Genomic DNA, 57,018 nt, shown 5'->3' with positions numbered 1-57,018 from the left:
ACTGTGTGGGAATTGGTCAAATCCGGCGGCTGGATGATGCTGCCGATCATTTTGAGTTCCATTGCGGCCATGGCGATTGTCGCTGAGCGTCTATGGACCCTGAGAGCCAGCCGTGTGACCCCGGAGCACTTGCTTGGCCAGGTCTGGGTCTGGATCAAGGACAAACAACTCAACAAGGAAAAACTCAAGGAATTGCGCGCCAACTCGCCGTTGGGCGAGATCCTGGCGGCGGGCCTGGCCAACTCCAAGCATGGTCGTGAGATCATGAAAGAGTGCATTGAAGAGGCTGCACAACGGGTCATTCATGAGCTGGAACGCTACGTCAATGCGCTGGGAACGATCGCTGCCATGGCTCCGTTGCTGGGGCTTTTGGGTACGGTTCTGGGCATGATCGACATTTTCAGTGCCTTCACCGGTAGTGGCATGACGACCAACGCCTCGGTATTGGCCGGTGGTATCTCCAAAGCCTTGATCACCACAGCCGCAGGCCTGATGGTCGGTATCCCGGCGGTGTTTTTCCACCGATTCCTTCAACGCCGGATCGATGAGCTGGTGGTCGGTATGGAGCAAGAGGCCATCAAGCTGGTCGAGGTGGTTCAGGGCGACCGTGATGTGGACCTGTCCGGGAGCAAAGCGTGAAATTCCGCCGCAAACCACGGGAAACGGTGGACATCAACCTCGCGTCGCTGATCGACGTGGTGTTCATCCTGTTGCTGTTTTTCGTCGTGACCACCACCTTCACCCGTGAAACCCAGTTGCGCGTCGATCTGCCCGAAGCGGTCAGCGGCTCGCCCGCGGACGATCAGGCCAAGCCGGTGGACATCACCATCAGCGCCGAAGGTGTGTTCTCGGTGAACAACCAGATCCTGGCTAAAAGCGACCTGGCCTCGCTGATGGACGCGCTGCAGAAAGAAGCCAATGGCGACACCAACCGACCGCTATCTATCAGCGCCGATGGCAAGACTCAGCATCAGTCCGTCATTACTGCCATGGACGCCGCCGGCAAACTCGGTTTCAGCCACTTGCGCATGACCACTGTCGAGGCCGCGCCCCCCGCGCCCTGATGGCCATGTCCAATCGATTGCTTGCCGCCTGGTATAACGGTCATCCGGCCCTGAAGCTGTTACAGCCGCTGGAATGGTTGTACCGCCGCGTGGTCATGAAAAAGCGCAAACGCTTTCTGGCGGGCGAGGGCGAGATCTATCAACCCCCTGTGCCGTTGATCGTTGTTGGCAATATCACCGTCGGTGGCACGGGCAAGACACCGTTGATTCTGTGGATGATCGAGCATTGTCAGCGCTGTGGGCTTCGGGTCGGCGTGGTCAGCCGTGGTTACGGTGCCAAGCCGCCGCAACTGCCATGGCGGGTCGAGGCCGAACAGAGTGCCGATATCGCGGGCGACGAACCGCTGTTGATTGTCCAGCGCACGGGTGTGCCTTTGATGATCGACCCCAACCGCAGCAACGCCGTCAAAGCCCTGGTAGCCAGTGAGCCACTGGATCTGATCCTCTCTGACGACGGCATGCAGCATTATCGGCTGGCACGGGATCTGGAGCTGGTATTGATCGACGCGGCCCGAGGCCTGGGAAATCGCCGCTGCTTGCCGGCCGGACCGTTGCGTGAACCGGTCGAGCGTCTGCAAAGCGTTGACGCTGTGCTCTACAACGGCGCCCCGGCTGACCGCGACGATGGCTTTGCCTTCCAGTTGCAACCTACCGAACTGGTCAATCTGCGCAGCGGCGAACGTCGCTCCCTCGACCATTTTCCCAAAGGCCAGGCCGTGCACGCCGTGGCCGGGATCGGCAACCCGCAGCGTTTCTTCAACACCCTTGAAACGCTACACTGGCTGCCTGTTCCACATGCATTTGCCGACCACGCCGAGTACAGCGTCGAGGCCTTGAGTTTCACGCCGTCATTGCCGTTGGTGATGACGGAAAAGGATGCGGTGAAGTGCCGTGCTTTCGCCGCCGCCGATTGGTGGTACCTGGCGGTCGATGCTGCGCCATCGCCGGCCTTTGTGGCCTGGTTCGATACGCAGTTGATGCGCCTGTTACCGTCTCGTTTGTTGCCTTAATCCGTTTTTATCCAGGGAATGTTCATGGACACCAAATTGCTCGATATCCTCGCTTGCCCTGTCTGCAAAGGCCCGCTCAAGCTCAGCGCTGACAAGACCGAGCTGATCAGCAAAGGCGCAGGCCTGGCTTACCCGATTCGTGACGGCATCCCGGTGATGCTTGAATCCGAAGCGCGCACACTGACCACCGACGAGCGCCTGGATAAATGACAACTGCCTTTACCGTTGTCATTCCTTCGCGTTATGGCTCGACCCGCCTGCCGGGCAAACCGATGTTGCTGATCGCCGGCAAACCGATGATCCAGCACGTCTGGGAACAGGCCTGCAAAAGTAGCGCCGAGCGTGTGGTGGTGGCCACCGATGACGCGCGCATTGTCGAAGCGTGTAAAGGTTTTGGCGCCGAAGTGGTGCTGACCCGGGAAGATCACAACTCCGGCACCGATCGCCTGGCCGAAGTGGCCGAGAAACTGGGGCTGGCGCCGGACGCCATCGTGGTCAATGTACAGGGTGACGAACCGCTGATTCCGCCGAGCGTGATCGATCAGGTCGCCGCCAACCTGGCCGCCCACACCGAAGCGCGCATGGCCACGCTGGCTGAGCCGATCGATGATGTGCAAACCCTGTTCAACCCGAACGTGGTCAAGGTGGTCAGCGACCTCAATGGCCTGGCGCTGACCTTCAGTCGTGCCACGCTGCCCTGGGCGCGAGATGCCTTCGCCCAGAGTTGCGAACAGCTGCCGGAAGGCGTGCCTTACCGTCGCCACATCGGCATCTATGCCTATCGCGCCGGTTTCCTGCATGACTTCGTCAGCTGGGGTCCATGCTGGCTGGAAAATACCGAGTGTCTGGAGCAATTGCGTGCTCTGTGGCACGGCGTGCGGATTCACGTTGCCGACGCGCTGATTGCACCGCCAGCCGGTGTCGATACCATTGAAGACCTCGAGCGCGTTCGGCGCCTGCTGGAGGCTTGATGCGCGTTCTGTTCGTCTGCCTGGGCAACATCTGCCGTTCTCCTACGGCCGAAGGCGTTCTACGGCATAAATTGCGTGAAGCGGGGCTGGCTGATCAGGTCGAAGTCGCCTCCGCCGGAACCGGTGACTGGCATGTCGGCAAGGCGCCGGACAAGCGCAGTCAGGCGGCGGCGAAACTGCGCGGCTACGACCTGTCCGCCCAGCGCGCCCAGCAAGTCAGCCGTGCCGATTTCGCCACCTACGACCTGATCCTGGCGATGGACAACAGCAATCTGCGCAACCTCAAGGCCCTGCAACCGGCCAAGGGCAAGGCCGAGCTGGATCTGTTCCTGCGTCGCTATGAGTCGCAGGTCGACGAAGTGCCAGACCCGTATTACGACGGCGATCAGGGATTCGAGCAGGTGCTTGATCTGATCGAGCGCGCCAGTGATTTGCTGGTGATCGAATTGAAGGGACGGTTATGAGTTTGCTGGTTCAGTCGCAGGTTTCGCTCAAGCCCTTCAACAGCTTTGGGGTGGACGTTCAGGCGCGGTTGTTTGCCCAGGCCCATAGCGACGCCGATGTGCGTGATGCCTTGGCCTATGGCCGGGAGCACCAGGTGCCGGTGTTGGTGATCGGCGGTGGCAGCAATTTGCTGCTGACGGCGGATATCGATTCGCTGGTGTTGCGCATGGCCACCCGTGGCATTCGTGTGATCAGCGATGACGGCAGCAAAGTGGTGATCGAAGCCGAGGCCGGTGAACCGTGGCATCCGTTTGTGCAACACACGTTGGCGCAAGGGTTGTCGGGGCTTGAAAACCTCAGCCTGATTCCAGGCACCGTCGGTGCCGCACCGATGCAGAACATTGGCGCTTATGGGGTCGAGATCAAGGACGTTTTCGCAGGTCTGACCGCTCTCGATCGTCAGAGTGGCGAACTGCGGGACTTCAGCCTGGAAGAATGCAACTTCGCCTATCGCGACAGCCTCTTCAAGCAGGAACCGGGGCGCTGGTTGATCCTGCGCGTGCGTTTCGCCCTCGACCGCGCAGCACATTTGCATCTTGAATATGGCCCGGTGCGTCAGCGCTTGACCGATCAAGGTATCGAGCATCCGACCGCCACCGACGTCAGCCAGGCCATTTGCAGCATCCGCAGCGAAAAACTTCCTGACCCGGCCGTGCTCGGCAATGCCGGCAGCTTCTTCAAGAACCCGCTGGTGCCGGCTGCGCTGGCCACGCGGCTCAAAGATGAATACCCGGATCTGGTGGCTTACGCGCAACCCGATGGGCAGGTGAAGTTGGCCGCTGGGTGGCTGATTGAGCGGGCAGGGTGGAAAGGTTTTCGTGATGCCGACGCGGGCGTGCATAAATTGCAGGCGCTGGTGTTGGTCAACTACGGCAGTGCCACCGGATTGCAATTGCTCGATCTTGCGCAACGCATTCAGAATGACATTTCAGAACGTTTCCATGTCGAGCTGGAAATGGAGCCGAACCGCTATTGAAGCTACGCTTTCAAGCATGACTCCAAAGCCCTGTACCGTGAAAAGTGCAGGGCTTTTTTGTTAATGCTGCGTTAACTTAGCGAGCTAACGATGCAATCCATTCACTCCATCAAAGGCCCGGTGCAGACGTGTTCGTCCGCACAAGAGAGCCCACATCAGCCTGAGTCGATCTGCGTGATGCCAACCGCTGACCTTCCAGCGGCAGATTGCTCGACCCCATAACCCGAACACTATGCGGGCGTGCCCATGATTACCCTGAAACTCAACGATCAAGACCATCAACTCGACGTCACCGAGGACATGCCGCTGCTCTGGGCGATCCGCGACGTCGCCGGTTACAACGGCACCAAATTCGGCTGCGGCATGGGCCTGTGCGGGGCGTGCACCATACATATCGAGGGGGCTCCGACGCGCAGTTGCATCACGCCGATCGGTTCGGTCGTCGGGCAGAACGTCACCACCATCGACGAATTGCACACCGACCCGATTGGCAAAGTTGTGCAGCAAGCCTGGCTCGATAGCGCGGTGGCCCAATGCGGGTTTTGCCAAGGTGGGCAAATCATGTCCGCCACCGCGTTGCTCAAGATCCATCCGAACCCGAGCGACGAGCAGATCGAAGAAGCGATGGTCGGCAACATCTGCCGTTGCGGCACCTACAATCGCATCAAGACCGCCATCCGTCAGGCATCCACTCACCTGAAAGAGGCCAAGGCATGAGCCATTTACCGAATGACTTCGCCTTGAGCAATCTCAGTCGCCGAGGCTTCCTCAAGGGGGTCGGTGCCACAGGCGCATTGGTCGTCGCGGCCAGTTGGGGTTGGCAGGATGCGTTTGCCGAAGAGAAAGAGAAAAAATTTGGCGCCGATGGCATGCCCAACGGCTGGATCGATGATCCCAAGGTCTATGTGAGCATTGCTGCGGATGGCACGGTCACGGTGGTTTGCAATCGGTCGGAGATGGGGCAGGGCGTGCGCACCAGCCTGACCATGGTGGTGGCCGATGAGCTGGAAGCCGACTGGGCACGGGTCAAGGTGCGGCAGGCGCCGGGCGACGAAGTTCGTTTTGGCAACCAGGACACCGACGGCTCGCGCAGCATGCGTCACTGGTACGAGCCGATGCGCCGCTGCGGTGCCGCCGCGCGGACCATGCTCGAACAAGCCGCCGCCGAGCAGTGGAAAGTGCCGGTCAGCGAATGCCACGCACAACTGCACAAAGTCATCCACACACCGTCGGGCCGTGAACTCGATTATGGCGCGCTGGCGGCAGCAGCCAGTGCTTTGGCTGTGCCGGCGCGTGACAGTCTAAAACTCAAACCACCCTCTGAATTCCGCTACATCGGCAAGGAGGGCACCAAGGCCATCGACGGTGACGACATCGTCAATGGTCGCGCCGTGTACGGTGCCGACGTGCATTTCGACGGCATGTTGTTCGCAGTGATCGCCCGGCCCGCGGTCTACGGCGGCAAGGTCAAAAGTTTCGATGGCAGTGCGGCGATGAAAGTCCCCGGCGTACTGAAAGTGCTGCAGATCGAAAGTCGTCCGCTGCCCTCCGAGTTTCAGCCCTTGGGCGGTATCGCCGTGGTGGCCAGCAATACCTGGGCGGCCATCAAAGGGCGTGAGGCGCTGAAGATCGAGTGGGACGACGGCCCTAACGCCAGTTATGACTCGATCGCCTACCGCAAGGAGCTGGAGGCCGCTTCGCTCAAGCCCGGCAAGGTAGTGCGCAATACCGGCAACATAGACGAGGCCATGAGCAGTGCCGACAGCACGCTGGAAGCTTCGTATTACTTGCCGCATTTATCCCAGTCGCCAATGGAACCGATGGTCGCCATCGCACGTTACAAGGAGGGCGTCTGTGAAGCCTGGGGGCCGAGTCAGGCGCCACAAGTGACCCGCGAGCGGATTGGCGAGCGCCTCGGTCTGCCGTTCGACAAGGTCACCTTCAACGTGACATTGCTGGGTGGCGGTTTTGGGCGCAAGTCCAAACCTGATTTCATCATCGAAGCCGCCATCCTGGCCAAGGAATTCCCCGGCAAAGCGGTACGGGTGCAGTGGACTCGCGAAGACGATATCCATAACTCCTACTTCCATACCGTGTCGGTGGAATACCTCAAAGCCAGTTTGAACAAGGATGGTTTGCCGTCCGGCTGGCTGCATCGCACGGTAGCGCCGAGCATTACCGCGCTTTTCGCCCCGGGCATGAACCATGAAGCGGCTTTTGAATTGGGCATGGGCTTCACCAATATGGCCTATGCCATCCCCAACATCCGCCTGGAAAACCCTGAAGCGACGGTGCACACCCGGGTCGGCTGGTACCGTTCGGTGTCGAACATTCCCCACGGTTTTGCGATTCAGAGCTTTATCGATGAGCTGGCGCACAAGGCCGGACAAGACCCGCTCAAATTCCAGATCAAATTGCTCGGCCCGGATCGTCAGATCGATCCGCGTACCTTGAGTGAAGAGTGGAACTACGGTGAATCGCCAGAACGCTATCCGATTGACACGGCACGCTTGCGCACGGTGCTGGAAACCGCCGCCAAGGCTGCCGGTTGGGGGCGCGAATTGCCGAAGGGGCGAGGGCTGGGCCTGGCAGTGCATTACAGCTTCGTGACTTACGTGGCAGCGGTGATCGAGGTTGAAGTCAAAGATGATGGCGCACTGATCGTGCACAAGGCCGATATTGCCGTCGACTGCGGACCGCAGATCAACCCCGAACGGATTCGCTCCCAGTTCGAAGGCGCCTGTGTCATGGGGTTGGGCAACGCGGTGCTGGGTGAAATCAGCTTCAAGGACGGCAAGGTTCAGCAAGACAACTTCCATATGTACGAAGTGGCGCGCATGTCCCTGGCGCCGAAAGAAATCGCCGTGCATCTGGTGACGCCACCGGGCAACGTTCCGTTGGGTGGCGTCGGCGAACCGGGTGTACCCCCGATTGCTCCGGCGCTGTGCAACGCGATCTTCGCCGCCACTGGCCAACGCATTCGTAACCTGCCGGTTCGCTATCAGTTGTCGGGCTGGCAGAAGGCGGGTGTCTGATGGACAGCGCCGACCTGAATGTCCTGCGCAGCGTGCTGGAGTGGCGTCGCGCCCGCCAGCGGGTGATGTTGTACAGCGTGGCCCAGACCTGGGGTACCGCGCCTCGGGCGCCTGGCGCCATGTTGGCCTTGCGCGAAGACGGTGTGGTGATCGGCTCGGTGTCCGGTGGTTGCGTCGAAGATGACCTGATAGCGCGCCTGCATGACGGTCGAATCCCGGCCGACGGACCACCGGTGCAGCTGATTACCTACGGCATCACCCGTGAAGAGGCGGCGCGATTCGGGTTGCCGTGCGGCGGTACCCTGCGTTTGGTCGAGGAACGCGTCGATGATGCGGATTGGGTCGCGCAATTGCTGGTCCACTGTGAGGCCCATGAAATCGTTGCCCGCGAACTCAACCTCAAAACCGGCCAAGTGATTCTGACGCCCGCGTGCAAGTCGGACGTGCTGACGTTCGACGGACAGACCTTGCGCGCAATCTACGGTCCGCGTTGGCGTTTGCTGTTGATTGGTGCGGGGCAGTTGTCCCGGTATGTCGCCGAAATGGCCCGATTACTGGATTTTGAAGTGCTGATCTGCGACCCGCGCACCGAGTTTGCCTACGGCTGGGAAGCGCAACACGGACGTTTCGTTCAAGGCATGCCCGACGAGGCGGTGCTGAATATTCAGACCGACGAACGCACTGCCATCGTCGCCCTGACCCATGATCCGCGCCTGGACGACATGGCGCTGCTGACAGCCCTCGATTCCAAGGCGTTCTACGTCGGCGCCCTGGGTTCACGGGTCAACAGCCAGAAACGTCGGGACAATCTGGCTCAACTAGGCTTGTCACAGCAGGCCATTGCTCGACTGCACGGGCCAATCGGTTTGCACATCGGTAGTCACAACCCGGCGGAAATCGCCTTGTCGCTCATGGCCGAAATCGTGGCGATCAAGAATGGCGTCGAGTTGAAGCAGAAGAAGCCGCTGCAGGAGGATGTATGAGTGAGCCCATCGGCGTCATCGTGTTGGCAGCGGGGCAGGGCAGTCGGTTTCGCCAGGTCGCTGGTGTCGAGAAAGACAAGTTGCTGGCCGATTGCGTCGGTCGCGATGGAGCAGTTCGCTCTGTCATTGAACATGTTCTGTTGAATCTGCCAGCCAACCTGGAAAAACGGGTGTTGGTGACCACCGATGATCGCCCGCAGGTGATTCGCATGGCGAAGGCTTATGGTTGCGAGATCGTGCTGATCGAGTCCACAGGAATGGGGGACAGCATTGCTGCTGGAGTCGCTGTATCTGCGCAACTTGGTGGATGGTTGGTGGTGTTGGGAGATATGCCGTTTGTTTTGCCATCGACGATCGAACAAGTTGTGGCTCAGGTTTATGAAGATTGCATCAGTGTGCCGGTGCATGACGGTGACTATGGGCATCCGGTGGGTTTCGGGCGTAAATATGGACCGGGATTGATGGCGCTGTCGGGTGATCGGGGTGCCAAGCCGTTGTTTGCGCAAGGGCGAGTGGTTGAGGTTGCGGTGGATGATCCCGGGGTTTTGTGGGATGTGGATGTGCCGGAGAAGTTGGTCTTTGGGTGAAATCAAAAAGATCGCAGCCTTCGGCAGCGCCTGCGTCGATCATTTGTAGGTGCTATCGAAGGCTGCGATCTTTAGATTTTTACTGCAAAAAAAGCCCCGCCAGGATCACCAGGCGGGGCTTTTTATTGACCGGCGGAATCAGACGAGCGGTTTAGGCTCGTGTTCTTTTTCCTCGGCTTGCTCGTGTTGCTGTACCGCTTCCTGAACGGAGCGTGGTGCTTCTTCGATCACCGACTCAACCGCTTCGGCAGCGACCGGCGCCGGTGCAGCAGCGGCAGCCAGTTCGGCTTCCTTTTGCAGGCGCTCTTCTTCACGCTTGCGACGACGCACTTCACGCGGGTCGTTAGGCGCGCGACCACTTGGCGTCAGGGCGCTGACCGGGGCAGCTTCGACGACAGGCTCGGTCACTTCAGCGACGACCGACGCTTCGACTACCGGTGCAGCTACTTCGGCAACAACCGGCACTTCAACGACCGGCGCAGGCTCGGCAGCAGCAACCACTGGCTCGGAAACCATTGCTTGAGCGACTTCTGCTTCCACAGCTGGCGCAGTTGCTGGCGTTTCAGTTACGGCTGGCTCGGCAACCCAGTTAAACGCGGTCTGCTCTTCGCGAACTTCACGAACGGCTTCAGTGATGGTTTCTGTCACGGTCTCGGCAACCGGTTCTGCAACCACAGCCGGTTCGGCTACGGCCTGAACGACGGTTGGTGCGACTTCGACTTCTGGCGATGCAGTGACTTCAACCGGCGTGGTCGCTTCAACGACTGGCGCTTCGACCGGAGCAGTTTCCAGGGTGGCAGCAGTAGCGCGTTCGGCTTGCTCGTTGGCTTGTGCTTCGGCTGGAGCACTGATCACGCTGCTGGCAACGGCTGCAGTAACAGCCAGACCGGCGGCCAGGTCGGCAGTGCTCGGGGCTTCGGCGTTGTCGCCTTCGGATTCGTCCGAACCTTCGATCACATTGCCGTTGGCATCGCGTTGACGCTCGCGGCGGTTGCTGCGGCGACGCTGGCCACGGGAGCGGCGGCGTGGACGATCGCCTTCGGCGCCATCCTGACCTTCTTCCTGCAGTTGCTCTTCGCTGGTCGTCAGTTCTTCTTCTTCAGCGACGGCAGCAGCAGCTTGCTCGGCACGTGGCTGGCGTTCTTCACGCGGTGGGCGTGGAGCACGCTCTTCGCGTGGCTGGCGGGCCGGACGCTCTTCAGCGGTGACGGCGGCAGCTGGGGCGACGGCTGGAGTGGCATCCAGGGGCTCGCGCAGTTCACGAACGCGTTCCTCGCGCTCGCCACGCGGCTTGCGATCTTCACGCGGGGCGCGCGGAGCACGTTCTTCACGAGGGGCGCGTGGTGCGCGTTCTTCGCGAGCTACAGTCGGCGTTTCTTCACGGGCTTCGCGTGGCTGACGTTCTTCACGCGGTTCACGTGGTGCGCGTTCTTCACGCGGAGCACGTTCTTCACGAGGCTTGCGCTCTTCATCGCGGCGACCGTTACGGTTGCGGCTCTGCTGACGACCGTTGCGACGCTCTTCGTTACGAGCGGGGCGCTCGGTGGTCGCAGGCTTTTCAACCACGGCCGGAGCAACAGGTTCTTCCTTGGTGGCGAACAGGCTGACCAGCGACTTTACCAGGCCTTTGAACAGGCTTGGCTCAGGTACTGCCACCGGAGCCGGGGCCGGAGCGGCGACTTCGGTCGGAACCGGAGCGTTGGCGCGGGCTGGCGCTGTCTTGACCGCTGCTTCCTGGCGAACCAGGGTGCGGGTCGCGGCGGCTGGCTGGACTTCTTCCACTTCGGCAGCGGCAGCAGCGATTTCGTAGCTGGACTGGTTAGTCGCGGCTTCCGGGCTGTCGTCGCGCAGACGTTGCACTTCGAAGTGCGGTGTTTCGAGGTGATCGTTCGGCAGGATGACGATACGGGCACGGGTACGCAGTTCGATCTTGGTGATCGAGTTGCGTTTTTCGTTGAGCAGGAACGCGGCCACCGGGATCGGCACTTGTGCGCGAACTTCGGCGGTGCGGTCTTTCAGCGCTTCTTCTTCGATCAGGCGCAGGATTGCCAGGGACAGCGATTCAACGTCACGGATGATGCCGGTGCCGTTGCAACGCGGGCAAACGATGCCGCTGCTTTCGCCCAGGGATGGACGCAGGCGCTGACGGGACATTTCCAGCAGGCCGAAGCGCGAGATGCGACCGACTTGCACGCGGGCGCGGTCGGCTTCCAGGCATTCGCGGACTTTTTCTTCCACGGCGCGCTGGTTCTTGGCAGGGGTCATGTCGATGAAGTCGATGACGATCAGGCCGCCGATGTCGCGCAGGCGCAACTGACGGGCGATTTCTTCGGCGGCTTCAAGGTTGGTCTGCAGGGCGGTTTCTTCGATGTCGCTGCCTTTGGTGGCGCGTGCCGAGTTGATGTCGATGGACACCAGGGCTTCGGTCGGATCGATGACGATGGAGCCGCCGGAAGGCAGTTCGACGACGCGCTGGAAAGCGGTTTCGATCTGGCTTTCGATCTGGAAACGGTTGAACAGCGGAACGCTGTCCTCGTACAGCTTGATCTTGCTGGCGTACTGCGGCATCACCTGACGGATGAAGGTCAGGGCTTCGTCCTGGGCTTCAACGCTGTCGATCAGCACTTCGCCGATGTCCTGGCGCAGGTAATCGCGGATGGCGCGGATGATCACGTTGCTTTCCTGGTAAATCAGGAACGGCGCGGAACGATCCAGCGAAGCTTCTTTGATGGCGGTCCAGAGTTGCAGCAGGTAGTCGAGGTCCCACTGCATTTCTTCGCTGCTGCGGCCCAGGCCGGCAGTGCGCACGATCAGACCCATGTCGGCCGGGGCAACCAGGCCGTTCAGGGCTTCACGCAGTTCATTGCGCTCTTCGCCTTCGATGCGACGGGAAATACCGCCTGCACGCGGGTTGTTCGGCATCAGGACGAGATAACGACCGGCCAGGCTGATGAAGGTGGTCAGGGCGGCGCCCTTGTTGCCACGTTCTTCTTTTTCGACCTGAACGATGACTTCCTGGCCTTCGCTCAGGACGTCCTTGATGTTGACGCGGCCTTCGGGGGCTTTCTTGAAGTATTCGCGGGAGATTTCTTTGAGTGGCAGGAAGCCGTGGCGCTCAGAGCCGAAATCGACAAAGGCAGCCTCAAGGCTTGGTTCGATGCGAGTAATCCGGCCTTTATAGATGTTGGCCTTCTTCTGCTCGCGTGCACCGGATTCGATGTCCAGGTCGTAGAGGCGCTGGCCATCTACCAGTGCAACACGCAACTCTTCGGGTTGAGTTGCGTTAATCAGCATTCTTTTCATGTAGTACCGTCGGTTTCCGGGCTGCCGGAAACGGCGTTCGGCACACACGACTTCTCACGGTCGGTGTCAGGTGCGTCGGGAGTGGTTGGCCATTCCCGTGTCCAGCGAAGTCTGGCCAATGAGGGCCTTCATCGCGACGTACGCGTCCTGCTTGCTGTGGCTACTAAGCACTCAGTCAGGAGGAGGAATCAACCAGCGGCTGTGGACGAGATGAAGCGTCTTGATGAAAGCCTGTTGCTACACAGTCCAGCGGTTGTGCATCTCCACCCTACACGTATCCCTGATAATTCGGGTGCTGCCGCGCGCAGAATCCGCAGCGGGTTGGCATTTACCGTGAGCTCCGAAAGGGGAGGTCACGCATCATGGCTAATTTAGGCGTTGTTTCCGAAGCGTTCGCTCGGGGTCATTCGCAGCTGACTGCACTTTGTGAACTGGCCGTGAATATGGCTCGCAGAACGAGTGAAATACTCTGTTATGCGGCGTGATTCAGGCCTCATGTCACCTGCGCTCGTTACACCTGCAAACTCCACCGTTACGTAGCGAACGCTGCGTAGGACGGCCTCGCGTCCTGGTGAATTGCGTTGGTCAGGGCCGGTTTTTGACTGATGGTCCTCTGCCCAGGCCGCTTTTGGCGGCGTTCGCGACTATAGCAGTAATGATTAAGTGCTTCAATTCCATAAAAAATTGTTATCATCCGCGGCATGACGACGACTACCCCCCCGACTCCAAGCGTACAACTGCTTGAGGTCTCGCCGGAATATGCCGGCCAACGTATTGATAACTTCCTCCTCGCCCGGCTCAAAGGCGTGCCCAAGACCTTGATTTACCGCATTTTGCGCAAAGGCGAAGTGCGGGTGAACAAGGGGCGGATCAAGCCCGAGTACAAGCTGCAGGCGGGCGATATCGTGCGCGTGCCGCCGGTGCGTGTGCCTGAACGCGACGAGCCGGTGCCATTGGCACAAGGCCTGCTGCAGCGGCTCGAGGCCTCGATTGTCTTCGAAGACAAGGCGCTGATCGTGATCAACAAGCCTTGCGGCATCGCCGTTCACGGTGGCAGCGGCTTGAATTACGGAGTGATCGAAGCCTTTCGTCAGTTGCGTCCCGATTGCAAGGAACTCGAACTGGTTCATCGTCTCGACCGTGATACCTCCGGCCTGCTGATGATCGCCAAGAAGCGCAGCATGTTGCGTCACTTGCACACGGCCTTGCGCGGTGATGGCGTCGATAAACGCTATATGGCGCTGGTTCGCGGTAACTGGGCGAGTTCGATCAAGCAAGTCCGTGCATCGCTGGGCAAGAGCAATCTGCGCTCTGGCGAGCGCATGGTCGAGGTCGATGAGGAGGAGGGCAAGGAGTCTGTGACCGTGTTCAAGGTCCTGCGTCGTTTTGGCGACTTTGCCACGCTGATTGAAGCCAAACCGATCACCGGCCGTACACACCAGATCCGCGTTCACACGTTGCACGCCGGGCACTGCATTGCCGGCGACACAAAATACGGCGACGACGATTTCAGTAAGGAAATCCGCGATCTGGGCGGCAAGCGCCTGTTTCTGCACGCCTACATGTTGACCGTGCCGCTGCCCGATGGTGGTGAGCTGAAACTACAGGCACCCGTAGACGAAATGTGGGCCAAGACCGTGGAGCGATTGAGTGCGCCCATCTGATTACAAACTGCTGATTTTTGATTGGGATGGCACGCTGGCCGATTCCATCGGCCGGATTGTCGAAGCGATGCATGTAGCGTCCGAGCGATCCGGTTTTCCATTGTGCGATGACTTTTCGGTCAAGGGCATTATTGGTCTGGGGTTGCCCGAGGCGATTCGCACGTTGTATCCGCAGATCGGTGATGACGAGCTCATCGCGTTTCGTCAGCACTATGCCGATCACTACATCGCATCGGAGGCGGTGCCTTCGCCGCTGTTCGAGGGGGTTGTCGAATCGATGGCCGCGTTTCGTGACGAGGGTTATCACTTGGCGGTGGCGACCGGCAAAGCCCGTCGCGGGCTGGACCGGGTGCTCAAGGCGCATGGCTGGGAAGACTATTTCGATATCACCCGTGCGGCGGATGAAACTGCCAGCAAGCCGCATCCTCTGATGCTGGAAGAAATCCTCGCTCATTGTGGTGTTTCTGCGCAGAAGGCGCTGATGGTCGGGGATTCGTCCTTTGACCTTCAAATGGCGCGCAATGCCGGCATGGATTCGGTTGCGGTGAGTTATGGCGCTCAATCCATCGAGGCGTTGAAGGTGTTCGAGCCGCGACTGTCGATTGACCGTTTTTGCGAATTGCACGCCTGGCTTCGTCAGGCTTAATACGTTTTTGCTGAGGTAGATCGCATGACCGACGAATGGAAAGCGCCCGCCAAGGCGAGCGCTGATGGCGGTGACGATAAAAGCTGGAAGCTGCTGGAAAAGACCCTGCTGGCCAGCGTGCAGGAGCAGCGCCGGTCCCGTCGCTGGGGGATATTTTTCAAGCTGCTGACCTTTGTGTACCTGTTTGGTGCATTGGCACTGTTTTCGCCGCTGATGGACATGGAAAAAGCGGCCACTCGCAGTGGTAACTACACCGCGCTGATCGATGTGACGGGCGTGATCGCCGACAAAGAACCCGCCAGCGCTGACAATATCGTTGGCAGCCTGCGTGCGGCCTTCGAGGATGAAAAGGTCAAGGGTGTGATTCTGCGCATCAACAGCCCGGGCGGCAGTCCGGTGCAGTCAGGCTATGTCTATGACGAGATCCGTCGCCTGCGCGCTCTGCATCCGCAGATCAAGCTGTACGCGGTCATTTCCGATCTGGGGGCTTCCGGGGCGTATTACATCGCCAGTGCAGCCGATCAGATCTATGCGGACAAGGCGAGTCTTGTGGGCTCCATCGGTGTGACGGCGGCCGGTTATGGCTTTGTCGGTACCATGGAGAAGTTGGGTGTCGAGCGTCGCACCTACACCTCGGGCGAGCACAAATCGTTCCTGGATCCGTTCCAGCCGCAGAAGCCGGAAGAAACCGCCTTCTGGCAAGGTGTCCTCGATACGACTCATCACCAGTTCATCAACAGCGTCAAGCAGGGTCGTGGCGATCGCTTGAAGGATAAGGATCATCCGGAGTTGTTCTCCGGCCTGGTGTGGTCTGGCGAGCAGGCTCTGCCATTGGGGCTCATTGACGGGATGGGCAATGCCAGTTCGGTCGCTCGAGATGTAGTCGGCGAGAAAGAGTTGGTGGACTTTACCGTTCAGGAGTCGCCATTCGATCGCTTCTCGAAAAAACTCGGTGCCAGTGTGGCTGAGCATTTGGCGATGTGGATGGGGTTTAACGGTCCGTCGCTGCGCTGATACGTTTCCAAGGTCAAAAGATCGCAGCCTTCGGCAGCTCCTGCTCCCTGCAGGAACTGCCGAAGGCTGCGATCTTTTGCGTTCAGGGGATTTGCACGCCTTCAGCCAACAGCATATCGATCAGTCGGATCAGTGGCAGGCCGACCAGGCTGGTGGCATCAGGTCCTTCGGTGCTTTGAAACAGGCTGACACCCAGCCCTTCGGCCTTGAAGCTGCCAGCGCAGTCGTAGGGTTCCTCTATGCGCAGGTAGCGCTCGATACGTGCGGTCTCGAGGGTGCGCATGTGGACGGTAAATGGAACGCAGTCGACCTGGCAGTGGCCGGTCTGGCTGTTCAGCAGCGCCAGCCCGGTCAGAAACGTCACGCTGGCGCCGCTTGAGGCTTGCAGCTGCTCCCGGGCTTTTTCAAAGGTGTGGGGCTTTCCGATAATCCTGTCACCGAGCACGGCGACCTGGTCGGAACCGATAATCAGATGAGCGGTATGGCTGGTCGCCAAGGCGCGTGCCTTTTCTTCGGCCAGGCGTTTGACCAGCTCTATCGCGGGCTCGTCGGGGCGATGGCTCTCGTCGATATTCGGCGAGCTGCAGGTGAATGGCAGCTGCAAGCGGGTGAGCAATTCCCGGCGATAGGCTGAGCTGGAAGCGAGTAATAAAGGCAGCATGCGCAACTCCAAATGGCAGTCGTGAATTCTAGCGGCGCTTCCAAGTGACGGACAGGGCTGAATTTCCTTTGACATGGCCGGGTGCATCCCTATAATGCTGCGCCTATGTTGAATGACCCGATTCCACCTCACGTTGACCCGCGCAAATTGGCTGATCGTGGCACCACCCTTCAAGGTGAAATGCTGCTGGCCGATTTGGAGAGACTCTGCGACCCGCTTTCCGACAATGTCGGTACGGTGCAGGCTAAATTCGTTTTTGAGCGAGATGAACGTAAATCTGTGGTCATCCACAGCTTTATCGACACTGAGGTCAAAATGGTTTGCCAGCGTTGTCTTGAGCTGGTCACCCTGCCGATCCATAGCGAATGCAGTTACGCTGTGGTAAAGGAGGGTGCGAATACCCAGTCGTTGCCGAAAGGTTATGACGTGCTGGAACTGGGCGAAGATCCTTTGGATCTGCAGTCACTGATCGAGGAGGAGCTTCTGCTTGCCTTGCCCATTGTGCCTGCTCATCATCCGGAAGAATGCCAGCAGCCGGCGGGTCTCGATGAGCCCGAACCGAGCGAGGACGAGGTAACGCGGTCCAACCCGTTCAGTGTATTGGCGCAGTTAAAGCGTGACCCAAACGTTTAGGAGTTAATCAATTATGGCTGTTCAGCAGAACAAAAAATCCCGCTCTGCCCGTGACATGCGCCGTTCGCACGACGCTCTCGAGGCTAGCACCCTGTCTGTAGAAAAAACCACCGGTGAAGTTCACCTGCGTCACCACGTATCGCCAGAAGGCGTATACCGTGGTCGTAAAGTGATCGACAAGGGCGCTGACGAGTAATCACTTGTCTGCTCAAGTCATCGCGATTGACGCAATGGGCGGGGACTTCGGTCCCCGCAGCATTGTTCAAGCCAGCTTCGCTTGCCTGGCTGCTACCCCCTCGCTTCACCTGACCCTCGTCGGTCAACCCTCCCTACTTGAAGAACTGATCGCTGGCCATTCGGCTGTGGATCGCGCACGCCTGTCGATTGCTCCGGCGTCCGAAGTCATCACCATGGATGAAAAACCTGCCCAGGCCCTGCGAGGCAAGCCCGACTCCTCCATGCGCGTGGCGCTTGAGTTGCTGCGCGACGCCAAGGTTCAGGCCTGTGTCAGTGCCGGCAATACGGGAGCGTTGATGGCGCTGTCGCGTTTTGTGCTCAAGACCTTGCCGGGCATTGATCGGCCGGCCATGGTGGCGGCGATTCCGACGCAGAAGGGTTACTGCCAGTTGCTCGATCTGGGTGCCAACGTCGATTGCAGTGCAGAGCATCTGTTGCAGTTTGCGGTGATGGGCTCGGTCGCGGCCGAAACTCTGGGGATAGTTCGCCCGCGCGTGGCCTTGCTGAACATCGGCACCGAGGACATCAAGGGCAATCAGCAGGTCAAGCTGGCCGCGACGTTGTTACAGGCGGCCCGGGGTATCAATTACATCGGTTTTGTCGAAGGTGACGGTTTGTACCGAGGTGAAGCGGATGTGGTGGTGTGCGACGGATTTGTCGGCAATATCCTGCTCAAATCCAGTGAAGGCCTGGCAACCATGATTGCCGGGCGTATCGAGGCGTTGTTCAGGCAGAGTGTCGCATCGCGCATGGTCGGTGCTTTGGCGCTACCCCTGATGAAGCGTCTACAGGCTGATCTGGCGCCTGCGCGACACAATGGTGCGAGCTTTCTCGGTTTGCAGGGCATCGTCGTAAAAAGCCACGGATCTGCCGGGGTGCAGGGCTTTCAAAGCGCCATTCAGCGCGCACTGATCGAAATTCAGGAGAATCTGCCGGAGCGCATACACGGTCGTCTGGAGGATTTGTTGCTTTAGGCGTTTTCGTCGGACAATGCTTAAATGTGACCGCTCGGTTCGAGTGACCATCCAACTGTCAGTTTCTTGCGTCCCCTAAAGCGGGACGTCAACTCTCCGACGACAAGATCATTAGGGGCTTGTTACATGTCTGCTTCCCTCGCATTCGTCTTTCCAGGACAGGGTTCGCAGTCCCTCGGCATGCTGGCCGAGTTGGGCGCACAACATCCGGTTGTCCTCGAAACATTCAAAGAAGCTTCCGATGCTCTGGGTTACGACCTGTGGGCACTGACCCAGCAAGGGCCGGAAGAGCAACTCAATCAAACCGATAAAACCCAGCCGGCCATTCTGACTGCCTCCATCGCTCTGTGGCGTCTGTGGCTGGCCGAAGGCGGTGCGCATCCGGCGTACGTTGCCGGCCACAGCCTGGGTGAATACAGCGCGCTGGTTGCGGCAGGCAGTCTGAGTCTGGGCGATGCCGTGAAACTGGTCGAGCGTCGTGGTCAGTTGATGCAGGAAGCCGTTCCGGCCGGGCAGGGCGGTATGGCCGCGATCCTCGGTCTGGACGATGCTGACGTGCTGGCTGCCTGTTCCGAAGCGGCGCAAGGCGAAGTAGTCAGCGCGGTCAACTTCAACTCTCCGGGCCAGGTCGTCATTGCTGGTGCCAAGGCGGCGGTCGAGCGCGCCATCGAGGGCTGCAAGGCTCGTGGTGCAAAGCGCGCCATGCCGTTGCCGGTCAGCGTGCCGTCCCACTGCGAGCTGATGCGTCCGGCCGCTGAGCGTTTCGCTGAGTCGATCGCCGCGATCGACTGGCAGGTACCGCAAATTCCTGTGGTGCAGAACGTCAGTGCCGATGTTCCGGCTGATCTGGAAATCCTCAAGCGCGATTTGCTTGAGCAGCTCTACAAGCCAGTACGCTGGGTTGAATCGGTCCAGGCGCTGGCCGCCAAGGGCGCGACCCAGCTGGTCGAATGCGGTCCGGGCAAAGTGCTGGCCGGTCTGAACAAGCGCTGCGCTGAAGGCGTGTCGACATCCAACCTCAATACCCCAGACGCTTTCGCTGCCGCTCGTGCGGCGTTGGCCTGAATCAGGAGAAACTTGCATGAGTCTGCAAGGTAAAGTTGCACTGGTCACCGGTGCAAGCCGTGGCATTGGCCAGGCTATCGCCCTGGAACTGGGTCGTCAGGGCGCTATCGTGATCGGTACCGCGACCTCCGCCTCGGGCGCTGAGCGAATTGCTGCCACCCTGAAAGAAAACGGTGTTCAAGGCACCGGGCTGGAACTCAATGTCACCAGCGACGAGTCCGTGGCAAGTGTCCTGGCAAGCATTCAGGCGCAGTATGGTGCGCCGGCGATCCTGGTCAATAATGCCGGTATCACCCGCGATAATCTGATGATGCGCATGAAAGACGACGAGTGGCATGACGTTGTCGATACCAACCTGAACAGTCTGTTCCGCCTGTCCAAGGGCGTTTTGCGCGGCATGACCAAGGCTCGTTGGGGTCGAATTATCAGTATTGGCTCGGTTGTGGGTGCCATGGGCAACGCAGGCCAAGTAAACTACGCTGCCGCCAAGGCTGGTCTGGAAGGTTTCAGCCGTGCACTGGCGCGTGAAGTCGGTTCGCGTTCGATTACGGTAAACTCGGTGGCCCCTGGGTTCATCGACACCGATATGACCCGTGAACTGCCTGAGGCGCAGCGTGAAGCCTTGCAAACGCAGATTCCTCTGGGTCGTCTGGGTCAAGCTCAAGAGATCGCGTCCGTGGTCGCTTTTCTTGCGTCGGACGGTGCGGCTTACGTGACTGGGGCTACAATCCCGGTGAACGGCGGGATGTACATGTAATTCAAATGTGACGGATTGCTTCAAAAAAATGTCATACGAGCTGTCTAAAATCCGTTATAAAGCTGCAATCTATTTATAGGCAGTGGGTCACCGGGTCTGAGGAGTGAAGCTTTCAGTTGAAAAGCTGAAAAGCCTTTCTATACACTTACCCACTGGCCAGCTGCCTGAATTTGTCCATTAGGAGTGAAAACAAGGTATGAGCACCATCGAAGAGCGCGTCAAGAAAATCGTTGCTGAGCAACTGGGCGTTAAAGAAGAAGAAGTGGTCAACACTGCTTCCTTCGTTGAAGACCTGGGTGCCGACTCCCTTGACACCGTTGAGCTGGTGATGGCTCTGGAAGAGGAATTCGAGACCGAAATCCCTGACGAAGAAGCTGAGAAGATCACTACTGTACAAGCTGCAATCGACTACGTTACTAGCCACCAGGCGTAATAGTTTGTAATCGTTGCTCGCTGTCATGGAAAAACCGCACTGCCATCATGGCGTGCGGTTTTTTCTTTAGGCCTGATGCAAAGTCGTCATTTGAAAAAGGAGAGTGCTGTGTCGCGTAGACGCGTCGTAGTCACCGGTATGGGTATGTTGTCGCCACTGGGCACGGATGTGCCGAGCAGCTGGCAGGGCATTCTGGCTGGCCGCAGTGGCATTGGTCTGATCGAACACACCGACCTTTCTGCCTATTCCACCCGTTTTGGCGGCTCGGTAAAGGGCTTCAATGTCGAGGAATACCTGTCAGTCAAGGAAGCGCGCAAGCTCGACCTGTTTATCCAGTACGGTCTGGCCGCAGGGTTTCAGGCGGTGCGCAACGCCGGTCTGGAAGTCACTGACGCCAACCGTGAGCGTATCGGCGTGGCCATGGGTTCGGGTATTGGCGGCTTGACCAATATCGAAGAAACCGCCCGCACGCTGCACGAAACCGGTCCACGACGGATTTCTCCGTTTTTCGTGCCGGGTTCGATCATTAATATGATTTCCGGTTTCCTGTCCATTCACCTCGGTGCACAGGGACCTAACTACGCCATCGCCACCGCGTGCACCACCGGTACGCACTGCATCGGCATGGCAGCCCGCAACATCATGTACGACGAAGCCGACGTGATGATTGCCGGCGGTGCCGAAATGGCCGCTTGCGGCCTGGGCATGGGCGGCTTCGGTGCCTCCCGCGCATTGTCGACCCGCAACGACGAGCCGACCCGTGCCAGCCGTCCATGGGACAAGGGCCGTGACGGCTTCGTTTTGTCCGATGGCGCCGGTGCGCTGGTCCTCGAAGAGCTGGAACACGCCAAGGCTCGCGGTGCGACCATTTATGCCGAGCTGATCGGTTTCGGCACCAGTGGCGACGCTTACCACATGACGTCGCCACCGGCCGATGGCGCTGGCGCTGCACGCTGCATCACCAACGCCCTGCGCGATGCGAAGATCAACAGCGATCAGGTCCAGTACATCAATGCCCACGGCACCTCGACCCCGGCCGGCGACCTCGCCGAAGCCTGTGCGATCAAGTCGGTGTTCGGCGATCACGCCTACAAGCTGGCGGTCAGTTCGACCAAGTCCATGACCGGTCACCTGTTGGGTGCGGCGGGCGCGGTCGAGGCGATCTTCAGCGTGCTGGCAATCAACAGCCAGGTAGCGCCGCCGACCATCAACCTCGATGAGCCGGATGAAGGCTGCGATCTCGATTTCGTGCCGCACACTGCGCGCAACATGGACATCGATGTGGTCGTCTCCAACTCCTTCGGGTTTGGCGGGACCAACGGCTCGCTGGTGTTCCGCCGGTTCGCAGGCTGATGGATAGCTGGGTCGACGGTCAACCGGCTGACGCTCTGTCGCTGAAGGATCGTGGCCTGGCTTACGGCGATGGTCTGTTTGAGACCATCGCTGTGCGAAATGGCGTTCCGCTGCTGCTGGATCGTCATCTGGCGCGTTTGGCTGGTGGTTGCCAGCGATTGGCAATCAACCTTGATCATGGGGTCATGGTCACCGAGCTGCTGAATTATGCCGCGAAGCTGGACGAAGGTGTGCTCAAGCTGATCGTCACACGCGGTGATAGCTTACGCGGCTATGCCTTCGATCCCTCCGCGCCGGCGCGACGTATTTTGTCGGGTAACCCGCCAGCGGCCTATCCCGCCGCCCATGCCGAGCAAGGGGTGCGGCTGTTCCCTTGTGCCACACGACTTTCCGAACAGCCTCTGCTCGCTGGCCTCAAGCATTTGAATCGCCTGGAGCAGGTCCTTGCTCGCGCTGAGTGGCAGGACACCGAGCATGCGGAAGGCTTGATGCTTGATCAAGCCGGGCGCGTGATCGAAGGCGTATTCAGCAATCTGTTCCTGGTGCGCAATGGCGTGCTGATCACGGCGGATCTCAAGCGCTGTGGCGTCGCCGGGGTGATGCGTGATGAAGTTTTATTTCAAGCCAAGTCATCGGGTATCCCCACACAAATTACCGATATCCCCCTCGAACAGCTGCAATGGGTTGACGAGGTCTTTGTCTGCAACAGCGTTTATGGCATTTGGCCGGTGCGCTCTTATGCAGCACTGAGCTGGCCGGTTGGGCCGCTCACCCGTAAACTCCAAACCATTGCCAATGAGCTACTGGATGCTTGATACGTGAGACGTAAACTCTTGCTGCTGCTGGAAACCGGACTGGTTCTGGCGGGGCTGATGTTGGGCGCTTCTGCCTGGAAAATTCATTCAGCATTGGTGCAGCCGCTGAATATCACTCAGGAAAAACTGTTGGAGGTGCCCAAGGGCACTACTCCGAATCGTACGTTCCTTAAAATGGAAGCCGACGGCGTCATCAAGGACGCGTTCTGGCTGCGCGTCTATTGGCGCTTCAATCTACCCAAACAACCTCTGCACAGCGGCGAATACCGCATGCTTCCCGGCATGACGGTCGAAGGGCTGATCGACCTGTGGAAGCGAGCAGAGATGGTTCAGTACAGCCTGACCCTGGTCGAAGGCTGGAATTTTCATCAAGTCCGTGCGGCACTGGCCAAGGACGAAAAGTTGGAGCAGACCCTTGAGGGCTTGAGCGACAGCCAGGTCATGGACAAGCTTGGCCATACCGGGATTTTTCCGGAAGGGCGATTCTTCCCTGACACCTATCGTTTCGTGCGCGGCATGTCCGATGTCGAGCTGCTGAAAATTGCCTATGATCGCCTCAACGATGTGCTTGCCAAGGAGTGGGCGCAACGATCGGCTGACGTGCCGTACACTGAGCCCTATCAGGCGCTGATCATGGCTTCGCTGGTAGAAAAGGAAACCGGTGTGCCGCAGGAGCGTGGGCAGATAGCCGGCGTGTTTGTGCGGCGGATGGCAATGGGCATGTTGCTGCAGACCGACCCGACGGTGATCTATGGCCTCGGTGACCGTTACAGCGGCAAGTTGACCCGGGCACATCTGCGGGAAGCCACGCCCTACAACACTTACATGATCGCTGGCCTGCCGCCGACCCCGATTGCCATGGTCGGTCGCGAAGCGATCCATGCGGCGCTCAATCCGGTGGAGGGCAGCAGTCTGTATTTCGTGGCGCGCGGTGATGGCAGCCATGTGTTCTCCGATGATCTGGATGCGCACAACAATGCGGTGCGTGAGTACCAGATCAAGCGTCGCGCCGACTACCGCTCCAGTCCGGCGCCGATCTCCGCGCCCGAGACGCCGGTGGATGAAGCTGCCGAACCGGAGACTGAGGAAATCGAGGCACCGATCCCCGACGCGTCACCGAACGGCGCTCCCGACACTTTGCCTCAGGTGCCGCCGCAAGAACCTGCGCCTGTACCTGCACCGGATGCACCGGTTCTTGATGCAACCGCACCGCAAAGCTCGCAATGACTCTGACTAAGGACTGCCTGTGACTGGCTTGTTTATTACGCTGGAAGGCCCTGAAGGCGCCGGCAAGAGCACCAACCGCGAATACCTTGCCGAGCGTTTGCGCGCCGCCGGTATCGAGGTGGTGTTGACCCGCGAGCCGGGTGGAACGCCACTGGCCGAGCGCATCCGCGAAGTGCTGTTGGCGCCGGTCGATGAAGTCATGAACCCGGATACCGAATTGCTGCTGGTGTTCGCTGCACGAGCCCAGCATCTGGCCGAGGTGATTCGCCCGGCCTTGTCCCGTGGTGCGGTGGTTTTGTGTGATCGTTTTACCGATTCGACTTATGCCTATCAGGGCGGTGGTCGCGGTTTGTCGCTCGAGCGCATTGCCACCCTGGAGACCTTTGTTCAGGGCGATCTGCGCCCGGACCTGACGCTGATTTTCGATTTGCCCGTGGAAGTAGGCCTTGCCCGCGCCAGTGCTCGCGGTCGCCTGGATCGCTTCGAACTCGAAGGCCGGACCTTTTTCGATGCCGTGCGCAGTGCCTTCCTCAAGCGAGCCGAAGCGGATCCGGCGCGCTATGTTCTGGTTGACGCTGCACAACCGTTGACGCAGGTTCAGCAGTCGCTGGATGCACTGTTGCCGCGTTTGCTGGAGCTAACCCGTGGCTGAGGCCTATCCGTGGCAGGACAGTCTGTGGCAGCAACTGGCCGGTCGTGCCCAGCATGCCCACGCCTATCTGTTGCACGGTCCGGCCGGTATCGGCAAACGGGCGCTGGCTGAACGCTTAATGGCCAGACTGCTGTGTCAGCGTCCCGCTGGGCTTGAGGCCTGTGGCGAATGCAAATCCTGCCTGTTGCTGAAGGCGGGTAGTCATCCGGACAACTATATTCTGGAACCGGAAGAGGCCGACAAGGCGATCAAGGTCGATCAGGTTCGGGACCTGGTCAGCTTCGTTGTGCAGACTGCGCAACTGGGTGGGCGCAAAGTGGTGCTGATCGAGCCGGTCGAATCGATGAATATCAATGCCGCCAACGCCTTGCTGAAAAGCCTTGAAGAGCCTTCCGGCAATACCGTTCTGTTACTGGTCAGTCACCAGCCAAGCCGCCTGTTGCCGACCGTCAAGAGCCGATGCGTGCAGCAGGCCTGCCCGTTGCCGAGTGAGGCCATGAGTCAAGCCTGGCTGGCGAAGGCCTTGCCGGACTGCACAGAAGAGGAGCGTGCTGAACTGCTGACCCTGGCGGCGGGCTCGCCGCTGGCTGCGGTCACTTTGCAGGCTCAGGGCGTTCGCGATCAGCGGGCCCAAGTCGTTGAGGGGGTAAAAAAGCTGCTCAAGCAGCAACAATCGCCAACGCAACTGGCTGAAGGCTGGAATGCGATTCCGTTGCTTTTGTTGTTTGACTGGTTCTGCGATTGGTCCAGCCTGATCCTGCGCTATCAGCTGACTCAGGATGAGGGCGGGCTGGGGCTGACCGATATGCGCAAGGTCATTCAGTATCTGGCGCAGAAAACCGCTCAGGACAAAGTCTTGAATATTCAGGACTGGATCCTCTCCCAGCGCCAGAAAGTATTGAGCAAAGCGAACCTTAATCGGGTTTTGTTGCTGGAAGCCTTGCTGGTGCAATGGGCGTCCTTGCCCGCCCAGCGATGACTGTCCGGGCCTAGACTTAAAGCACTGGTAAATCCTGTTGTCCCACTCATTCGATGTAAGTTGCGGCCCTTTTATGCTCGTAGATTCCCATTGCCACCTCGATCGCCTTGACCTGACTGCCCACGACGGTTCACTGGATGCCGCACTCGATGCCGCTCGCCAGCGCGGAGTCGGGCACTTTCTGTGCATCGGTATCAGTGCTGACAATGCTGCCGACGTTAAAGCCCTGGCCGAGCGTTATGACGACGTCGATTGTTCGGTTGGCGTACATCCTCTGGATGTTCAACCGAGCGCCGCACCAGCCCTCGACTGGCTGTTGCATGAGCTAAATCACCCGCGTGTGGTGGCGATTGGCGAAACTGGCCTGGACTATCACTACGAGCCGGAAGCGGCAGTGTTGCAGCAGGAATCCTTTCGCCTGCACCTGCAAGCGGCGCAGCAGACGGGCAAGCCGGTGATCATCCACACCCGTGGCGCCCGTGCCGATACCCTGGATCTGCTACGTGACGCAGCACTGCCCCAGGCAGGCGTGCTGCATTGCTTCACCGAAGACTGGGAGATGGCGAGGGCTGCGCTGGACATGGGGTACTACATTTCCCTGTCCGGAATTGTCACTTTTCGCAATGCCGACGCCTTGCGCGATGTGGCCAGCAAAGTGCCTGCCGACCGGTTGCTGGTGGAAACCGATTCGCCGTACCTGGCGCCGATCCCCTATCGCGGCAAGCCGAACCTGCCGCAGTACGTGCGTGAAGTAGCGGAATTTCTGGCAATGTTGCGGGGTGAGTCCTACGAGCGATTTGCTGAGCAGACCACAGAGAACTTTAAGCGATTGTTTCCCTTGGCGCATGTCAGGGGTTTGGCGTAACGCCGGAAAAGTTCGCAGCCTGCGGCAGCTCCTACGGGGCTTTTGCGCCTGAATCGCAGGCAAAAAAAACCCGGGTTCTGGGGGGTGAATCCGGGTTAAGACCATTAGGAGTAAAACAATGGCACGCGGTCCGTTGGTACCAATATCGGCATGACACTTGGGGGAGATGTCCCGCCGACAGTTCAAGTATTGATCAGGATTGCATCTCGTCCAGTTTGATGTCCGGGATTTTTAAACAAATTTGGAATACCGCCGCTTCGGAAGAGTTCTCATCAACCCGGCGGCGTGCACAGAATGACCAGAAAGCGCAGATATGGTCGGATGATCCGTGCATTTTTACGCAAGTTAGGCATAATACGCGGCTTCGATTTTTGACCCGAACAGACCTTTTCTTATGCATAAAGAACCCCGTAAGGTCCGTGAGTTTCGTCGCCGCGAGCAAGAAATTCTCGATACCGCGCTCAAGCTGTTCCTCGAACAAGGTGAAGACAGTGTCACCGTCGAGATGATTGCTGATGCTGTCGGTATCGGCAAAGGCACGATCTACAAGCACTTCAAATCCAAGGCTGAAATCTATTTGCGCCTGATGCTCGATTACGAGCGTGATTTGAACGAGCTCTTGCATTCCGCTGACGTCGACAAGGACAAGGAAGCCCTGTCTCGCGCGTATTTTGAGTTCCGCATGCGCGATCCTCAGCGCTATCGCCTGTTCGATCGCCTGGAAGAAAAGGTGGTCAAGGGCAATCAGGTCCCGGAGATGATCGAGGAGCTGCACAAGATTCGCGCCTCGAACTTCGAACGCCTGACATTGCTGATCAAGGGGAGGATCAGCGAAGGCAAGCTTGAGGACGTCCCACCTTACTTCCATTACTGCGCATCCTGGGCGCTGGTGCACGGCGCCGTGGCGCTGTATCACTCGCCATTCTGGAGCAACGTGCTGGAAGATCAGGAAGGTTTCTTCCAGTTTCTGATGGACATCGGCGTACGCATGGGCAACAAGCGCAAGCGCGACAGCGATACCCCGAGCAGCTGAGCCATTCAGCCACCTTATTGCGCCATGATTTCGCTACAGGGTGACGTGCGCAGGAATATACTCAGGTGTAGGACTTGCTAAAACTTGATTTCTAGGTCAAGTTTTAGCGGCCCCAAATAGTCTTCCACCGGAGAAATCATGATCGTTGACCGTCAAGGCAGGCGTTTTCGCAATCTGCGCATCAGCCTGACCTCAGCCTGCAATTATGCTTGTACCTATTGCGTGCCTAACGGCAAGCGGTTGGTGGCTGCGCAGGATGAATTGTCGGCCGAAGCCATGGCCCGCGGTGTGGCATATCTGATCGAAGCCGCCGGCATCGAGCGTTTGCGCATCACCGGTGGCGAGCCGCTGGTCAGCCCGAAACTCGAAGCGTTCATGACGGCGGTTGGGCAGATGGGGCTGGAAGACATCAGCCTGACCACCAATGGGCAGCTTCTGGCGAAGAAACTGCCCTTGCTGGTGGATGCCGGCATCCGGCGTATCAACGTTTCCCTCGATACCCTCGATGCCAGTGCGTTCCGCGGTATTGCCCGTGGCGGCGACCTGGCGACTGTGCTCGACGGTATGGACCAGGCCCACGCGGCCGGCCTCAAGATCAAGGTCAACATGGTGCCGTTGCGCGGTCAGAACCTCGACCAGGTGATGCCTCTGCTCGATTACTGTCTGGAGCGCGGTTATGAACTGCGATTCATCGAGCTCATGCGCATGGGGCACTTGGCCAGCGACTCCAATTCCTTTCTGCAACAGTTTGTCAGCCTCCAGCAATTGCTGAGCCTGATCGGCGAGCGTTACGAATATTTGCAAGCCGATGCACCGGTCGATGCAACCGCCGTGCGCTACGAAATTCCGGGGCTAGGGCATTTCGGCGTGATTGCCAACGAGAGCGTCCCGTTCTGCCGAACCTGTTCACGATTGCGCTTGTCCTCAACGGGGTGGCTGCATGGCTGCCTGTCATCGAGCAATCGGCATTACATCGGTGATCTCCTGGACAAGCCGCGCCACCAGGCACTGCCGGCCCTGCAGAGACTCTTGGTGAAAGCCTTGGGGGACAAGCAGGAAGTAGCGTTCTCTGGTGGCGCGACCGTAATGAAAATCATCGGCGGCTGATCTTTCCTCATCGCGAGCAGGCACGCTCCCACATTGAAATGCGATCCCCTGTGCGAGCCTGCTCGTAATGCGATCTGAGTGTTGGTGAGCGGGAGCTGGCGCGGAAGCTGCATCCCACGACCATTCGCCGGTTTTCCGTCACCGGCCCCTGGAGGATAGGATGCGTAGCCTGGTTTTGCTGCTGACCGTTATGGCGCTTGGTGGCTGCATGAACGTCAGCGATATGGCCGAAGGGACTCGTTACCATATGAGCGATGCAGGTTTGCTTGACCACAGCGACAGCCGTCGCGTGAACAACCTGCGCATTCAACCGGACTCGTTCGTCTACATTGCCCAGGGTGCGTTCATGCCGCCGGGCAGCACCGTTTACCCGCGCCCCAATGTGATTGCCGAAGTCGCCTTCGATGGCTTTGTTGAATACTTCCCGATGGTCCGTCGCGCCCGAGTTCCGGAAGGGCTTGACCAGGCCATGAGTGAAGCCCGTGCCGTCGGTGCTCACTACCTGCTCTACACCCGTTTTGCCAAGTCCGACGACCGCATCGGCAACTCGGACGAGTGGCTGGATCAGGAAGCGCTGGATCGCCTGGGCGTCGACAGCGGCGTGATTCAGATCATGTTGATCGAGACCAGCACCCAGTATTTGATTGATACTGCACATATCAAGAGTCGTGGCGGTTTGCTGACGTTCCACGACGAAAAACCCGAAGACCTGATGGGCCCGCCGTTGCAACAATACGCGCGCAGCCTGCTGGGGCTCAGCGACCAGTAAACCCAAGGAGAACACCATGAGTGACCCGCAAAAAGCCAACGACCTGCTGGGGCAAATCCCCAAGACCCAAGGCTTGCCGCCGGTCCACCTGTGGAACCCTGACTTCTGCGGCGATATCGACATGCGCATCGCCCGCGACGGCACCTGGTACTACCTGGGGACGCCGATCGGACGCAAGCCCATGGTCAAATTGTTCTCCACTATCATCCGCCGCGACGGCGATGATTATTTCCTTATCACCCCCGTAGAGAAGGTCGGCATCAAGGTCGACGATGCGCCGTTCGTGGCGGTTGCCGTTGACGTGGAGGGCGAGGGTGAGGCGCAACGCCTGCGCTTTACCACCAATGTTGACGAGACCGCAGAGGCTGGAGCCGAACACCCGATCCGCGTGGTGATCGACCCGGACACTCAAGAACCGGCGCCTTACGTTCATGTGCGAACCAATCTTGAAGCGCTGATTCACCGCAACGTGTTCTACCAGCTGGTGGAACTGGCGGTCAGTCGCGAGATCGACGGGAAGCGCTGGCTCGGTGTGTGGAGTGGCGGCGAGTTTTTCCGTATCGGCCTGGAGCCCTGAAAAGATTGACAGCCAATCATATGATGATTAGCGTTAGCCTTCATTGCGAACGGCTTTGAGGTGTCCATGTCCAGCAGCTTTCATGCGTCAACGGTCGATTGGCTGGGTTGCTGGATCGCCACCGGGCAGGTCAAACCGGGGCAATCCCTCAAAGTCGAGGCCGATCTCGGCGAGCAACTCGGCGTCAGTCGCACGGTCATCCGCGAAGCCATCAAGACGCTGGTCGCCAAAGGTATGCTTGAAGTCGGACCCAAGGTCGGCACGCGGGTTTTGCCGGTGCGCCGCTGGAATCTCTTCGATCCGCAGGTCGTCGGTTGGCTGTCTCGCAGCGGATTGCCGGAAAACTTCGTCGACGATTTGCTCGACCTGCGCCGCACCATCGAACCGATGGCGGTGCGTTGGGCGTGCGAGCGGGCCAATGGCGAGCAAGTCGACGCCATCCTGTTGGCTTACAACGCGTTGGAACGAGCGGTCGACAGCGGCATTGATTACAACCGCGCCGACCAGGTGTTTCACGAGTGCATCCTCGCCGCCAGCCACAATCAATTCATCGAACAAATGGTTCCCGCATTGGGAGCGCTGCTCGCTGTAGCGTTCGAAGTGTCCGCCGCCGACCCGGACGAATTACGCCGCACCTTACCCCTTCACAAAGACCTGGCCGAAGCCATTGCCGCACGGGATACGGCACGGGGCGTCTGGGCCTGCATGACCCTTATCGACAACGCCGACCTGGCGATCAAGCGTTACTACCCACAAGTCATGGCCGATAAAAAGGCCAGCTGACAACTGCAATAACGGTAGGAACTGGCGAGGGTGTATCAACCGCTGTGGCCTCGACTGACACACCATCCCTAGCGCTGCATAAAAACAAAAACAATACAGGAGGCTTCATGACGCTGACGGCGCTTACCGAGCATCGGGCGAAACTGGGTGAAGGCCCGTTCTGGGACGTTCCCGCACAGGCCCTGTACTGGGTGGATATCGCCGGCAAACAAGCCCTGCGCCTGATCGGTTCCAATGTGCAAATCTGGGAGATGCCCGAGCACGTGTCGGCGTTCATTCCCTGTGAAAGCGGTGATGCCCTTGTGACCTTGAGCAGCGGTGTCTATCGGCTTGACCTGGATTCACCAGGGCTGGAGCCGCGGCTCACGCTGTTCTGTATCGCCGATCCACAACCCGGCAATCGCGCCAACGAAGCCCGCTGCGATGCACAGGGCCGACTTTGGCTCGGCACCATGCAAAACAACATCGGCGTAAACGGTGAAGACCTGCCCGTCGTGAGGCGTACCGGCGGTTTGTTTCGCATTGATCCTGATGCCCGTGTGACACCGCTGCTGCGCGGACTGGGCATTCCCAACACGCTGCTATGGAGCGATGACGCCACTCAGGTGTATTTCGGCGACAGCTTCGATGGCACGTTGTATCGGCATTTCATTCGCACCGACGGCGTGCTCGATCCGTCTCAAGTCTGGTTCGGTCCCCATCAGCGCGGCGGTCCGGATGGCTCGGCGATGGATGCAGAAGGTTTCATCTGGAATGCGCGCTGGGACGGCGGTTGCTTGCTGAGGCTAACGCCAAGCGGCGCGGTTGATCGAGTGATCGAGTTGCCGGTCAGCCGTCCCACCAGTTGCGTATTCGGCGGTGAAGACTTGAAAACCCTGTTCATCACGAGCGCTGCCAGCCCACGGAACCACCCGTTGGATGGGGCGGTGTTATCGATTGCTATGGATATCGGCGGAAAACCCTGCACCCGATTTGCAGGTTTAGTCCCATAATATGGGATGCGAATATATATATTGAGATTTTCTGCGGGCCGGGTTTATAGTCGGCTCCACCAAGTACATGCACTCACACTTAAAAAAACAAAACAGGTGAAGTGATGCAGCGAAATTCCACCGCACGTCCGTGTGGAGTCAGTGCCTCAGAGCGCTTCCACGCTGAAGCGTTTGCGTTCTTGTCAGTTTCTACTTCTACGCCTTTCAACCGGACATCCACAGATGCCCGGTTTTCGTCATGCTTTCGAACAGGAGTCCTGATCCATGGCTGAACCCCTTACCCTGCCACCGGTGCCCGAGCCACCCAAAGGCGAACGCCTGAAAAATAAAGTCGTGCTGCTGACCGGCGCCGCCCAAGGTATTGGCGAGGCGATCGTCGCGGCCTTCGCGTCCCAGCAAGCCAAGCTGATCATCAGCGATATCCAGGCCGAGAAAGTCGAGAAAGTCGCGGCGCACTGGCGGGACCAAGGGGCGGATGTCGTGGCGATCAAGGCCGACGTGTCGTGCCAGCAGGATCTGCAGGCGATGGCCAGATTGGCGGTAGAGCGCCACGGGCGCATCGACGTGCTGGTCAATTGCGCCGGGGTCAACGTGTTCCGCGATCCGCTGGAGATGACCGAGGAAGACTGGCGCCGCTGCTTTGCCATTGACCTCGATGGTGCCTGGTATGGCTGCAAGGCAGTGTTGCCGCAGATGATCGAGCAAGGCATCGGCAGCATCATCAATATCGCTTCGACCCATTCCAGCCACATCATTCCCGGCTGCTTTCCGTATCCGGTGGCCAAGCATGGTTTGCTCGGCCTGACCCGCGCATTAGGCATCGAATACGCGCCCAAGGGCATTCGCGTCAACGCCATCGCGCCCGGCTACATTGAAACCCAATTGAACGTCGACTACTGGAACGGTTTTGCCGATCCGCATGCCGAGCGGCAACGCGCCTTTGACCTGCATCCGCCAAAACGCATCGGACAGCCGATCGAAGTGGCGATGACGGCAGTATTCCTGGCGAGCGATGAAGCGCCATTCATCAACGCCTCGTGCATCACTATCGATGGTGGTCGTTCGGTCATGTATCACGACTGAGTGTGCGAGGTTTGAGGCGCAGAACGACGCCTGAAATCCAATCATCATACGATATGACTTTTGGCCGTGCCGCCTTTTACCGTTTTATGGCTTTCCAAGAATGCTCAACAAAAACAACAAGGAGTCAGCTTATGAATCGTCGTCGTGGGATCCGTTCCCTGTGCTGTGCCGCTTTGGCGGTCACCGCGGTCAGCCTCACCAGTACGTTGCTTGCGGCCGAGGAAGTGAAAATCGGTTTTCTGGTCAAACAAGCGGAAGAGCCCTGGTTCCAGACCGAATGGGCGTTCGCCGAAAAGGCCGGGAAGGAGAAGGGTTTCACCCTGATCAAGATCGCCGTGCCCGACGGCGAGAAAACCCTCTCGGCCATTGACAGCCTCGCGGCCAATGGCGCCAAAGGTTTCGTGATCTGTCCGCCGGACGTGTCCCTCGGCCCGGCGATCATGGCCAAAGCCAAGCTCAACGGGTTGAGAGTGATCGCCGTTGATGACCGTTTCGTCGATGCCAGCGGCAAGTTCATGGAAGACGTGCCGTACCTCGGCATGGCGGCGTTCGAAGTCGGCCAGAAACAAGGCAATGCCATGGCGACCGAAGCGAAGAAGCGCAATTGGGACTGGAAAGACACCTATGCGGTGATCAATACCTACAACGAACTCGATACCGGCAAAAAACGCACCGACGGGTCGGTGAAAGCGCTGGAAGATGCCGGTATGCCGAAGGATCACATTCTGTTCTCGGCCCTCAAAACCCTCGATGTGCCGGGCAGCATGGACGCCACCAATTCGGCGCTGGTGAAACTGCCGGGCGCGGCGAAGAACCTGATCATCGGCGGCATGAACGACAACACCGTGCTGGGCGGTGTGCGCGCCACTGAAAGCGCCGGTTTCGCCGCAGCCAACGTGATCGGTATCGGCATCAACGGCACCGACGCCATTGGTGAGCTGAAGAAACCTGTCAGCGGCTTCTACGGCTCGATGCTGCCGAGCCCGCATATCGAGGGCTACAACACGGCGAGCATGATGTACGAATGGGTCACCACCGGCAAAGAACCGGCGAAGTACACCGCGATGGACGACGTGACGCTGATCACCCGCGACAACTTCAAGCAGGAACTGGAAAAGATCGGCCTGTGGAATTGACGGTCATTGATTTCAGCGACGGCCTCGGCGACGGGGTTGTCTGATCTGAGTGAAGAGGTGGTTATGCACGCGCAAACAATCGAACACGAACAGAGCGCCAACGGCAGCTTGCGCTTCAACGCAATTGGCAAAACCTTTCCCGGCGTCAAGGCACTGGACGGCATCAGCTTCATCGCGCATCCGGGACAGGTTCACGCCTTGATGGGCGAGAACGGCGCCGGCAAGTCGACGCTGCTGAAAATCCTCGGTGGCGCCTATACGCCGAGCAGCGGCAGCCTGCAGATCGGCGCTCAGGTGATGGATTTCAAGTCCACTGCCGACAGCATCGGCAGCGGCGTCGCGGTGATTCACCAGGAACTGCACCTGGTACCGGAAATGACCGTGGCCGAGAACCTCTTTCTTGGCCACTTGCCCGCCAGTTTCGGCCTGATCAATCGCGGGCTTCTGCGTCAGCAGGCGTTGGCTTGCCTGAGGGGGCTGGCCGATGAAATCGACCCGCAGGAAAAAGTCGGGCGCCTGTCCCTCGGGCAACGGCAACTGGTGGAAATTGCCAAGGCGCTGTCCCGTGGTGCCCACGTGATTGCATTCGACGAACCCACCAGCAGCCTCTCGGCGCGGGAAATCGATCGCTTGATGGCGATCATCGGACGCCTGCGCGACGAAGGCAAAGTGGTGCTCTACGTGTCCCATCGCATGGAAGAAGTGTTCCGCATCTGCAATGCGGTGACGGTGTTCAAGGACGGCCGCTACGTGCGCACGTTCGAGGACATGAGCGAGCTGACTCACGATCAGCTGGTTACTTGCATGGTCGGGCGCGACATTCAGGACATCTACGATTATCGGCCTCGCCAACGCGGAGCGGTCGCGCTGAGGGTCGATGGTCTGCTCGGTCCAGGGCTGCGCGAGCCGGTGAGTTTCGACGTGCACAAAGGTGAAATTCTCGGGCTGTTCGGACTGGTCGGCGCGGGTCGTACAGAATTGTTGCGCCTACTCAGCGGACTGGAGCGCAACTCAGCCGGGCGCCTTGAACTGCGCGGTCATGAATTGAAGTTGCACTCGCCTAGGGATGCCATCGCTGCCGGGATTCTGCTGTGTCCGGAAGACCGCAAGAAAGAGGGCATCCTGCCGCTGGCCAGCGTTGCCGAGAACATCAACATCAGCGCGCGCGGCGCCCATTCCACCTTCGGCTGCCTGTTGCGCGGTCTGTGGGAAAAAGACAACGCCGACCAACAGATCCAGGCGCTGAAAGTGAAGACGCCTAATCCGGCGCAGAAAATCATGTACCTGTCCGGTGGCAATCAGCAGAAGGCGATTCTGGGCCGCTGGTTGTCGATGCCGATGAAAGTGCTGCTGCTCGACGAGCCGACACGCGGCATCGACATCGGTGCCAAGGCCGAGATCTACCAGATCATCCATAACCTGGCGGCCGACGGCATTGCGGTGATTGTGGTGTCGAGTGACCTGATGGAGGTCATGGGCATTTCCGACCGCATTCTGGTGCTGTGTGAAGGCGCGCTGCGTGGCGAACTGAGCCGCGAACAGGCCAATGAATCCAACCTGCTGCAACTGGCTTTGCCGCGCCAACGCGCCGACGGCGTGGCGAACTGAGAGGTGACTATGATGACAGCCCAAAACAACACTTTGCCGACCCAGCGCAAGCCTCTGGACCTGCGGCGTTTCCTCGATGACTGGGTGATGCTGCTGGCGGCGGTCGGCATCTTTGTCGCCTGCACCTTGTTGATCGACAACTTTCTCTCGCCGCTGAACATGCGCGGTCTGGGCCTCGCGATTTCCACCACCGGCATCGCTGCGTGCACCATGTTGTATTGCCTGGCTTCCGGGCATTTCGACTTGTCTGTGGGCTCTGTGATTGCCTGCGCCGGCGTGGTTGCAGCGGTGGTGATGCGCGACACCGACAGTGTGTTTCTCGGCGTTTGTGCGGCGCTGGTGATGGGCCTGATCGTCGGACTGATCAACGGCATCGTCATCGCCAAATTGCGCGTCAATGCGCTGATCACCACACTGGCGACCATGCAGATCGTGCGTGGCCTGGCATATATCTTTGCCAACGGCAAAGCGGTGGGCGTGTCCCAGGAATCGTTCTTCGTTTTCGGCAACGGCCAGTTGTTTGGCGTGCCGGTGCCGATTCTGATCACCATCGTCTGCTTCCTGTTTTTCGGCTGGCTGCTGAACTACACGACCTACGGACGCAACACCATGGCCATCGGCGGCAATCAGGAAGCGGCATTGCTGGCCGGGGTCAACGTTGATTGGACCAAAATCATCATCTTCGCCGTGCATGGCGTGATCGGGGCGCTGGCCGGGGTGATTCTGGCCTCGCGCATGACCTCCGGCCAACCCATGATCGGCCAGGGTTTCGAACTGACTGTGATCTCGGCATGCGTGTTGGGCGGGGTGTCGCTGAGCGGCGGGATCGGCATGATTCGGCACGTGATAGCCGGGGTGTTGATTCTGGCGATCATCGAGAATGCGATGAACCTGAAGAACATCGACACGTTTTATCAGTATGTGATTCGGGGTTCTATTTTGCTGTTGGCGGTGGTGATTGACCGACTGAAACAACGCTGACATTCATTACATCTTCAGGAGCAAGCTTGCTCGCGATGGCGGACTGTCAGCCAACATTGATGTTGGGTGCGCCGGCCTCATCGCTAGCAGGCTAGCTCCCACTGTTTTTTTGTGTTGTTTAGATGTTCCGGGTTCGCCGTAAATCCCCTGAGGCAGCTAGCCTGCCAGCGATTGACCGTGTAACGGTCCCGGTTTTTTACTATCCCTTCCGTCACGTCCCTTAAATATTCCTTGCCCGTCCCAACCCGTTTCGGGTATCAATTTGTACATGATTAGACAGGTACGATTCGACAAGAAACAACGGGTGGTCGACGAACTCATCCGGCGCATCGAAAGCGGTCTCATGGAGGATGGCTTTCATTTGCCGGGTGAGCATCAGTTGGCTCAAGAATTCAAAGTCAGCCGAGGCACGCTGCGCGAAGCCTTGGCGGAGCTGAAACGGCGCAATTACATCGCGACGCAAAGCGGCGTCGGTTCCATCGTGACATTCGACGGTGTGGCGCTCGATCAACGTAGCGGCTGGGCCCAGGCGCTCGCGGATAGCGGAGCGCTGGTCAACACCGAAGTGCTGCGGCTGGAGGCCGTCACGCGTACTGATCTGCTGTCGCGTTTCGGCACTGACCAGTTCATCACCCTCGACCGTCGTCGGCGTTCAAACGAAGGCACGCTGGTCTCCCTTGAACGCTCCTTGATGCCCGCCACCGGAGGCCTGGAAAGCCTGCCGCGTGTCGGTCTGATCGACAATTCCCTGACCATCACCCTGGCTGCCTACGGCTATATCGGCGAACGAGGCGATCAGTGGATCGGCGCCGAACCGCTGAATGCCGAAGACGCCGAGTTGCTCGGGCGCCCGGTCGGCACGGTGTTCCTCAAAGCCTTGCGTACGACATACGATCGGCAGAACCGCTTCATGGAGCAGGTCGAAAGTCTGCTCGATCCGGTGCATTTTCGTTTGCACCTGCAATTTGGAAGTTTGCGATGACTGCGCTCAATCGTGCCTTGGGCGCGTTTTATGGACTGGCCCTGGGCGACGCCCTTGGCATGCCGACCCAATCCTTGAGCCGCACGCAGATCCAGTCGCGTTTCGGCAATATCACCGACCTCGAAGATGCCGGCCCCGATCAACCGATTGCTGCGAACATGCCCAAGGGCTCGATCACCGACGACACCGAACAAGCCATTCTGGTCGCTCAATTGCTGGTTGAGGGCGGGGGCAAGTTCGAACCGGCGGTGCTCGCGCAACGCTTGATCGAATGGGAAGCAGCCATGCAGGCCAAGGGCTCGCAGGATTTGCTGGGACCCTCGACCAAACGCGCCATCGAGATGATTCTTGCCGGGCACTCGCCGGAAGAGGCCGGGCGCTACGGCACCACCAACGGCGCGGCGATGCGCATCACACCGGTCGGGATCGCCGCCGATGTCGCCGATCCTCAGCGGTTTATCGCGGCTGTCGTGCAGGCTTGCCAGGTCACTCACAACACCACGCTGGGGATTTCCAGTGCAGCGGCGGTGGCGGCTGTGGTATCGGCTGGCATCAATGGCCTGGACCTTGGCGAGGCCTTGAACCTTGGTCAGCACATCGCCCAGCAGGCGGAAAACCATGGCCATTGGGTAGCCGGTGGGCGCATCGCGTCACGTATCAGTTGGGCCCGCAGCATCAGTGTCGACAGCGACCATCTGTTGCTTGCGGATTTGATGTACGACGTGATCGGCACGTCGGTGGCGTCCCAGGAATCGGTGGTGGTGTCGTTCGCCCTGGCCCAGCAAGTGGCCATCGGTGAAATGAGCGCCTTCGATGCGCTGTGCATGGCCGCCAGCCTGGGGGGCGACACCGATACTATCGCGGCGATTCTGGGCGCAATGCTCGGTGCCTGTCTGGGCCTTGAGAGTTGGCCTGTCGAGATGATCGACACGGTCAAATCCGTCAATGATCTGGAGCTTGAGCCTTTGGTGAAAGGGCTCCTCACCCTGCGCTGAGATACATAACCCGTGTAGGAGCTGCCGCAGGGGGTCGTGGGTCGCCGGATCGTCTTGGCCACAACCACAAAAATGGCAACAGGAGCATTTTTCATGAGTTCATCGAGCGCCGGGCAAAGTGCCGGGCAACTGGAAACCCGCGGTATCGAACCGGTGCCGGAGGCCGAATGTAATGGCCATCCGCTGCAACTGTTCTGGGTCTGGTTCGCCGCCAACATTTCCATCCTCGGCCTGCCGCTGGGCGCGACGCTCGTAGCCTTTCGCGGATTGGCGATCTGGCAGGCAATCATCGTTGCGATCCTCGGCGCCGCCGGCTCCTTCGCCGTGGTCGGGATCATTTCGATTGCCGGCCGTCGCGGCCGTGCGCCGAGCCTGACCCTGTCCCGGGCGATCTTCGGTGTGCGCGGCAATATCGGACCGACGATGGTGTCGCTGATGTCTCGTCTCGGTTGGGAAACCGTTAACACCACCACTGCCGCGTTCGTGCTGCTGTCGTTGTGCTCGATCCTGTTCGGCTCGCCGGTCGAGGCCAAAAGCGCTCCGGTGTTGACCCTGGTGTTCATTGCGATTTTCGTGCTGCTGACGTTATCGGTTTCCGGTCTCGGTCACGCCACGCTGCTGGTGATACAGAAGTGGGCGACTTACGTGTTCGGCGCGCTGAACATTCTGGTCGGCGGTTTCCTCTGTGCGACCATCGACTGGAGCGCAGTATTGAGTGCCACGCCTGCGCCGCTCAGCGCGATGATCATCGGCGTCGGCACCATGGCCGCCGGCACGGGGATTGGTTGGGCCAACGCCGGTGCCGACATGTCGCGCTATCAGCACCGTAGCGTCAAGGCCGTGCGCCTGGTGGCGTCGGCGGCATTTGGTGCGGGGATTCCGCTGGTGCTGCTGATCACCCTCGGCGGCTTGCTGTCGGTGGGCAATAACGACCTGGCCCAGGCCACTGACCCGATTATTGCGATCCGCGACATGCTGCCGACCTGGATGGCCGTGCCGTATCTGATCACTGCGTTCGGCGGCTTGTTGCTGTCGAACAACCTGTCGGTGTATTCCGCCGGTTTGACCACGCTGACCCTCGGTTTGAAGGTCAAGCGTGTCTACGCGGTTGTGGTCGACATCGTCGCGATCTTCGCCGGTTCGATTTACTTCATGTTGATTGCCGACAGCTTCTACGGCCCGTTCATCACTTTCATTTCCCTGCTGGCGGTGCCGATTACCGCGTGGGTCGGGATCTTTGTGGTCGACCTGATTCACCGTCATTACTACAGCCCCTGGGATCTGCTGGACGTCAGTCCGAACAGCGCCTATTGGTATCGCGGTGGCGTCGAGTGGCGTGCCTTCGGTGCATGGGCGATCGCCATCGTGCTGGGTTTCAGTTTCACCACCATCGGCACCACGGCTGAAAACGTCTGGTTCAAAGGCTCCCTGTCCGACTCGTGGCTGGGCCATAACGGTCTCGGCTGGGTCGTGACTTTCATGGTGGCGGGTGGGATTTATTCTATTCTCGGCGGGGCGAAAGATCGTCGCGCCGCGCAAGTCGAGAATGCTCATGCCTAGGATGCTGCACACTGGCCAGGTCATCATCGACCTGGTCATGGCCGTGGATAAATTGCCCGAGGCGGGCGGCGACGTGCTGGCGCAGTCCGCCAGTTTTGAGGCCGGCGGGGGCTTTAATGTGATGGCTGCCGCACAGCGTAATGGTCTGCCGGTGGTCTATCTGGGGCGCCACGGTTCCGGGCGTTTCGGCGATCTGGCGCGGGATGCGATGAATGCCGAAGGTATTCGTATCGGCATCGCGGATCGTGCCGAGCGGGACACGGGTTTGTGTGTTGCCATCACCGATGCGTCCGCCGAGCGCAGTTTTGTTTCCTACATCGGTGCCGAGGGCGAATTGAGTACCGAGGACCTGGCAAGCGTGCCGCCCGAGGCGGGTGATTACGCTTATTTAAGCGGCTACAGCCTGTTGCACAGCGCAAAGGCACAAGCGCTGGTGGATTGGACGCTGGCGCTGCGCAATGATGTCAGTGTGGTATTCGATCCAGGTCCGTTGGTGAATTCGCCGGACGAGCCATTGATGCAGTCACTGCTTGCGCGTATCGATGTGTGGACCAGCAACGCGGTCGAAGCGCTGACGTTTACCGGAGCAGCGGACATTACCGAGGCGCTGGATTGCCTGGCCGAGCATCTGTCGGCCAGCGCACTGATAGTGGTTCGCGACGGGCCCCAAGGGTGCTGGATCAGCCAGGGTTCCCAGCGTCGACATGTTCCGGGATTCAAGGTCGAGGCGGTGGATAGCAACGGTGCTGGCGATGCCCATGCCGGGGTATTCGTGGCGGGGCTGGCGCAAGGGTTATCGGCATTTGACGCGGCGCGGCGAGCGAATGCGGCGGCGGCGCTGGCGGTCACGCGTTGGGGGCCGGCGACTTCGCCGGGTGCGGCTGAGGTGGACGCGTTGATCGGGCAAATCTGCGGTGACTGAGTTGCCGCTGTCGCTGGCAAGCCGGCCCCTGCACTGGATCGGCGGACAGCAAAAAAACCTGTAGGAGCTGGCTTGCCAGCGATGGGGCCCGTTATTGGCTCATACCGCCTTTTTGATTGTCGGTGGTGGTCGAGCCGAGTCCGCCCTCACTCGGAGTTTTGGTGTCCGGCACATTCAATCCGCCCTGACGACCTGCATCGTTGCCCTGTATCCGTGGGTCCGTGCCGGTGGAGGGGGGCAGACTGTTGTCGACGCCCGTACCGTTGGTATTCATGCCGGGAGCGCTCTGGATGGCCGGTGCCTGGGGTTTTTCCACCGGGTTGGTCGGACCGGTGCTGGAACCGATCGTTCCGGCGAGTGCGGTGGAAGACAGCAAGGCAGTGAGGGCGAAGGCGGTCAATCTGGACAGGCTCATAGTCTCGTCTCCAACGAATAGAGTCCTACTTGATTAGTCAGCCCTCGATCCGAAGGGGTGCCGTACTCGCGACGAACGGCTCAGGCCTGCTGCAGCGCCTTGACCGTGGTTGCCCGCCGCCACATCAGCCGGCCCACGGTAATCAACCAGTTGAGCGAGGCGACGGCCAGGACCGTGAGCAGCAGGGTTGCCATGCCCTGTTCGACGATGATTTTTCCCGCCAGCAGCGGAAAACCAAACACTCCGATGAAGTACGACAGACTGAACAGCAACAGGGATTGTGACGTAGTGCCTTCAGGCGTTTCATTAGCAGCCAGGCCGTTGATCACTGAGTACGTCAAGCCATAACCGACCCCGAGCATCACGGCGGCGAGCACATAAGTGAAGCCGTCGTCGACGACAAACCCGAACATCAGGATCGAGCTCAGCATCAAACCCGAGAGCAGGCAAGAGGTCAGAAAGGGATCGCGCTTGACCACGAACCCGGCGATCAACAGGCGCCCACTGATCGCTGCGCTCATGAAACCGAGGAAAAACAGCGAATAGTCGAGCGAGCGCGCCGCTGCATAGCTGGTCTGGAAACTCGACAGTCCACCGAAGACGCAACCGCCGAGGCCAACCATGATGATCGGAAACACGGCCCTGGAGGACAGCACCTCACCCGTTGCACGCCAGGAAATCCGCGACACGCTGGTCGATTGCATCGGCGCCTGTTTGAGTTGTCGATCCAGCCGCCAGAACAGCAGTACGCCGATCAGACTGGCCAGCGCCGCCAGATAAAACGCCGCCGTCACCGGATAGCCGAGGGCACTCGCGGCACGACCGAGCAATGGCCCACTGCCGATCCCGGTCATCATGCTGCCCGAGAGTAACGCGAAGTATCTGGCGCGCTGGGCCGGCGTTACCAGACTCGCCACGATGATCGGCCCGAGGGTGTAGAACACACCCCAGCCCAATCCCAGCAGCAAGCCAAAAAACAACAGCAGATGTCCAAACCCCGGCGACAATGCGAAGCCGAGGCTGGCGGCCACCAACAGCACGCCGAACAGCGCCACCGAACGCGCTGCGCCAAGCAGATCGGACAAATGCCCGGAGACAATCACCGCCGCAAAAGTGCTAAGCATCGCCGCCGAAATCACACTGCCCGCATCGTGCTCATTGCCGCCGCGCGAACCGATCAACAGCGACAGTAAAAACGTCGAGCCATAGGACAGCGAGAGCAGGTAGCTGGCGAGACAAAACAGGCCGAACAACTTGCTTGAAACCTGGGGTGTTGCGGTAGACATGACGCGGTTCCTTGACCGGATAGATGAGCAGCTTGCCTATCTAACCACGCAAGGTCAGGAGGATAGGTCCGAGGTTTTCGATTCCAGGGTTAGTGCTGGCCGGAGTAAGCGCTATTCCCGCAGACAAGCCCCCTCGCCACGAACCACGCATCGCCTTAGTATGGCGTTTTCAACTTTTGACAAGGCACGTCCATGACGATCGAAATCCGCCCGGTGACCCCCAGTGACGCGCCGCAAATCCTCGCGTTCATCACTGAGCTGGCCGACTACGAACGTGCCCGCCATGAAGTCATCGCCAGCGTCGCCGACATCGAGCGCAGCTTGTTCAGTGAAGGCGCCACCGCCCATGGCCTGATCTGCTTGCGCGGCGGTTTGCCAATTGGTTTCGCGGTGTTCTTCTTCAGCTATTCAACGTGGCTGGGGAGCAATTGCCTGTATCTCGAAGACCTGTACATCACTCCGGAACAGCGCGGCGGTGGTGCGGGCAAAACCTTGCTGCGTCATCTGGCAAAAATCGCCTGCGCCAATGATTGCGGGCGGTTTGAGTGGAGTGTTTTGGAGTGGAATACGCCGGCCATCGAATTCTATAAATCCCTGGGTGCCCAGCCACAGGAGGAGTGGGTTCGGTATCGGATGGATGGGGCGGTGTTGCGGGATTTTGCCTCGGGTAACTGAAACCTCTTAAAAGATCGCAGCCTGCGGCAGCTCCTACAGAGAACGTATTCCAACGTAGGAGCTGGCGCAGGCTGCGATCTTTTTTTGTCTTATCCCATAATATGGGATTGATATTTATATATTGAGATTTACCGCGGCGCAGGTTTATAGTCCGCCCACTCACTGCCAAAAAACCAGAACAGGTGAAGCGATGCGGGCGCAATTGATCGCACTGGATTGGGGAACGACCTCACTCCGTGCTTACAAACTTGCCGAAGGCGGCCAGGTGCTCGAACAGCGTTCGCTGTCGTCGGGAATCATGCAGTTGCCCAAGGCGCCGCGAGTCATCAACGGCCGGGACTGCGCCGATGGTTTTGAACTCGCATTCGATGACGCCTGTGGCGACTGGCTCGACGAACAACCCGACTTGCCGGTGATTGCCTGTGGCATGGTCGGCAGCGCCCAGGGTTGGCGAGAAGCGGCCTACCGCGATACACCGGCGAACGTCGCCAATCTCGGAACGTCCCTGCAAACCGTGCGCAGTCTTCGCGGTGTCGATGTGCATATCGTGCCGGGGGTGATTCAGCGTTCGCGCCTTCCAAACGTGATGCGCGGCGAAGAAACCCAGGTGCTCGGGGTGCTGCAAACGCTGGCGAGCGAGGCGGGTGCTGATCGGCTGATCGGTCTGCCCGGCAGCCATTCGAAATGGGTGGAAGTGGCCGACGGCTGCATCGTGCATTTCGAGACGTTCATGACTGGCGAAGTCTTCGCCGTACTCAGCGAACACAGCATTCTGGGCCGCACTCAGCAACGCGGTGGCTCGTTCGATGGCGATGCGTTTGATCGGGGCGTGCAGATCGCATTGTCGGCGGACGGTGAAATCGGCCCGCTGTCGACCTTGTTCAGTGCCCGCAGCCTGGGCCTGACCGGCGAATTGAGTGCCACGGCCCAAGCGGATTACCTGTCCGGCCTGCTGATCGGTCACGAGCTCTCGGCCCTGGCCAGCGCTCAGCGGCGTCGCCGCAACAGTGTGCATTTGCCGTCGGTCATCCTTATCGGCAACACCCGACTCTGTGCCCGTTACAGCCGCGCGCTCGACGCCTGCGGTTTTGCCCGGGTGACCCTGGCCGAACAGGCCACCGAACGCGGATTGTGGCAACTGGCGCTCGCCGCCGGGCTGATCACGTCCACCGCATCCCGTTAACCTGACTGGAGGTCTGACATGCTCAAACACGCCTTGGCGCAAAACGGTCTGATCGCGATCCTGCGCGGCCTTCGCCCGCAGGAAGCGGCGGCCATCGGCGAAGTCCTGTACGCCGCGGGATTTCGCATCATCGAAGTACCGCTCAATTCCCCGGAGCCGTACGAAAGTATCCGCATCCTGCGCAATACCTTGCCCGCCGATTGCCTGATCGGCGCGGGCACGGTGGTGACGCCGGAGCAGGTTGAACAGGTGAAAGCGGCGGGCGGCCAAGTGATCGTCATGCCCCACAGTGATCCGAAGGTGTTGCGCGCCGCAAAAGCGGCGCGAATGTACCTGTCGCCGGGCGTCGCTACACCGACCGAAGCCTTTGCCGCACTGGCCGAAGGTGCGGATGTATTGAAGCTTTTCCCTGCCGAGCAGATGGGGCCTGCGGTCGTCAAAGCCTGGCTCGCGGTATTGCCGGCCGGAACCATTCTGGCGCCGGTTGGTGGCATTACTCCAGACAACATGCATTCGTTCATCGATGCGGGCGTCAAGGGCTTCGGTCTCGGTTCAGGCCTGTTCAAACCGGACATGACGCCGGCACAAGTGGCGGCCAATGCCAAGGCCTATGTCGCTGCCTGGAAGGCCCTTCGCTAAGACTTTTCTGGCGCTGCGAGCGCTGCATCTAACAAGAGAGACAATCAGATGAAAATCACCAAACTGACCACCTTCATCGTTCCGCCGCGCTGGTGCTTCCTCAAGGTCGAGACCGACGAGGGCGTGACCGGCTGGGGTGAGCCCGTGGTCGAAGGCCGCGCCCACACCGTTGCCGCTGCCGTGGAAGAATTGTCCGACTACCTGATCGGCAAAGATCCGCGCAACATCGAAGACATCTGGACCGTGCTCTATCGCGGCGGCTTCTACCGTGGCGGCGCGATCCACATGAGCGCCCTGGCCGGTATCGACCAGGCCTTGTGGGACATCAAGGGCAAGGCGCTGGGTGTGTCGGTCAGCGACCTGCTGGGCGGTCAGGTGCGGGACAAGATTCGTGTGTATTCGTGGATCGGCGGCGACCGTCCTGCGGATACCGCGCGGGCGGCAAAAGAAGCGGTCGAGCGTGGTTTCACCGCGGTAAAAATGAACGGCACCGAAGAGCTGCAATTCCTCGACACTTTCGACAAGGTCGACCAGGCCTTGGCCAACGTTGCAGCTGTGCGCGATGCGGTTGGCCCGAACATCGGCATCGGCGTCGACTTCCATGGCCGGGTGCACAAGCCCATGGCCAAGGTGCTGATGAAAGAACTCGACCCGTACAAACTGATGTTCATCGAAGAACCGGTGCTCAGCGAAAACTATGAAGCGCTCAAAGAGCTGGCGCCGCTGACCAGCACGCCGATTGCCCTGGGCGAGCGGTTGTTCTCGCGCTGGGATTTCAAGCGCGTGCTCAGCGAAGGCTACGTCGACATCATCCAGCCGGATGCCTCCCACGCCGGCGGCATCACCGAAACCCGCAAGATCGCCAACATGGCCGAAGCCTACGACGTGGCGCTGGCGCTGCATTGCCCGCTAGGCCCGATCGCCCTGGCGGCGTGCCTGCAACTGGATGCGGCCTGCTACAACGCATTCATCCAGGAACAGAGCCTGGGCATCCATTACAACGAGAGCAACGACCTGCTCGACTATGTCAAGGATCCACGGGTATTCGACTACGACAAAGGCTTCGTGAAGATCCCGAACGGACCGGGCCTGGGTATCGAGATCAACGAGGAATACGTGATCGAACGCGCCGCCATCGGCCACCGCTGGCGCAACCCGATCTGGCGCCATGCCGATGGCAGTTTTGCCGAGTGGTGAAATCTCTCTGATTCACCACGATCCCTTGTAGGAGCTGGCTTGCCAGCGATGGCGTCCTGTCAGTCACATTGATGCCGCATGTGATACCGCTATCGCCAGCAAGCCGGCTCCTACGGGATTAGCGCCAGTCTTGGAACGACCTCAATAACCATAAAAAGAGGCACCCTTCATGCAACCGCAAACCCTCACCGGGCAGGCGTCGTTGGTGACGCCCAGCCGCAAGCGTTTTTTCATCATGGTGCTGCTGTTCATCACCGTGGTGATCAACTACCTGGACCGCAGTAATCTGTCGATTGCCGCGCCAGCACTGACCACCGATCTGGGTATCGACCCGATCCACGTCGGCCTGATCTTCTCCGCGTTCGGCTGGACCTACGCCGCCATGCAAATCCCTGGTGGCTGGCTAGTGGACCGGGTGCCTCCGCGGATTCTGTACAGCGTCGCCTTGCTGCTGTGGTCGGTGGCCACGGTGATGCTCGGTTTCGCCGCCAGCTTCATCGCCCTGTTCGTGTTGCGCATGGCGGTCGGTGCCCTGGAAGCGCCGGCCTATCCAATCAACAGCCGCGTGGTCACCACCTGGTTTCCTGAGCGCGAACGCGCCACGGCCATCGGTTTCTACACTTCCGGACAATTTGTCGGTCTGGCTTTCCTGACGCCGGTTCTGGCGTGGCTTCAGCACGAGTTCGGCTGGCATATGGTCTTCGTCGCCACGGGCGCGGTGGGGATCATTTGGGCGGCAATCTGGTACGCGGTGTATCGCGAACCACGGGATTTCAGCGGTGCCAATGAGGCTGAAATCGACCTGATCCGCGAGGGCGGCGGGCTGGTGGATATCCAGTCCGAACAAGCCAGGGTCAAAGCCAAATTCAGCTGGAGCGACCTGGGCGTTGTTCTGACCAAGCGCAAGCTCTGGGGCATTTACCTCGGTCAGTTCTGCCTTAACTCGACGCTGTGGTTTTTCTTGACGTGGTTCCCGACGTACCTGGTGAAATACCGTGGCATGGATTTCATCAAGTCCGGTCTGTTGGCGTCACTGCCGTTTCTCGCTGCGTTTGTCGGTGTGTTGTGTTCCGGTTTCTTCTCGGACTTTTTGATCCGTCGCGGTTACTCGGTGGGCTTCGCCCGCAAGCTGCCGATCATCAGCGGGCTGCTGATTTCCACGTCGATCATCGGCGCCAATTTTGTCGACTCGACGCCATTGGTGATTGCCTTCCTCGCGCTGGCATTTTTTGGCAACGGTCTGGCTTCGATCACCTGGTCCTTGGTGTCGACCCTGGCTCCAGCGCGTTTGCTGGGGCTCACCGGCGGGGTGTTCAACTTCATCGGCAACTTGTCGGCCATCGCCACGCCTATCGTGATCGGGTTCCTTGCCAGCGGCGATTCTTTCGCCCCGGCGATCACCTATATCTCGGTTCTGGCGTTGATTGGTGCGCTTTCCTACATTTTGCTGGTGGGCAAGGTCGAGCGTATCAAGTTGTAGTCGTGGCACGCGGGCGACCATAATGCCGCCCGTTCACTCGCTCAACGGTAAAGGCTGGATATGCAGGAAGACGCCCCAAAAGTTGCCAAGGACACCGCGCCGACCGGCACCCAGACACTGCTTCGCGGTTTGGGCGTGGTCCAGGCCGTAGCCAGTGGCGCCCGCGATCTCAAGGAAATTGCCCGGCTGATCGGCACCACGCGCAGCACCACCCATCGCCTGGCCAGTTGCCTGGTGGACGAGCGTTATCTGCGGGTAGTGCCGCAAGTCGGTTATCTGCTAGGGCCGAAGCTGATCGAGCTGGGTTTTCAGGCTCGTGAAGAGTTGCCGTTGGTGACTCTGGCCGGGCCGTATCTGGATGAGTTGTCAGCATTGACCGGCGACACTATTCACCTGGCGATTCGTGAAGGCGACGAAGTGCTGTACCTGCACAAGAATCCGGGGCGCAATGGTCCGGAAATGCGTTCGCGGGTCGGCCATCGCATGCCGTTGGCGCGCACCGGCATCGGCAAGGCGCTGATGCTCGATGACTCGCCGCAAGAGTGGCAGCGCCTGTACGAAGTCAGCCTGCCGGCGGGTGGGAAAAGCCAGTTCTGGCCGCAACACCCCGAACAATCCTGGGAGCAGTTTCAGCAGCGCATGATCGAGTACGTGGCGGGCGGCTACGCTTTCGATCTGGAAGACAATGAACCGTCGATCCGCTGCGTGGCGGCGCCGATCCGTGATGCCAGCAAACGCATCGTCGCCGGTATCAGCATCGCCAGCACCGTGCCATACATGCCTCTGGAAAAAATGGCCGAGCTGATTCCCCTGATCAAAGGGGTCACGGCCCGGCTGTCGTCGGAACTGGGACTCAAGGTTTAGACCTTGAGGGTCGCCATATCGATGACAAAACGGTACTTCACGTCACCGGCAATCATACGGGCGTAAGCCTCATTGATCTGACGGATGTCGAGCATCTCGATGTCGCAGGTGATGTTGTGCTCGGCGCAGAAATCCAGCACTTCCTGGGTTTCGGCGATGCCGCCTATCAGCGACCCGGCCAGCATCCGACGCCCCAACACCAGTTTGGCCGCATGCACTGGTGGCTCGACCGGTTCGATCAACCCCACCAGAATATGCACGCCGTCGAAACGCAGCGTATCGAGGTAAGGGTTGAGGTCGTGTTGCACCGGAATGGTGTCGAGCAGGAAGTCGAAGTGACCGGCGGCTGCCTGCATCTGCGTGTCATCGGTGGACACGATCACATGGTCCGCGCCCTGACGACGAGCCTCTTCGGCCTTGTTCGCCGAACGAGTGAACAACGTCACTTCAGCGCCCATGGCCTTCGCAAATTTGATACCCATGTGGCCGAGGCCGCCCATTCCGAGAATTCCGACCTTGTCACCGGCCTTTACGCCGTAGTGCTTGAGCGGCGAGTAGGTGGTGATACCTGCACACAGGATCGGCGCGGCGTTGGCCGGGTCCAGTGACTCGGGAATGCGTACCACGAAATGCTCGCTGACCACGATGCTGTTGGAATACCCGCCCATGGTATTGCTGCCATCCACTCGATCCGGGGTGGCATAGGTCATGGTCGGACCTTCGAAGCAGTATTGCTCGAGGTTAGCCTGGCAGGCTTCGCAGCTGCGGCAAGAGTCAACCATGCAGCCGACGCCAACCAGGTCGCCGATTTTATGTCGGGTAACGTTCGTACCGATGGCGGTAACTTTTCCGACGATTTCATGGCCGGGCATCAGCGGGTAAACGGCAATGCCCCACTCGTTGCGGGCCTGATGGATGTCGGAGTGGCAGACGCCGCAAAAAAGAATATCGATCGCCACGTCGTCGGCTCGTGGGCTGCGGCGTTGGAACTTCACGGGGGCGAGGGGCGTGGTGGCCGACTGGGCGGCGTATCCGATGGCGGTGTACATGGTGAACCTCGCAAAAGCAGTGACAGATGAGGTGGCGCATTTTGGGCGTCGAAACCTGTAGCGCAAATGACGATTCCTCCGGGTGTCATGCCTATTCCTCCGGCATGCGGGTGTGATCCGTCGCATTGGTCAGTGGATCTGCGATGATGTTTTCATCCCGTTCCCGTGTCTTTTTTGTGAAGAACTCCGATGCTGTTGACCCGTCACCTTGATGCCAATGCCACCCTGGTTTCACTGATCGAGCCGCTGTCCACTCGCGACGGTTTCGTCCCGACTGCCTTGCCGGGCGTGCAGGTCCTACGGGCCAGTTGTGATGTGGCCCGTGGACCGCAGATTTACGAGCCGAGCCTGGTGATCATTGCCCAGGGTAGCAAGCTGGCGTATCTGGGGCAGCGCACCCTTGAATATGGCGCCGGGCACTATCTGATCCAGGCGTTGCCGGTGCCGTTCGAGTGCGAAACCTTTGCGGCACCCGCTGGCCCGATGCTGGGCGTTTCCGTGGCGATTGACCGGGTCATGCTCGGCGAGTTGGTGATGGCGATGGGCTTGGCGCCGGGGCGGAATATCCCGGCGCAAACGCCTGAGTCCATGACCTCGGCGGTGCTCGATGATGCGATGCGAGGTTGTGTCGAGCGGCTGTTGCGGTGTCTGCACGATCCTCTGGAATGCCAAATCATGGGGCAAGCGCGTCTGCGCGAATTGTTGTTTGTTGCACTGCGCGGTCCACAAGCCGATGTACTGCGCGCACTGGTGGAACAGCAGGGTCAGTTCGCCCGGATCGCGGCATCGCTCAGTCATCTGCATGCACATTACACCGAGCCATTGAACGTCGAGACCCTGGCCAGTTGCGCGAACATGAGTGCCTCGACCTTCCATGAGCATTTCAAGCGCAGCACCTTGTTGTCACCGGTGCAGTACTTGAAGCGACTGCGTTTGCTGAGGGCGCAGCAGTTGTTGGTGGGGGAGGGAATGGGTGTGGCGCAGGTGGCGCATCGGGTGGGGTATCAGAGCACGTCGCAGTTCAGTCGCGAGTACAAGCGCTATTTTGAGCGCAGTCCTGGTGATGAACGCGCAGCCTGACCCTCCGCAATTTCCTTGCAGGAGCCGGCTTGCTGGCGATGGCGGTGTATCAGTCGAGACAGATGTCCCTGTCACACCGCTATCGCCAGCAAGTCGGCTCCTACAGGGGGATCATTATCGCAGGCAACAAAAAGGCCCCCATTGCGGGAGCCTCGATGTTCAGCGGTTCGGCTTACATGTTCGGGTAAGTCGGGCCGCCAGCGCCTTCCGGCGTCACCCAGGTGATGTTCTGTGCTGGGTCCTTGATGTCGCAGGTCTTGCAGTGAACACAGTTCTGGGCGTTGATCTGGAAGCGCTTCTCGCCGTCTTCCTTGGTGATCACTTCGTACACGCCGGCCGGGCAGTAACGCTGAGCAGGCTCATCGTACAGTGGCAGGTTCTTGCTGATCGGGATGCTCGGATCGGTCAGCTTGAGGTGGCACGGCTGCTCTTCTTCGTGGTTGGTGCCGGAGATGAACACCGAGCTCAATTTGTCGAAGCTGATCTTGCCGTCCGGTTTCGGGTAGTCGATCTTCTTGCAGTCGGCCGCCAGTTTCAGGCAAGCGTAATCCGGCTTGGTGTCGTGCAGGGTGAACGGCAGTTTGCCGCCGAAGATGTTCTGGTCCAGCCAGTTGAAACCACCGCCGACGATCGCGCCGAACTTGTGGATCGCCGGACCGAAATTGCGGCTGGCGAACAGTTCTTCGTGGAGCCAGCTGTTCTTGAACGCGTCGACGTAAGTGGTCAGCTCTTCGCTGCCATCTTTCTCGGCGAACAGCGCGTCTGCCACCGATTCAGCGGCGAGCATGCCGGACTTCATCGCGGTGTGGCTGCCTTTGATCTTGGCGAAGTTCAGGGTGCCGAGGTCGCAACCGATCAGCGCGCCACCCTTGAAGACCATTTTCGGCAGCGAGTTCAGGCCGCCCTTGCAGATGGCGCGGGCGCCGTAGCTGATGCGCTTGCCGCCTTCCAGATACTGCTTGAGCACCGGGTGATGCTTGAGGCGCTGGAACTCGTCGAACGGCGACAGGTAAGTGTTGCTGTAGGACAGGTCGACGATCAGACCCACCACGACCTGGTTGTTTTCCAGGTGATAGAGGAACGAGCCACCAGTGTTCTCGGTGCCCATGATGTCCATCGGCCAACCGGCGGTGTGGACCACCAGGCCTGGCTGGTGCTTGGCCGGGTCGACTTCCCAGATTTCTTTCAAGCCGATGCCGTAGTGCTGGGCGTCAGCGTCAGTGTCCAGGTTGAAACGCTTGATCAGCTGCTTGCCGATGTGGCCACGGCAGCCTTCGGCGAACAGCGTGTACTTGCCGCGCAGTTCCATGCCAGGGGTGTACAGGCCGTCCTTGGGGTGACCTTCGCGGTCGACGCCCAGATCACCGGTAATGATCCCGCGCACCACGCCGTTTTCGTCGATCAGCGCTTCCTGAGCGGCGAAGCCCGGGTAGATTTCCACGCCCAGGTTCTCGGCCTGCTGGGCCAGCCAGCGGCACAGGTTGCCCAGGGAGATGATGTAGTTGCCTTCGTTGTGCATGGTCTTGGGCACAAAGAAGTCAGGGACTTTCTGCGAGCTTTCAGCGTTCTTCAGAACGAAGATGTCGTCGCGGGTGACTGGCGTGTTCAGCGGCGCGCCGAGTTCTTTCCAGTTCGGGAACAGTTCATTCAGGGCGCGTGGTTCGAACACGGCACCGGACAGAATGTGAGCACCGACTTCGGAGCCTTTTTCGACCACGCAGACGCTGATTTCCTTACCGGCATCAGCAGCCTTCTGCTTCAAGCGGCAGGCGGCGGAAAGACCAGCGGGGCCGGCACCGACGATGACCACGTCGAATTCCATGTATTCGCGTTCCACAGGTTATCTCCTACTCAAGGCTCAACAGTTTTTTTTCTAATTGGAGGTTTGGTGTCGCATCCATGAATCCCGGCGTAATGCCGATAGCGGACAAACGATTGACCACCTTTCTCTCTGGGTGGCGCATTATATCTACACCACTCCCAGCGTCCAATACAAACGTTTGTTTGAATTGGCTCAAACCCAGAGAAATCAAAGTCACGCGCCTTATGAACGGCTATTTTGGCGTATTGACCGGAATAGGCGTTCCGGTCAAGATACGGTCGGTTTTGCGCTCGCCGTAGGCTGACTGGTGGCTTCAAGAGCACCTCTAAAGACAGGGCGATGGCAGTAGAGAGTGATATGCAGCGCAGCTTTGGCGCGCAGTTTACACGCCGCGATAGCGAATGACTCGTCGGTCACCACTGACGAACGGTCATCCAGATCATGAGCGATGGTCACTTGACACCTTTGCCGGCGTTTTTGGAGGTGCCCTTGCGCCCGATGAGCATCAACCGCCAGGTTCGCCTAGGCGACTTTCTTTTCACCGGAGAGTAACGAGGAATCCATGAAGGTTCTTGTAGCTGTCAAACGCGTTGTGGATTACAACGTGAAAGTTCGCGTCAAGGCGGACAATTCCGGCGTCGATCTTGCCAACGTCAAGATGTCGATGAACCCGTTCTGCGAGATCGCCGTTGAAGAAGCTGTACGCCTGAAAGAAAAAGGCGTTGCGACTGAAATCGTCGTTGTCTCCGTCGGCCCGACCACCGCTCAAGAGCAACTGCGCACCGCGCTGGCTCTGGGTGCCGACCGCGCCATCCTCGTCGAGTCCGCCGAAGATCTGACTTCCCTGGCCGTTGCCAAACTGTTGAAGGCTGTTGTCGACAAGGAACAGCCTCAGCTGGTGATCCTTGGCAAACAAGCCATCGACAGCGACAACAACCAGACTGGCCAGATGCTCGCTGCCTTGAGCGGCTACGGTCAGGGCACGTTCGCTTCGAAAGTGGAAATCAGCGGCGACAGCGTAGCTGTTACCCGTGAAATCGACGGCGGCGCACAGACAGTTTCCCTGAAACTGCCGGCCATCGTTACCACCGACCTGCGTCTGAACGAGCCGCGTTATGCGTCTCTTCCAAACATCATGAAAGCCAAGAAGAAGCCTCTCGAAGTGCTGACTCCGGACGCTTTGGGCGTTTCCACCGCCTCCACCAACACAACCTTGAAAGTCGAAGCGCCTGCTGCACGCAGCGCGGGTATCAAGGTCAAGTCGGTGGCTGAACTGGTCGAGAAACTGAAAAACGAAGCGAAGGTAATCTAATCATGACTATCTTGGTAATCGCTGAGCACGACAACAAGGTTGTGGCTCCTGCCACCCTGAACACCGTTGCTGCTGCCGCCAAAATCGGTGGTGACATCCACGTTCTGGTTGCTGGCCAGGGTATTGGTGCCGTGGCTGAAGCTGCTGCGAAAATCGCTGGTGTGAGCAAAGTATTGGTAGCTGACAACGCTGCCTACGCTCACCAACTGCCGGAAAACGTCGCTCCTCTGGTAGCAGAGTTGGGCAAGGGCTACAGCCACATCCTGGCTGCCGCTACTTCCAACGGCAAAAACATCCTGCCGCGCGTTGCCGCTGCGCTGGACGTTGACCAGATCTCCGAGATCATCTCGGTAGAAAGCGCTGACACCTTCAAGCGCCCAATCTACGCTGGTAACGCCATCGCTACCGTTCAATCGAACGCTGCAGTGAAAGTGATCACCGTGCGTGCTACCGGTTTCGACCCGGTGGCTGCTGAAGGTGGTTCCGCTTCGGTAGAAGCCGTTGCCGCTGCCCACGACGCTGGCATCTCCAGCTTCGTTGGCGAAGAACTGGCCAAGTCCGATCGTCCGGAACTGACCGCTGCCAAGATCGTCGTTTCCGGCGGTCGCGGCATGCAGAACGGCGACAACTTCAAACACCTGTACGCCCTGGCCGACAAGCTGGGCGCTGCCGTCGGTGCTTCGCGCGCCGCGGTCGACGCAGGTTTTGTACCGAACGACATGCAGGTCGGTCAGACCGGCAAGATCGTTGCACCGCAGCTGTACATCGCCGTCGGTATCTCCGGCGCGATCCAGCACCTGGCCGGCATGAAAGACTCCAAAGTGATCGTTGCGATCAACAAGGACGAAGAAGCGCCGATCTTCCAGGTGGCCGATTACGGCCTGGTGGCGGACCTGTTCGAAGCTATCCCTGAGCTGGAGAAGCTGGTCTAATCCGGCTGCTTCACTTATAAAGAGCCCGACCTTTTGGTCGGGCTTTTTTTTGCTCTTTTTTGTAGGAGCTGTCGAGTGCAAAGAGGCTCCTACGGTGACATAACCGGGAATGAGTGGAGTGTATTGCCATGGATCTGCGTTTTGTCTGGAGTTTGCTGGGATTGGCGCTATTACCGGCATTTTCGATTGCCGCAGGAAAGTGCGAACGCCTTGTAGTCACCGGTAGCCCGGATGCACCGCCGTATCTGTGGCAAGACCCACAAAACCCCAAGCACCTTATCGGAGCCAGCGCTGATTTATTGCAGCAGGTGGCGGGGGAGTTGGGGATCAAGGTCGAGCTGCTTTATGCCGGCAAACGCTCCCAGGCTCTGGACGAAGTGCGCAGTGGGCGGATGGACATGCTGGCGGACGCGCCGTTGACAGTCAGCGAACTGGAAAACCTGGACTACATTCATCCGCCACTGCTGGAAAATGATTACCTGGTCTGGACCCGCAAGGATTCCACGCTGGTCTACAACGAAGCACAGGACCTGCACGGCCACTCCGGCGCAGTGTCGGAAAAATCTCGATTGACTTCGGCATTCGGCACATTTGCCGAGCAGCAATTGACCCTCAGTCGTGCGCCAAATCTGACCCAGGCTTTGCAAAAATTGCTCTTGGGCGAGGTGGAATTTGTCCTCGCCGGGCGCTACTCGGGCATGGCGATGGCGCAGACACTTGGCATGGGCAACGACCTGATCGCGCGTGCGCAACCGGTGGACAGACCGGGCCTGTTCCTGGCGGTTTCCCATAACTCCGCCTGCAACGATCCGTGGTTGCGCGGACAGCTGGCTAAAAAGATGACAGAATTGCCCGCGTCCGGACTGACGGAGGCTGTGCTGCAACGCAATATCGAGCGCTGGACCGCGCAACAGAAGCAAGCGCCGCTACACCCCGCCAGTATCCAAAAACAGTAGGGATTTTTCGTGAGTATTCGACCTCTTTTCGCTGCCCTGGCCTTTTTGGCTCTGGCGGGTTGTGCAGCCGATCCGGCGCCGAATGAACAAATGCGCCTGACTGAACAGGCACTGGAGCAAGCCAAGGCAGTTGGCGCCAACGCCGACGATGTGCCGGAAATGAAACTGGCCGAAGACAAATTCAACCGCGCCAAGGGCAGTATGGCTGACGATTCCTTCAAGAATGCACGCATGCGCGCCGAGCAGGCCGAACTGGATGCGCGTCTGGCCGAAGCCAAAGTACTGACACTCAAGAGCGAGGAACAACTGGACGTGCTCAATACCCGCATTACCCGTCTGCGCAAGCAATTGGGAGATGCCCAATGAGCCTCAAGAACAAAGCGCTCTGTGGTTTGATCCTGGCGGGTTGCGCGAGTCTTTACGGGTGCGCGGGTCAGCGCAGCGAGACGGCAATCCAGCAAGCCAGTACCGACTTCCAGAAGGTCAAGGAAGACTCCAATGTGCTGCGTATCGCCCCCAAGGATGTAATTCGCGCCGGTGAGTCCCTGGCCCGCGCCGATCGCTTGTCCAGTTACTGGGGAAGCGGAACGGATGTCGTGCACTACGCGTATTTGAGCCAGCGCTACAGCGAGATTGCCAGAGAACACACCAATCAGGTGCTCAACGAAGAGCGTGCAGCGAAACTCGAACTGGAACGCCAGCGTCTGCAATTGGCCTTGCGCGAATCCAAACTGTTTAGCGTGCAGCAGCAGGGTAAATGGCTCGAGGAGCAGATACTCGCGTTGACCACGGCTCAGACCGATCGCGGACTGGTGATGACCCTGGGTGACATGCTGTTCGACACGGGCGAGGCAGAACTGAAAACCTCGGCCAATCGCGTGGTGTTGAAAATCGTGCAATTCCTGCAACTCAATCCCAAGCGCGTGATTCGCATCGAAGGCTATACCGACAGTACCGGCGGCAAGCAGGAGAATCTCAAACTGTCTCGCGACCGTGCGCAATCGGTCGCCGACTTGCTGATGGATCTGGGAATCGACGACAAACGCATTAAAGTCGAGGGCTATGGCGATGAGTACCCGGTAGATGTGAACGCCTCCGAACGAGGAAGGGCGCAGAACCGTCGGGTAGAAATTGTATTCTCCGACGAAATAGGCCAGCTCGGCGCCGCCCGCTGAGGGTTGCGTCTCTGGAA

58 protein-coding genes are annotated in these 57,018 nt (G+C 59.3%); 52 read left to right on the top strand and 6 right to left on the bottom strand.

Translation table 11 applies throughout. The features are described from left to right. Positions 1-3 precede the first annotated feature (3 nt). The 11 genes from AD668_RS21390 (at position 4) to AD668_RS21340 (ending at position 9,130) form a co-directional block, all read left to right on the top strand. On the top strand, positions 4-639 hold the full coding sequence (locus tag AD668_RS21390) for a MotA/TolQ/ExbB proton channel family protein (protein ID WP_053161940.1): 636 nt from the start codon (positions 4-6) through the stop codon (positions 637-639). Further along, entirely contained in the window at positions 636-1,064 is a 429-nt protein-coding gene (locus AD668_RS21385) for a biopolymer transporter ExbD (RefSeq protein WP_053161938.1), read from the top strand. The genes AD668_RS21390 and AD668_RS21385 overlap by 4 nt, the downstream gene beginning before the upstream one ends. Beyond that, positions 1,064-2,074: a tetraacyldisaccharide 4'-kinase gene (lpxK, locus tag AD668_RS21380; protein WP_053161936.1), complete on the top strand. Its 1,011-nt coding sequence runs from the start codon at positions 1,064-1,066 to the stop codon at positions 2,072-2,074. The genes AD668_RS21385 and lpxK overlap by 1 nt, the downstream gene beginning before the upstream one ends. Before the next feature lie 24 nt (positions 2,075-2,098). Further along, on the top strand, positions 2,099-2,284 hold the full coding sequence (locus AD668_RS21375; RefSeq protein ID WP_003179363.1) for a Trm112 family protein: 186 nt from the start codon (positions 2,099-2,101) through the stop codon (positions 2,282-2,284). Then, complete coding sequence (gene kdsB / locus AD668_RS21370; protein WP_053161934.1) at positions 2,281-3,045, top strand: 3-deoxy-manno-octulosonate cytidylyltransferase; 765 nt, start codon at positions 2,281-2,283, stop codon at positions 3,043-3,045. Before AD668_RS21375 ends, kdsB begins: the two co-directional genes overlap by 4 nt. Then, positions 3,045-3,509, top strand: a complete 465-nt coding sequence (locus AD668_RS21365; RefSeq protein ID WP_053161933.1) for a low molecular weight protein-tyrosine-phosphatase — start codon at positions 3,045-3,047, stop codon at positions 3,507-3,509. Before kdsB ends, AD668_RS21365 begins: the two co-directional genes overlap by 1 nt. Continuing rightward, positions 3,506-4,525, top strand: a complete 1,020-nt coding sequence (gene murB / locus AD668_RS21360; RefSeq protein WP_053161931.1) for a UDP-N-acetylmuramate dehydrogenase — start codon at positions 3,506-3,508, stop codon at positions 4,523-4,525. The genes AD668_RS21365 and murB overlap by 4 nt, the downstream gene beginning before the upstream one ends. A 246-nt stretch (positions 4,526-4,771) precedes the next feature. After that, positions 4,772-5,242: a (2Fe-2S)-binding protein gene (locus AD668_RS21355; RefSeq protein WP_053161929.1), complete on the top strand. Its 471-nt coding sequence runs from the start codon at positions 4,772-4,774 to the stop codon at positions 5,240-5,242. Continuing rightward, positions 5,239-7,560, top strand: a complete 2,322-nt coding sequence (locus AD668_RS21350; RefSeq protein ID WP_053161927.1) for a xanthine dehydrogenase family protein molybdopterin-binding subunit — start codon at positions 5,239-5,241, stop codon at positions 7,558-7,560. The genes AD668_RS21355 and AD668_RS21350 overlap by 4 nt, the downstream gene beginning before the upstream one ends. Further along, positions 7,560-8,543, top strand: coding sequence for an XdhC family protein (locus AD668_RS21345; RefSeq protein WP_053161925.1), 984 nt, complete (start codon positions 7,560-7,562; stop codon positions 8,541-8,543). Before AD668_RS21350 ends, AD668_RS21345 begins: the two co-directional genes overlap by 1 nt. Continuing rightward, positions 8,540-9,130, top strand: coding sequence for an NTP transferase domain-containing protein (locus tag AD668_RS21340; RefSeq protein WP_053161923.1), 591 nt, complete (start codon positions 8,540-8,542; stop codon positions 9,128-9,130). Before AD668_RS21345 ends, AD668_RS21340 begins: the two co-directional genes overlap by 4 nt. Before the next feature lie 138 nt (positions 9,131-9,268). On the opposite strand, the gene rne is transcribed toward AD668_RS21340, so the two are convergent. Then, complete coding sequence (gene rne, locus AD668_RS21335; protein WP_053161921.1) at positions 9,269-12,433, bottom strand: ribonuclease E; 3,165 nt, start codon at positions 12,431-12,433, stop codon at positions 9,269-9,271. A 701-nt stretch (positions 12,434-13,134) separates the two neighbouring features. Between rne and rluC the strand changes: the two genes are divergently transcribed. Genes rluC through AD668_RS21320 form a run of 3 tightly spaced genes read left to right on the top strand, consistent with a single transcriptional unit; the run spans position 13,135 to position 15,757 of the window. Next, on the top strand, positions 13,135-14,097 hold the full coding sequence (gene rluC / locus AD668_RS21330) for a 23S rRNA pseudouridine(955/2504/2580) synthase RluC (protein WP_046037476.1): 963 nt from the start codon (positions 13,135-13,137) through the stop codon (positions 14,095-14,097). Next, positions 14,084-14,743, top strand: coding sequence for an HAD-IA family hydrolase (locus AD668_RS21325; RefSeq protein WP_053161918.1), 660 nt, complete (start codon positions 14,084-14,086; stop codon positions 14,741-14,743). The genes rluC and AD668_RS21325 overlap by 14 nt, the downstream gene beginning before the upstream one ends. Positions 14,744-14,767: 24 nt before the next feature. Further along, the gene (locus AD668_RS21320) at positions 14,768-15,757 is read left to right on the top strand and encodes a S49 family peptidase (protein ID WP_053161916.1); all 990 of its coding nucleotides are present in this window, start codon (positions 14,768-14,770) and stop codon (positions 15,755-15,757) included. Positions 15,758-15,839: 82 nt separating this feature from the next. Here AD668_RS21320 and AD668_RS21315 read toward each other — a convergent pair whose 3' ends face one another. Further along, positions 15,840-16,418, bottom strand: coding sequence for a nucleoside triphosphate pyrophosphatase (locus AD668_RS21315; protein ID WP_053161914.1), 579 nt, complete (start codon positions 16,416-16,418; stop codon positions 15,840-15,842). 105 nt (positions 16,419-16,523) lie between these two features. Here AD668_RS21315 and AD668_RS21310 point away from each other — a divergent pair, with 105 nt between their 5' ends. The 26 genes from AD668_RS21310 to AD668_RS21185 all read left to right on the top strand — a co-directional run bounded on the left by AD668_RS21310 (position 16,524) and on the right by AD668_RS21185 (position 40,936). After that, positions 16,524-17,051: a YceD family protein gene (locus AD668_RS21310; protein ID WP_008050439.1), complete on the top strand. Its 528-nt coding sequence runs from the start codon at positions 16,524-16,526 to the stop codon at positions 17,049-17,051. A gap of 13 nt (positions 17,052-17,064) precedes the next feature. Further along, entirely contained in the window at positions 17,065-17,247 is a 183-nt protein-coding gene (rpmF, locus tag AD668_RS21305; RefSeq protein ID WP_003179396.1) for a 50S ribosomal protein L32, read from the top strand. A gap of 4 nt (positions 17,248-17,251) precedes the next feature. Beyond that, positions 17,252-18,262, top strand: coding sequence for a phosphate acyltransferase PlsX (gene plsX, locus AD668_RS21300; protein WP_082344542.1), 1,011 nt, complete (start codon positions 17,252-17,254; stop codon positions 18,260-18,262). Positions 18,263-18,388: 126 nt separating this feature from the next. After that, on the top strand, positions 18,389-19,327 hold the full coding sequence (gene fabD, locus AD668_RS21295; RefSeq protein WP_053161910.1) for an ACP S-malonyltransferase: 939 nt from the start codon (positions 18,389-18,391) through the stop codon (positions 19,325-19,327). A 16-nt stretch (positions 19,328-19,343) separates the two neighbouring features. Beyond that, a complete protein-coding gene (gene fabG, locus AD668_RS21290) occupies positions 19,344-20,084 on the top strand; it encodes a 3-oxoacyl-ACP reductase FabG (RefSeq protein ID WP_053161908.1) in 741 nt (246 codons plus the stop codon). Positions 20,085-20,280: 196 nt separating this feature from the next. Beyond that, positions 20,281-20,517 (top strand): acyl carrier protein, encoded by a 237-nt coding sequence (gene acpP / locus AD668_RS21285; protein WP_003175607.1) that lies wholly within the window; start codon positions 20,281-20,283, stop codon positions 20,515-20,517. Between the two features lie 108 nt (positions 20,518-20,625). Further along, positions 20,626-21,870, top strand: coding sequence for a beta-ketoacyl-ACP synthase II (fabF, locus tag AD668_RS21280; RefSeq protein ID WP_053161906.1), 1,245 nt, complete (start codon positions 20,626-20,628; stop codon positions 21,868-21,870). Continuing rightward, a complete protein-coding gene (gene pabC, locus AD668_RS21275) occupies positions 21,870-22,685 on the top strand; it encodes an aminodeoxychorismate lyase (RefSeq protein WP_053161904.1) in 816 nt (271 codons plus the stop codon). Before fabF ends, pabC begins: the two co-directional genes overlap by 1 nt. Before the next feature lie 3 nt (positions 22,686-22,688). Then, the gene (gene mltG, locus AD668_RS21270; RefSeq protein ID WP_053161902.1) at positions 22,689-23,912 is read left to right on the top strand and encodes an endolytic transglycosylase MltG; all 1,224 of its coding nucleotides are present in this window, start codon (positions 22,689-22,691) and stop codon (positions 23,910-23,912) included. 19 nt (positions 23,913-23,931) lie between these two features. Beyond that, positions 23,932-24,564 (top strand): dTMP kinase, encoded by a 633-nt coding sequence (gene tmk / locus AD668_RS21265; RefSeq protein ID WP_053161900.1) that lies wholly within the window; start codon positions 23,932-23,934, stop codon positions 24,562-24,564. Then, entirely contained in the window at positions 24,557-25,543 is a 987-nt protein-coding gene (locus tag AD668_RS21260) for a DNA polymerase III subunit delta' (protein WP_053161899.1), read from the top strand. The genes tmk and AD668_RS21260 overlap by 8 nt, the downstream gene beginning before the upstream one ends. A 73-nt stretch (positions 25,544-25,616) precedes the next feature. Further along, a complete protein-coding gene (locus AD668_RS21255) occupies positions 25,617-26,408 on the top strand; it encodes a TatD family hydrolase (RefSeq protein ID WP_053161897.1) in 792 nt (263 codons plus the stop codon). Between the two features lie 394 nt (positions 26,409-26,802). Beyond that, a complete protein-coding gene (locus AD668_RS21250) occupies positions 26,803-27,441 on the top strand; it encodes a TetR/AcrR family transcriptional regulator (RefSeq protein ID WP_053161895.1) in 639 nt (212 codons plus the stop codon). Positions 27,442-27,579: 138 nt separating this feature from the next. Continuing rightward, complete coding sequence (locus tag AD668_RS21245) at positions 27,580-28,548, top strand: GTP 3',8-cyclase MoaA (RefSeq protein WP_053161893.1); 969 nt, start codon at positions 27,580-27,582, stop codon at positions 28,546-28,548. Between the two features lie 160 nt (positions 28,549-28,708). After that, complete coding sequence (locus AD668_RS21240) at positions 28,709-29,317, top strand: DUF4823 domain-containing protein (RefSeq protein WP_053161891.1); 609 nt, start codon at positions 28,709-28,711, stop codon at positions 29,315-29,317. Positions 29,318-29,333: 16 nt separating this feature from the next. After that, positions 29,334-29,894 carry a DUF1285 domain-containing protein gene (locus AD668_RS21235; RefSeq protein ID WP_053161888.1) on the top strand — a complete coding sequence of 187 codons (561 nt, stop codon included), beginning with the start codon at positions 29,334-29,336 and terminating at the stop codon, positions 29,892-29,894. 66 nt (positions 29,895-29,960) lie between these two features. Continuing rightward, positions 29,961-30,677, top strand: a complete 717-nt coding sequence (locus AD668_RS21230; RefSeq protein ID WP_053161886.1) for a FadR/GntR family transcriptional regulator — start codon at positions 29,961-29,963, stop codon at positions 30,675-30,677. Between the two features lie 107 nt (positions 30,678-30,784). Next, on the top strand, positions 30,785-31,669 hold the full coding sequence (locus AD668_RS21225) for an SMP-30/gluconolactonase/LRE family protein (protein ID WP_053161885.1): 885 nt from the start codon (positions 30,785-30,787) through the stop codon (positions 31,667-31,669). A 264-nt stretch (positions 31,670-31,933) separates the two neighbouring features. Next, positions 31,934-32,752: an SDR family oxidoreductase gene (locus AD668_RS21220; protein ID WP_053161883.1), complete on the top strand. Its 819-nt coding sequence runs from the start codon at positions 31,934-31,936 to the stop codon at positions 32,750-32,752. A gap of 131 nt (positions 32,753-32,883) precedes the next feature. Further along, positions 32,884-33,888 (top strand): substrate-binding domain-containing protein, encoded by a 1,005-nt coding sequence (locus tag AD668_RS21215; protein WP_053161881.1) that lies wholly within the window; start codon positions 32,884-32,886, stop codon positions 33,886-33,888. A gap of 63 nt (positions 33,889-33,951) precedes the next feature. Then, positions 33,952-35,496 (top strand): L-arabinose ABC transporter ATP-binding protein AraG, encoded by a 1,545-nt coding sequence (araG, locus tag AD668_RS21210; protein WP_053161879.1) that lies wholly within the window; start codon positions 33,952-33,954, stop codon positions 35,494-35,496. Between the two features lie 12 nt (positions 35,497-35,508). Next, positions 35,509-36,477, top strand: a complete 969-nt coding sequence (gene araH, locus AD668_RS21205) for an L-arabinose ABC transporter permease AraH (RefSeq protein WP_053162107.1) — start codon at positions 35,509-35,511, stop codon at positions 36,475-36,477. Between the two features lie 268 nt (positions 36,478-36,745). Next, the gene (locus AD668_RS21200; RefSeq protein WP_053161877.1) at positions 36,746-37,459 is read left to right on the top strand and encodes a GntR family transcriptional regulator; all 714 of its coding nucleotides are present in this window, start codon (positions 36,746-36,748) and stop codon (positions 37,457-37,459) included. Further along, entirely contained in the window at positions 37,456-38,454 is a 999-nt protein-coding gene (locus tag AD668_RS21195; protein WP_053161875.1) for an ADP-ribosylglycohydrolase family protein, read from the top strand. The genes AD668_RS21200 and AD668_RS21195 overlap by 4 nt, the downstream gene beginning before the upstream one ends. Positions 38,455-38,547: 93 nt before the next feature. Continuing rightward, a complete protein-coding gene (locus tag AD668_RS21190) occupies positions 38,548-40,014 on the top strand; it encodes a cytosine permease (protein WP_053161873.1) in 1,467 nt (488 codons plus the stop codon). Further along, positions 40,007-40,936 carry a PfkB family carbohydrate kinase gene (locus AD668_RS21185; RefSeq protein WP_053161870.1) on the top strand — a complete coding sequence of 310 codons (930 nt, stop codon included), beginning with the start codon at positions 40,007-40,009 and terminating at the stop codon, positions 40,934-40,936. The genes AD668_RS21190 and AD668_RS21185 overlap by 8 nt, the downstream gene beginning before the upstream one ends. 91 nt (positions 40,937-41,027) lie before the next feature. On the opposite strand, the gene AD668_RS21180 is transcribed toward AD668_RS21185, so the two are convergent. After that, positions 41,028-41,351: a hypothetical protein gene (locus tag AD668_RS21180; RefSeq protein WP_053161868.1), complete on the bottom strand. Its 324-nt coding sequence runs from the start codon at positions 41,349-41,351 to the stop codon at positions 41,028-41,030. 80 nt (positions 41,352-41,431) lie between these two features. After that, positions 41,432-42,637: an MFS transporter gene (locus tag AD668_RS21175; RefSeq protein WP_053161866.1), complete on the bottom strand. Its 1,206-nt coding sequence runs from the start codon at positions 42,635-42,637 to the stop codon at positions 41,432-41,434. Positions 42,638-42,829: 192 nt separating this feature from the next. Between AD668_RS21175 and AD668_RS21170 the strand changes: the two genes are divergently transcribed. The 6 genes from AD668_RS21170 (at position 42,830) to AD668_RS21145 (ending at position 48,675) form a co-directional block, all read left to right on the top strand. Further along, positions 42,830-43,312, top strand: a complete 483-nt coding sequence (locus AD668_RS21170; RefSeq protein WP_053161864.1) for a GNAT family N-acetyltransferase — start codon at positions 42,830-42,832, stop codon at positions 43,310-43,312. Positions 43,313-43,502: 190 nt separating this feature from the next. Next, the gene (locus AD668_RS21165; RefSeq protein WP_053161862.1) at positions 43,503-44,495 is read left to right on the top strand and encodes a 2-dehydro-3-deoxygalactonokinase; all 993 of its coding nucleotides are present in this window, start codon (positions 43,503-43,505) and stop codon (positions 44,493-44,495) included. An 18-nt stretch (positions 44,496-44,513) separates the two neighbouring features. Next, the gene (locus tag AD668_RS21160) at positions 44,514-45,134 is read left to right on the top strand and encodes a 2-dehydro-3-deoxy-6-phosphogalactonate aldolase (protein WP_053161860.1); all 621 of its coding nucleotides are present in this window, start codon (positions 44,514-44,516) and stop codon (positions 45,132-45,134) included. A 48-nt stretch (positions 45,135-45,182) separates the two neighbouring features. Beyond that, positions 45,183-46,331 (top strand): galactonate dehydratase, encoded by a 1,149-nt coding sequence (dgoD, locus tag AD668_RS21155; protein ID WP_053161858.1) that lies wholly within the window; start codon positions 45,183-45,185, stop codon positions 46,329-46,331. Between the two features lie 169 nt (positions 46,332-46,500). After that, positions 46,501-47,811 (top strand): MFS transporter, encoded by a 1,311-nt coding sequence (locus AD668_RS21150; protein ID WP_053161857.1) that lies wholly within the window; start codon positions 46,501-46,503, stop codon positions 47,809-47,811. 60 nt (positions 47,812-47,871) lie between these two features. After that, positions 47,872-48,675 carry an IclR family transcriptional regulator gene (locus tag AD668_RS21145; RefSeq protein ID WP_053161854.1) on the top strand — a complete coding sequence of 268 codons (804 nt, stop codon included), beginning with the start codon at positions 47,872-47,874 and terminating at the stop codon, positions 48,673-48,675. Here AD668_RS21145 and AD668_RS21140 read toward each other — a convergent pair. Beyond that, on the bottom strand, positions 48,672-49,724 hold the full coding sequence (locus tag AD668_RS21140; protein ID WP_053161852.1) for an NAD(P)-dependent alcohol dehydrogenase: 1,053 nt from the start codon (positions 49,722-49,724) through the stop codon (positions 48,672-48,674). The genes AD668_RS21145 and AD668_RS21140 overlap by 4 nt on opposite strands. A gap of 189 nt (positions 49,725-49,913) precedes the next feature. On the opposite strand from AD668_RS21140, the gene AD668_RS21135 reads away from it, so the two are divergent. Continuing rightward, positions 49,914-50,804 (top strand): AraC family transcriptional regulator, encoded by an 891-nt coding sequence (locus AD668_RS21135; RefSeq protein ID WP_053161850.1) that lies wholly within the window; start codon positions 49,914-49,916, stop codon positions 50,802-50,804. A 172-nt stretch (positions 50,805-50,976) separates the two neighbouring features. Here the strand turns inward: AD668_RS21135 and AD668_RS21130 are convergent, their stop codons facing one another. Beyond that, positions 50,977-52,641, bottom strand: coding sequence for an electron transfer flavoprotein-ubiquinone oxidoreductase (locus AD668_RS21130; protein WP_053161848.1), 1,665 nt, complete (start codon positions 52,639-52,641; stop codon positions 50,977-50,979). A 547-nt stretch (positions 52,642-53,188) separates the two neighbouring features. Between AD668_RS21130 and AD668_RS21125 the strand changes: the two genes are divergently transcribed. From AD668_RS21125 to AD668_RS21105, 5 genes are all read left to right on the top strand, one after another. Then, a complete protein-coding gene (locus tag AD668_RS21125) occupies positions 53,189-53,938 on the top strand; it encodes an electron transfer flavoprotein subunit beta/FixA family protein (protein ID WP_053161846.1) in 750 nt (249 codons plus the stop codon). 2 nt (positions 53,939-53,940) lie between these two features. Then, positions 53,941-54,870 (top strand): electron transfer flavoprotein subunit alpha/FixB family protein, encoded by a 930-nt coding sequence (locus AD668_RS21120; protein ID WP_053161844.1) that lies wholly within the window; start codon positions 53,941-53,943, stop codon positions 54,868-54,870. A gap of 128 nt (positions 54,871-54,998) precedes the next feature. Further along, positions 54,999-55,826: an ABC transporter substrate-binding protein gene (locus AD668_RS21115; protein WP_053161842.1), complete on the top strand. Its 828-nt coding sequence runs from the start codon at positions 54,999-55,001 to the stop codon at positions 55,824-55,826. 9 nt (positions 55,827-55,835) lie between these two features. Beyond that, positions 55,836-56,192 carry a DUF4398 domain-containing protein gene (locus AD668_RS21110; RefSeq protein ID WP_053161840.1) on the top strand — a complete coding sequence of 119 codons (357 nt, stop codon included), beginning with the start codon at positions 55,836-55,838 and terminating at the stop codon, positions 56,190-56,192. Beyond that, positions 56,189-57,001: an OmpA family protein gene (locus AD668_RS21105; RefSeq protein WP_053161837.1), complete on the top strand. Its 813-nt coding sequence runs from the start codon at positions 56,189-56,191 to the stop codon at positions 56,999-57,001. The genes AD668_RS21110 and AD668_RS21105 overlap by 4 nt, the downstream gene beginning before the upstream one ends. Positions 57,002-57,018: the final 17 nt, after the last annotated feature.

The sequence above is a fragment of the Pseudomonas sp. P1.8 genome, assembly GCF_001269805.1.
Classification (GTDB): Bacteria; Pseudomonadota; Gammaproteobacteria; order Pseudomonadales; family Pseudomonadaceae; genus Aquipseudomonas.
The sequence above is the reverse complement of the archived record's forward strand: the minus strand, read 5'-3'. Positions and strand labels throughout refer to the sequence as shown.

Coding starts and splice junctions, on each gene's coding strand:
- lpxK (WP_053161936.1), top strand. CDS start 1,064: ATGGCCATGTCCAATCGATTGCTTGCCGCCTGGTATAACGGTCATCCG.
- AD668_RS21375 (WP_003179363.1), top strand. CDS start 2,099: ATGGACACCAAATTGCTCGATATCCTCGCTTGCCCTGTCTGCAAAGGC.
- kdsB (WP_053161934.1), top strand. CDS start 2,281: ATGACAACTGCCTTTACCGTTGTCATTCCTTCGCGTTATGGCTCGACC.
- AD668_RS21365 (WP_053161933.1), top strand. CDS start 3,045: ATGCGCGTTCTGTTCGTCTGCCTGGGCAACATCTGCCGTTCTCCTACG.
- murB (WP_053161931.1), top strand. CDS start 3,506: ATGAGTTTGCTGGTTCAGTCGCAGGTTTCGCTCAAGCCCTTCAACAGC.
- AD668_RS21355 (WP_053161929.1), top strand. CDS start 4,772: ATGATTACCCTGAAACTCAACGATCAAGACCATCAACTCGACGTCACC.
- AD668_RS21350 (WP_053161927.1), top strand. CDS start 5,239: ATGAGCCATTTACCGAATGACTTCGCCTTGAGCAATCTCAGTCGCCGA.
- AD668_RS21345 (WP_053161925.1), top strand. CDS start 7,560: ATGGACAGCGCCGACCTGAATGTCCTGCGCAGCGTGCTGGAGTGGCGT.
- AD668_RS21340 (WP_053161923.1), top strand. CDS start 8,540: ATGAGTGAGCCCATCGGCGTCATCGTGTTGGCAGCGGGGCAGGGCAGT.
- rne (WP_053161921.1), bottom strand. CDS start 12,433: ATGAAAAGAATGCTGATTAACGCAACTCAACCCGAAGAGTTGCGTGTT.
- rluC (WP_046037476.1), top strand. CDS start 13,135: ATGACGACGACTACCCCCCCGACTCCAAGCGTACAACTGCTTGAGGTC.
- AD668_RS21320 (WP_053161916.1), top strand. CDS start 14,768: ATGACCGACGAATGGAAAGCGCCCGCCAAGGCGAGCGCTGATGGCGGT.
- AD668_RS21315 (WP_053161914.1), bottom strand. CDS start 16,418: ATGCTGCCTTTATTACTCGCTTCCAGCTCAGCCTATCGCCGGGAATTG.
- AD668_RS21310 (WP_008050439.1), top strand. CDS start 16,524: ATGTTGAATGACCCGATTCCACCTCACGTTGACCCGCGCAAATTGGCT.
- rpmF (WP_003179396.1), top strand. CDS start 17,065: ATGGCTGTTCAGCAGAACAAAAAATCCCGCTCTGCCCGTGACATGCGC.
- fabD (WP_053161910.1), top strand. CDS start 18,389: ATGTCTGCTTCCCTCGCATTCGTCTTTCCAGGACAGGGTTCGCAGTCC.
- fabG (WP_053161908.1), top strand. CDS start 19,344: ATGAGTCTGCAAGGTAAAGTTGCACTGGTCACCGGTGCAAGCCGTGGC.
- acpP (WP_003175607.1), top strand. CDS start 20,281: ATGAGCACCATCGAAGAGCGCGTCAAGAAAATCGTTGCTGAGCAACTG.
- pabC (WP_053161904.1), top strand. CDS start 21,870: ATGGATAGCTGGGTCGACGGTCAACCGGCTGACGCTCTGTCGCTGAAG.
- AD668_RS21255 (WP_053161897.1), top strand. CDS start 25,617: ATGCTCGTAGATTCCCATTGCCACCTCGATCGCCTTGACCTGACTGCC.
- AD668_RS21250 (WP_053161895.1), top strand. CDS start 26,803: ATGCATAAAGAACCCCGTAAGGTCCGTGAGTTTCGTCGCCGCGAGCAA.
- AD668_RS21245 (WP_053161893.1), top strand. CDS start 27,580: ATGATCGTTGACCGTCAAGGCAGGCGTTTTCGCAATCTGCGCATCAGC.
- AD668_RS21240 (WP_053161891.1), top strand. CDS start 28,709: ATGCGTAGCCTGGTTTTGCTGCTGACCGTTATGGCGCTTGGTGGCTGC.
- AD668_RS21235 (WP_053161888.1), top strand. CDS start 29,334: ATGAGTGACCCGCAAAAAGCCAACGACCTGCTGGGGCAAATCCCCAAG.
- AD668_RS21230 (WP_053161886.1), top strand. CDS start 29,961: ATGTCCAGCAGCTTTCATGCGTCAACGGTCGATTGGCTGGGTTGCTGG.
- AD668_RS21225 (WP_053161885.1), top strand. CDS start 30,785: ATGACGCTGACGGCGCTTACCGAGCATCGGGCGAAACTGGGTGAAGGC.
- AD668_RS21220 (WP_053161883.1), top strand. CDS start 31,934: ATGGCTGAACCCCTTACCCTGCCACCGGTGCCCGAGCCACCCAAAGGC.
- AD668_RS21215 (WP_053161881.1), top strand. CDS start 32,884: ATGAATCGTCGTCGTGGGATCCGTTCCCTGTGCTGTGCCGCTTTGGCG.
- araG (WP_053161879.1), top strand. CDS start 33,952: ATGCACGCGCAAACAATCGAACACGAACAGAGCGCCAACGGCAGCTTG.
- araH (WP_053162107.1), top strand. CDS start 35,509: ATGACAGCCCAAAACAACACTTTGCCGACCCAGCGCAAGCCTCTGGAC.
- AD668_RS21200 (WP_053161877.1), top strand. CDS start 36,746: ATGATTAGACAGGTACGATTCGACAAGAAACAACGGGTGGTCGACGAA.
- AD668_RS21195 (WP_053161875.1), top strand. CDS start 37,456: ATGACTGCGCTCAATCGTGCCTTGGGCGCGTTTTATGGACTGGCCCTG.
- AD668_RS21190 (WP_053161873.1), top strand. CDS start 38,548: ATGAGTTCATCGAGCGCCGGGCAAAGTGCCGGGCAACTGGAAACCCGC.
- AD668_RS21185 (WP_053161870.1), top strand. CDS start 40,007: ATGCCTAGGATGCTGCACACTGGCCAGGTCATCATCGACCTGGTCATG.
- AD668_RS21180 (WP_053161868.1), bottom strand. CDS start 41,351: ATGAGCCTGTCCAGATTGACCGCCTTCGCCCTCACTGCCTTGCTGTCT.
- AD668_RS21175 (WP_053161866.1), bottom strand. CDS start 42,637: ATGTCTACCGCAACACCCCAGGTTTCAAGCAAGTTGTTCGGCCTGTTT.
- AD668_RS21170 (WP_053161864.1), top strand. CDS start 42,830: ATGACGATCGAAATCCGCCCGGTGACCCCCAGTGACGCGCCGCAAATC.
- AD668_RS21165 (WP_053161862.1), top strand. CDS start 43,503: ATGCGGGCGCAATTGATCGCACTGGATTGGGGAACGACCTCACTCCGT.
- AD668_RS21160 (WP_053161860.1), top strand. CDS start 44,514: ATGCTCAAACACGCCTTGGCGCAAAACGGTCTGATCGCGATCCTGCGC.
- dgoD (WP_053161858.1), top strand. CDS start 45,183: ATGAAAATCACCAAACTGACCACCTTCATCGTTCCGCCGCGCTGGTGC.
- AD668_RS21150 (WP_053161857.1), top strand. CDS start 46,501: ATGCAACCGCAAACCCTCACCGGGCAGGCGTCGTTGGTGACGCCCAGC.
- AD668_RS21145 (WP_053161854.1), top strand. CDS start 47,872: ATGCAGGAAGACGCCCCAAAAGTTGCCAAGGACACCGCGCCGACCGGC.
- AD668_RS21140 (WP_053161852.1), bottom strand. CDS start 49,724: ATGTACACCGCCATCGGATACGCCGCCCAGTCGGCCACCACGCCCCTC.
- AD668_RS21135 (WP_053161850.1), top strand. CDS start 49,914: ATGCTGTTGACCCGTCACCTTGATGCCAATGCCACCCTGGTTTCACTG.
- AD668_RS21125 (WP_053161846.1), top strand. CDS start 53,189: ATGAAGGTTCTTGTAGCTGTCAAACGCGTTGTGGATTACAACGTGAAA.
- AD668_RS21120 (WP_053161844.1), top strand. CDS start 53,941: ATGACTATCTTGGTAATCGCTGAGCACGACAACAAGGTTGTGGCTCCT.
- AD668_RS21115 (WP_053161842.1), top strand. CDS start 54,999: ATGGATCTGCGTTTTGTCTGGAGTTTGCTGGGATTGGCGCTATTACCG.
- AD668_RS21105 (WP_053161837.1), top strand. CDS start 56,189: ATGAGCCTCAAGAACAAAGCGCTCTGTGGTTTGATCCTGGCGGGTTGC.